Annotated in this window: 49 protein-coding genes and 1 tRNA gene (2 of these 50 only partly in view); 20 read left to right on the top strand and 30 right to left on the bottom strand. The window is 62.8% G+C overall.

The window, feature by feature from the left end; translation table 11 throughout:
* A protein-coding gene (asnA, locus tag ACWPWQ_RS05190) for an aspartate--ammonia ligase (RefSeq protein WP_454009170.1) crosses the window boundary here: on the top strand, positions 1-345 show its end. 648 nt of this gene lie to the left of the window's left edge; only the last 345 of its 993 coding nucleotides appear in the window; the start codon falls outside the window, past its left edge; the stop codon is at positions 343-345.
* A gap of 502 nt (positions 346-847) precedes the next feature.
* Here the strand turns inward: asnA and ACWPWQ_RS05185 are convergent.
* The 6 genes from ACWPWQ_RS05185 to rluD all read right to left on the bottom strand — a co-directional run bounded on the left by ACWPWQ_RS05185 (position 848) and on the right by rluD (position 8066).
* Positions 848-1762: a c-type cytochrome gene (locus tag ACWPWQ_RS05185; RefSeq protein WP_454009169.1), complete on the bottom strand. Its 915-nt coding sequence runs from the start codon at positions 1760-1762 to the stop codon at positions 848-850.
* Positions 1759-2382, bottom strand: coding sequence for a c-type cytochrome (locus ACWPWQ_RS05180; RefSeq protein ID WP_319913938.1), 624 nt, complete (start codon positions 2380-2382; stop codon positions 1759-1761). Before ACWPWQ_RS05180 ends, ACWPWQ_RS05185 begins: the two co-directional genes overlap by 4 nt.
* Before the next feature lie 218 nt (positions 2383-2600).
* Entirely contained in the window at positions 2601-3434 is an 834-nt protein-coding gene (locus ACWPWQ_RS05175; protein WP_454009168.1) for an MBL fold metallo-hydrolase, read from the bottom strand.
* Positions 3435-3493: 59 nt separating this feature from the next.
* A complete protein-coding gene (gene clpB / locus ACWPWQ_RS05170) occupies positions 3494-6067 on the bottom strand; it encodes an ATP-dependent chaperone ClpB (RefSeq protein WP_202047611.1) in 2574 nt (857 codons plus the stop codon).
* Positions 6068-6238: 171 nt separating this feature from the next.
* The gene (pgeF, locus tag ACWPWQ_RS05165) at positions 6239-6976 is read right to left on the bottom strand and encodes a peptidoglycan editing factor PgeF (protein WP_454009167.1); all 738 of its coding nucleotides are present in this window, start codon (positions 6974-6976) and stop codon (positions 6239-6241) included.
* A 109-nt stretch (positions 6977-7085) separates the two neighbouring features.
* Entirely contained in the window at positions 7086-8066 is a 981-nt protein-coding gene (gene rluD, locus ACWPWQ_RS05160; protein ID WP_005324417.1) for a 23S rRNA pseudouridine(1911/1915/1917) synthase RluD, read from the bottom strand.
* Positions 8067-8182: 116 nt separating this feature from the next.
* Between rluD and ACWPWQ_RS05155 the strand changes: the two genes are divergently transcribed.
* Positions 8183-8938 (top strand): outer membrane protein assembly factor BamD, encoded by a 756-nt coding sequence (locus tag ACWPWQ_RS05155; RefSeq protein ID WP_162852238.1) that lies wholly within the window; start codon positions 8183-8185, stop codon positions 8936-8938.
* Positions 8939-9125: 187 nt separating this feature from the next.
* On the opposite strand, the gene ACWPWQ_RS05150 is transcribed toward ACWPWQ_RS05155, so the two are convergent.
* From ACWPWQ_RS05150 to yqhD, 6 genes are all read right to left on the bottom strand, one after another.
* Positions 9126-10454, bottom strand: a complete 1329-nt coding sequence (locus ACWPWQ_RS05150; protein ID WP_454009166.1) for a CoA-disulfide reductase — start codon at positions 10452-10454, stop codon at positions 9126-9128.
* Positions 10455-10526: 72 nt separating this feature from the next.
* Positions 10527-11927 (bottom strand): L-cystine transporter, encoded by a 1401-nt coding sequence (locus ACWPWQ_RS05145; RefSeq protein WP_218410315.1) that lies wholly within the window; start codon positions 11925-11927, stop codon positions 10527-10529.
* A 156-nt stretch (positions 11928-12083) separates the two neighbouring features.
* Positions 12084-13376: an L-cysteine desulfidase family protein gene (locus tag ACWPWQ_RS05140; RefSeq protein ID WP_454009165.1), complete on the bottom strand. Its 1293-nt coding sequence runs from the start codon at positions 13374-13376 to the stop codon at positions 12084-12086.
* Between the two features lie 322 nt (positions 13377-13698).
* Positions 13699-15183 (bottom strand): Re/Si-specific NAD(P)(+) transhydrogenase subunit beta, encoded by a 1485-nt coding sequence (pntB, locus tag ACWPWQ_RS05135; RefSeq protein WP_139437938.1) that lies wholly within the window; start codon positions 15181-15183, stop codon positions 13699-13701.
* Positions 15184-15194: 11 nt separating this feature from the next.
* The gene (locus ACWPWQ_RS05130) at positions 15195-16721 is read right to left on the bottom strand and encodes a Re/Si-specific NAD(P)(+) transhydrogenase subunit alpha (protein ID WP_139437940.1); all 1527 of its coding nucleotides are present in this window, start codon (positions 16719-16721) and stop codon (positions 15195-15197) included.
* A gap of 506 nt (positions 16722-17227) precedes the next feature.
* Positions 17228-18391 carry an alcohol dehydrogenase gene (gene yqhD / locus ACWPWQ_RS05125; protein ID WP_429161923.1) on the bottom strand — a complete coding sequence of 388 codons (1164 nt, stop codon included), beginning with the start codon at positions 18389-18391 and terminating at the stop codon, positions 17228-17230.
* Between the two features lie 118 nt (positions 18392-18509).
* On the opposite strand from yqhD, the gene ACWPWQ_RS05120 reads away from it, so the two are divergent.
* Together ACWPWQ_RS05120 and ACWPWQ_RS05115 are read left to right on the top strand one after the other, a co-directional pair.
* On the top strand, positions 18510-19433 hold the full coding sequence (locus ACWPWQ_RS05120; RefSeq protein WP_202047616.1) for an AraC family transcriptional regulator: 924 nt from the start codon (positions 18510-18512) through the stop codon (positions 19431-19433).
* Between the two features lies 1 nt (position 19434).
* The gene (locus tag ACWPWQ_RS05115; protein WP_454009164.1) at positions 19435-19941 is read left to right on the top strand and encodes a lipocalin family protein; all 507 of its coding nucleotides are present in this window, start codon (positions 19435-19437) and stop codon (positions 19939-19941) included.
* Between the two features lie 61 nt (positions 19942-20002).
* On the opposite strand, the gene ACWPWQ_RS05110 is transcribed toward ACWPWQ_RS05115, so the two are convergent.
* Both ACWPWQ_RS05110 and ACWPWQ_RS05105 read right to left on the bottom strand, forming a co-directional pair.
* Positions 20003-21892, bottom strand: coding sequence for a methyl-accepting chemotaxis protein (locus ACWPWQ_RS05110; protein WP_454009163.1), 1890 nt, complete (start codon positions 21890-21892; stop codon positions 20003-20005).
* A gap of 187 nt (positions 21893-22079) precedes the next feature.
* Positions 22080-22997, bottom strand: a complete 918-nt coding sequence (locus tag ACWPWQ_RS05105) for a LysR family transcriptional regulator (RefSeq protein ID WP_454009162.1) — start codon at positions 22995-22997, stop codon at positions 22080-22082.
* A gap of 104 nt (positions 22998-23101) precedes the next feature.
* Here ACWPWQ_RS05105 and ACWPWQ_RS05100 point away from each other — a divergent pair, with 104 nt between their 5' ends.
* Positions 23102-23698, top strand: coding sequence for a LysE family translocator (locus tag ACWPWQ_RS05100; RefSeq protein WP_454009161.1), 597 nt, complete (start codon positions 23102-23104; stop codon positions 23696-23698).
* Positions 23699-23746: 48 nt separating this feature from the next.
* Here the strand turns inward: ACWPWQ_RS05100 and ACWPWQ_RS05095 are convergent, their stop codons facing one another.
* Positions 23747-24565, bottom strand: a complete 819-nt coding sequence (locus tag ACWPWQ_RS05095) for an alpha/beta fold hydrolase (RefSeq protein WP_454009160.1) — start codon at positions 24563-24565, stop codon at positions 23747-23749.
* A gap of 335 nt (positions 24566-24900) precedes the next feature.
* Positions 24901-24977, bottom strand: a tRNA-Trp gene (locus ACWPWQ_RS05090).
* A 202-nt stretch (positions 24978-25179) separates the two neighbouring features.
* Between ACWPWQ_RS05090 and ACWPWQ_RS05085 the strand changes: the two genes are divergently transcribed.
* The 4 genes from ACWPWQ_RS05085 (at position 25180) to ACWPWQ_RS05070 (ending at position 28109) form a co-directional block, all read left to right on the top strand.
* Positions 25180-25764, top strand: coding sequence for a hypothetical protein (locus ACWPWQ_RS05085; RefSeq protein ID WP_454009159.1), 585 nt, complete (start codon positions 25180-25182; stop codon positions 25762-25764).
* A gap of 232 nt (positions 25765-25996) precedes the next feature.
* Positions 25997-26917 (top strand): aspartate carbamoyltransferase, encoded by a 921-nt coding sequence (pyrB, locus tag ACWPWQ_RS05080; protein ID WP_005324450.1) that lies wholly within the window; start codon positions 25997-25999, stop codon positions 26915-26917.
* Positions 26918-26934: 17 nt separating this feature from the next.
* Complete coding sequence (pyrI, locus tag ACWPWQ_RS05075; protein WP_005324452.1) at positions 26935-27399, top strand: aspartate carbamoyltransferase regulatory subunit; 465 nt, start codon at positions 26935-26937, stop codon at positions 27397-27399.
* A 218-nt stretch (positions 27400-27617) separates the two neighbouring features.
* A complete protein-coding gene (locus ACWPWQ_RS05070) occupies positions 27618-28109 on the top strand; it encodes an arginine repressor (RefSeq protein WP_025328663.1) in 492 nt (163 codons plus the stop codon).
* A 112-nt stretch (positions 28110-28221) separates the two neighbouring features.
* Here ACWPWQ_RS05070 and ACWPWQ_RS05065 read toward each other — a convergent pair whose 3' ends face one another.
* The 5 genes from ACWPWQ_RS05065 to ACWPWQ_RS05045 form a co-directional block, all read right to left on the bottom strand.
* Complete coding sequence (locus tag ACWPWQ_RS05065) at positions 28222-29628, bottom strand: YfcC family protein (protein ID WP_454009158.1); 1407 nt, start codon at positions 29626-29628, stop codon at positions 28222-28224.
* Between the two features lie 122 nt (positions 29629-29750).
* On the bottom strand, positions 29751-30755 hold the full coding sequence (argF, locus tag ACWPWQ_RS05060; protein ID WP_202047623.1) for an ornithine carbamoyltransferase: 1005 nt from the start codon (positions 30753-30755) through the stop codon (positions 29751-29753).
* Positions 30756-30825: 70 nt separating this feature from the next.
* Positions 30826-31752, bottom strand: a complete 927-nt coding sequence (arcC, locus tag ACWPWQ_RS05055) for a carbamate kinase (RefSeq protein WP_043128648.1) — start codon at positions 31750-31752, stop codon at positions 30826-30828.
* A gap of 62 nt (positions 31753-31814) precedes the next feature.
* Complete coding sequence (gene arcA, locus ACWPWQ_RS05050; protein WP_025328667.1) at positions 31815-33035, bottom strand: arginine deiminase; 1221 nt, start codon at positions 33033-33035, stop codon at positions 31815-31817.
* A 343-nt stretch (positions 33036-33378) separates the two neighbouring features.
* Positions 33379-33591, bottom strand: coding sequence for a hypothetical protein (locus ACWPWQ_RS05045; protein ID WP_454009157.1), 213 nt, complete (start codon positions 33589-33591; stop codon positions 33379-33381).
* 191 nt (positions 33592-33782) lie between these two features.
* On the opposite strand from ACWPWQ_RS05045, the gene ACWPWQ_RS05040 reads away from it, so the two are divergent.
* Complete coding sequence (locus ACWPWQ_RS05040) at positions 33783-33959, top strand: hypothetical protein (protein ID WP_139437965.1); 177 nt, start codon at positions 33783-33785, stop codon at positions 33957-33959.
* 804 nt (positions 33960-34763) lie between these two features.
* Here the strand turns inward: ACWPWQ_RS05040 and ACWPWQ_RS05035 are convergent.
* From ACWPWQ_RS05035 to ACWPWQ_RS05010, 6 genes are all read right to left on the bottom strand, one after another.
* The gene (locus ACWPWQ_RS05035; protein WP_454009156.1) at positions 34764-36497 is read right to left on the bottom strand and encodes a methyl-accepting chemotaxis protein; all 1734 of its coding nucleotides are present in this window, start codon (positions 36495-36497) and stop codon (positions 34764-34766) included.
* A 56-nt stretch (positions 36498-36553) separates the two neighbouring features.
* On the bottom strand, positions 36554-37564 hold the full coding sequence (gene mglC, locus ACWPWQ_RS05030; protein WP_041206572.1) for a galactose/methyl galactoside ABC transporter permease MglC: 1011 nt from the start codon (positions 37562-37564) through the stop codon (positions 36554-36556).
* Between the two features lie 16 nt (positions 37565-37580).
* Positions 37581-39101 carry a galactose/methyl galactoside ABC transporter ATP-binding protein MglA gene (gene mglA, locus ACWPWQ_RS05025; protein ID WP_202047625.1) on the bottom strand — a complete coding sequence of 507 codons (1521 nt, stop codon included), beginning with the start codon at positions 39099-39101 and terminating at the stop codon, positions 37581-37583.
* A gap of 53 nt (positions 39102-39154) precedes the next feature.
* Entirely contained in the window at positions 39155-40141 is a 987-nt protein-coding gene (mglB, locus tag ACWPWQ_RS05020; RefSeq protein WP_025328672.1) for a galactose/glucose ABC transporter substrate-binding protein MglB, read from the bottom strand.
* Positions 40142-40362: 221 nt separating this feature from the next.
* Positions 40363-43404, bottom strand: a complete 3042-nt coding sequence (locus tag ACWPWQ_RS05015) for a beta-galactosidase (protein WP_454009155.1) — start codon at positions 43402-43404, stop codon at positions 40363-40365.
* A 700-nt stretch (positions 43405-44104) separates the two neighbouring features.
* Positions 44105-45109: a substrate-binding domain-containing protein gene (locus tag ACWPWQ_RS05010; protein WP_106885518.1), complete on the bottom strand. Its 1005-nt coding sequence runs from the start codon at positions 45107-45109 to the stop codon at positions 44105-44107.
* 217 nt (positions 45110-45326) lie between these two features.
* On the opposite strand from ACWPWQ_RS05010, the gene galE reads away from it, so the two are divergent.
* The 6 genes from galE (at position 45327) to bacA (ending at position 51935) form a co-directional block, all read left to right on the top strand.
* On the top strand, positions 45327-46340 hold the full coding sequence (gene galE, locus ACWPWQ_RS05005; protein WP_454009154.1) for a UDP-glucose 4-epimerase GalE: 1014 nt from the start codon (positions 45327-45329) through the stop codon (positions 46338-46340).
* Between the two features lie 51 nt (positions 46341-46391).
* Positions 46392-47441, top strand: a complete 1050-nt coding sequence (locus tag ACWPWQ_RS05000) for a UDP-glucose--hexose-1-phosphate uridylyltransferase (RefSeq protein ID WP_454009153.1) — start codon at positions 46392-46394, stop codon at positions 47439-47441.
* 91 nt (positions 47442-47532) lie between these two features.
* Positions 47533-48681 (top strand): galactokinase, encoded by a 1149-nt coding sequence (gene galK / locus ACWPWQ_RS04995; RefSeq protein WP_454009152.1) that lies wholly within the window; start codon positions 47533-47535, stop codon positions 48679-48681.
* Between the two features lie 48 nt (positions 48682-48729).
* Complete coding sequence (locus ACWPWQ_RS04990; protein WP_454009151.1) at positions 48730-49722, top strand: galactose-1-epimerase; 993 nt, start codon at positions 48730-48732, stop codon at positions 49720-49722.
* Between the two features lie 131 nt (positions 49723-49853).
* Positions 49854-50849, top strand: coding sequence for an aldo/keto reductase (locus ACWPWQ_RS04985; RefSeq protein ID WP_454009181.1), 996 nt, complete (start codon positions 49854-49856; stop codon positions 50847-50849).
* 270 nt (positions 50850-51119) lie between these two features.
* The gene (gene bacA / locus ACWPWQ_RS04980; protein WP_454009150.1) at positions 51120-51935 is read left to right on the top strand and encodes an undecaprenyl-diphosphate phosphatase; all 816 of its coding nucleotides are present in this window, start codon (positions 51120-51122) and stop codon (positions 51933-51935) included.
* A 59-nt stretch (positions 51936-51994) separates the two neighbouring features.
* Here the strand turns inward: bacA and ACWPWQ_RS04975 are convergent, their stop codons facing one another.
* The 3 genes from ACWPWQ_RS04975 to ACWPWQ_RS04965 all read right to left on the bottom strand — a co-directional run bounded on the left by ACWPWQ_RS04975 (position 51995) and on the right by ACWPWQ_RS04965 (position 53913).
* Positions 51995-52660 carry a ChrR family anti-sigma-E factor gene (locus ACWPWQ_RS04975; protein WP_139437985.1) on the bottom strand — a complete coding sequence of 222 codons (666 nt, stop codon included), beginning with the start codon at positions 52658-52660 and terminating at the stop codon, positions 51995-51997.
* Positions 52653-53222 carry a sigma-70 family RNA polymerase sigma factor gene (locus ACWPWQ_RS04970; protein ID WP_025328693.1) on the bottom strand — a complete coding sequence of 190 codons (570 nt, stop codon included), beginning with the start codon at positions 53220-53222 and terminating at the stop codon, positions 52653-52655. Before ACWPWQ_RS04970 ends, ACWPWQ_RS04975 begins: the two co-directional genes overlap by 8 nt.
* Positions 53223-53346: 124 nt before the next feature.
* Positions 53347-53913: an LON peptidase substrate-binding domain-containing protein gene (locus ACWPWQ_RS04965; RefSeq protein WP_202047633.1), complete on the bottom strand. Its 567-nt coding sequence runs from the start codon at positions 53911-53913 to the stop codon at positions 53347-53349.
* 314 nt (positions 53914-54227) lie between these two features.
* Here ACWPWQ_RS04965 and argS point away from each other — a divergent pair, with 314 nt between their 5' ends.
* The 4 genes from argS to hslU form a co-directional block, all read left to right on the top strand.
* Positions 54228-55973 carry an arginine--tRNA ligase gene (gene argS, locus ACWPWQ_RS04960; RefSeq protein WP_454009149.1) on the top strand — a complete coding sequence of 582 codons (1746 nt, stop codon included), beginning with the start codon at positions 54228-54230 and terminating at the stop codon, positions 55971-55973.
* A gap of 3 nt (positions 55974-55976) precedes the next feature.
* The gene (locus tag ACWPWQ_RS04955) at positions 55977-56816 is read left to right on the top strand and encodes an SPOR domain-containing protein (RefSeq protein WP_139437992.1); all 840 of its coding nucleotides are present in this window, start codon (positions 55977-55979) and stop codon (positions 56814-56816) included.
* Between the two features lie 187 nt (positions 56817-57003).
* The gene (gene hslV / locus ACWPWQ_RS04950; RefSeq protein ID WP_025328697.1) at positions 57004-57537 is read left to right on the top strand and encodes an ATP-dependent protease subunit HslV; all 534 of its coding nucleotides are present in this window, start codon (positions 57004-57006) and stop codon (positions 57535-57537) included.
* 68 nt (positions 57538-57605) lie between these two features.
* On the top strand, positions 57606-57671 hold the beginning of the coding sequence (gene hslU, locus ACWPWQ_RS04945; protein ID WP_005328414.1) for an HslU--HslV peptidase ATPase subunit. Its footprint extends 1263 nt past the window's final position; the window shows 66 of its 1329 coding nt (coding positions 1-66); its start codon is at positions 57606-57608; its stop codon lies beyond the right edge, outside the window.

Genomic DNA, 57671 nt, shown 5'->3' with positions numbered 1-57671 from the left:
GACTATGACGACTGGAGCAGCGAGAGCGAACTGGGTCTGGCCGGCCTGAACGGTGACATCCTGGTGTGGAACCCTGTGCTGGAAGACAGCTTCGAGATCTCCTCCATGGGGATCCGGGTGGACGCCGAGGCCCTGCGCCGCCAGCTCGCCATCACCGGCGACGAGGATCGCCTGCAGTACGACTGGCACCAGGACCTGCTGGCCGCACGGATGCCGCAAACCATAGGCGGCGGCATAGGCCAATCCCGTCTGGCCATGCTGTTGCTGCAAAAAGAGCACATAGGTCAGGTCCAGGTCGGCGTCTGGCCATCCGAGATGAAGGCCGCCATCCCGGGCATGCTGTAAGCAGGTCATGGGCATAGGGTCATCCCGGGTCGGCACAGAGGAGCACATCGACCAGCAGATACAGGTCGGCGTCTGGCCATCCGAGATGAAGGCTGCCGTCCCGGGCATGCTGTAAGCAGGTCATGGGCATAGGGTCATCCCGGGTCGGCACAGAGGAGCACATCGACCAGCAGATACAGGTCGGCGTCCGGCCATCCGAGATGAAGGCAGCTATCCCAGGCATGCTGTAAGCAGATTGATGGCATCCGGCAACCCATGCCGGATGCTGAAGGTGTGTGGCGGTGCGGACTGAAAGAGCGCAGTCCGGACAGGCTGTAAGGAGAGGGGCATCCTGGATGCCCCTCTGCGAAACCGGGGCTTGCCCCTGCGACCCGCTCAACCCACGCAAGGTCGCATCGAATACATTCCTCCCGGCAATCCTCGGATTGCCGTTTTTTTTGCCTGCAGCCGGGCGCCCCATGAAAAAAGGGGCCTGAGCCCCTCTGTAGTCCTGCCTCTGCCCTCAATATGCCTTGCTGCCCAGCAGGTGGCCATCCACCGGGGAAGGCAAGCCGTACTGGGAGTAGGTGCCATGGAACGCCTTGGTGGTCTGGCCGAGATCCCCCTTGAACCTGGGATCCTGAGGGCGCTCGTGGCTGTTGATGTAAAGGGAGACATCCCAGGCCTGCTGATCGCTCAGGCTCCCTCCCTGGGAGAGCGGCATGTTGCTCTTGATGAAGGCGGCCGCCTTGTCGATGCCGTGCATGCCCGCGCCCCAGTTGTAGCTCTCCTTGCCCCACAGGGGTGGGAAGACGTAGCGATCCGCCACCTTCTTGCCCTCCCCCTCGTTGCCGTGGCAATCGGCACACCGCTCGGCATAGACACTCTGGCCCCGCTTGAAGTCGGGGGCCTGAGGAGGTGTGGCGATGGCGAAGAAGTTGCGCCCTGGCAGTTTGTCACTGATGGGGGCGCCGCTCGCCAGCCAGTAGGAGTAGGCCACCAGATCCCGGATCGCCTGGCTGTCATAGGCGGGGGGCTGGCCCTCTCTGGCATTCATCGAATAGAGGAAACAGCCTTGCAGCCGATCCTCATAGGTGTTCACCTTGTTGTTCTTCTTGCGATAGGCGGGATAGGCCGGATAAGCCCCCCACATGGGACTGGCACCGGCAATGATGCCGGCGCCCAGGTGACAGTTGCTGCACTGCAAGCCGTTCCCCGGCTGGCCCTCCCCCTTGAGCTGCTGGGTGTTGACGAACAGGCTGTAGCCACGCTTGATGGCCGCTCCCATCTCCCCCTCCGGCACGGCAGACCAGTCGGGCACCTTGTGGTAGTTGCCATCGGGCGCCTTCTCCCCGAGCGGGACGCTGAACTGATCCTCGAACGCTGCGCCATGAGCCAGACCGGCCAACAGGCAGGCCATCAGATATGCATACTTCATTTCGCCACCCCCTGCGCCGCGAAGTAGTTGGCCACCGCGTCCATTTCCGCCTCGCTGAGGGACTTGGCGATGGCAGGCATGGAGCCCATGGCGCCAAGCGGGCGCTTGTCGGCCTTCCAGTAGATCAACTGCCGCTTGAGGTAGGCGGGATCCTGACCGGCGAGACGGGGAAACAGGGGCATGACGCCGACGCCACTCGGGCCGTGGCAAGCCACGCAGGCCGGCAGATTGCGCTCGGGTTTGCCGGCCAGGGCCAGCCGCTCCCCCGTCTCCATGTCCCCGGGCCACTTGTCGCCGCTCCAGTGCAGACTCACCTCCTTGGCGGCGGCCTGGCTGGCAAAATGGCTGGCCGCCCGGGCTATCTGCTCGTCGCTCAACTGGTAGATGATGGGATTCATGAAGTCGCTGACCCGTTTGCCGCTGCGAAAGGCCCGCAGCTGCTCGCTCAGGTAGGCCTCCGACTGCCCCCAGAGATTGGGGATGTTCGACTCCTTGGGCACGCCGTTCATCCCGTGGCAGGTGGCGCAGATCTGGGGCACATCCTCGATCGCTTGCGCCCCCTGTGCCGCCAGGGGCACCAGGCTGCTGCACAGCAACATGAGCGAAAATCGTGTTCTCATTGGCAAAGGCTCCCTCTCCTGACAATGACAATGACAATGGCGTCATTAATGGTATGAAGCCTATCACCACAATTCGATGACCAATAGTTATCGCCATGTTAACGCCAACATGCTGCGACAATAAAAAACGCCAGCCCGAGGGCAGGCGTGGTGCTGGCCGATGGCCTCATCGCCACCGTCGCCGCGCTGACTGGGCTCGCTTCCCCCCAGGCTCAGGCTCACTGTTTCTGGGACGGGAACACATGCTCAAAACCCGCCCCTATCTGGGTTTGCCGTGGCAGCCCCACCTTCCGCTTGCCGGTACAGTGGCAGGCAAAGAGGCTGCCGACCCCTTCCCGTTGCAGATAGGACCCCAGCGCCGCCGCCCGCCGCGGGCCGGAAAATTTCAGGTGCAGGCCGCCGATGACGGCGTGCACTCTATCGTCGGCACACACCTCCCTGGCCCGCTGCACTATGTTCTCGACCCCGGCATGGCCGCAGCCGATGAAAACGATGAGGCCCTGCTCGCTCTTGTAGACCAGCGCCGAGTCGTCGCTGATGAGATCCTTCTCCACTCGCCCGCCTCGCACCATGTAACCCAGCAAGGAGGGTCTGGCCTGATCCCGTCGCAGTATGGATCCCAGGAACACCAGCCGCTCGGACAGCCAGACCGGCTCGGCCGAACAGTGAGGGAGCAACCCTCTCGCCGCCAGTTGTTGCGGATCCAGATCGCCCGAGAGGCGGTAGAGGTTGTAGCGCCGGGGCAGCAACGGCAGGAAGTAGCCCCGCTCATTGAACACATCCGGACAGGCGATCAACGGGATGGGCTCGGGATAGACGGGCAGGGAGCCTAAGCCACCCACATGGTCGTAATGACCGTGGGACAGCACGACGTGGGTGAGGGAACCGAGATCGACCCCCATCACGGCGGCGTTATGGCGCAGCGCCCGGCCCCGACCACTGTCGAACAGCACCCTGAGGCCGTCACACTCCAGCAGCAGCGCCAACCCTCGCTCGGGCAGACAACCAGGCAGATGAACCTCATCATCCACCAAGACGGAAAACTTCAGCATCTCAATCCCCCTGAAAACAAAACGCAGGCACAAGGCCTGCGTTTTGAGTCGACAACCCATCACTGGGTCATGGTGAGCCCGTTGCTGTCGGCACCCAGCAGCAGCCGCTTGCCGGGGATGACCCGACCGCTGAGCAGGGCTTGCGCCAGCGGGTTTTCCACCTTCTGCTGAATGGCCCGCTTGAGGGGACGCGCCCCGTAGACGGGATCGAAACCGGCGTGGACCAGCTTGGTCAGCAGCTCCTCGCTCACCTCCACCTCGAAGCCCTGGGACTCCAGACGACCCATCAGGCTCTTGAGCTGGATCCGGGCGATGGACTTGATGTGATCCTCGCCGAGCGGGTGGAACACCACGGTCTCGTCGATCCGGTTGATGAACTCCGGGCGGAAGCTGCGGGTCAGCAGCTCCATCAGCAGGGACTTCATCTCCTCGTAGTCCTTCTCGGCGTAGTGCTCCTGGATGAGATCCGAGCCGAGGTTGGAGGTCATGATCACCACGGTGTTGCGGAAGTCGACGGTGCGGCCCTGACCATCGGTCAGGCGGCCATCGTCCAGCACCTGCAGCAGTATGTTGAACACGTCCGGGTGCGCCTTCTCCACCTCGTCCAGCAGGATCACCGAGTAGGGGCGACGGCGTACCGCCTCGGTGAGATAACCCCCCTCCTCGTAGCCCACGTATCCCGGAGGCGCCCCCACCAGACGGGCCACGCTGTGCTTCTCCATGAACTCGGACATGTCGATGCGCACCATGGCGTCCTGGGTATCGAACAGGAACTCCGCCAGCGCCTTGCACAGCTCGGTCTTGCCCACCCCGGTGGGCCCCAGGAACAGGAAGGAGCCGATGGGGCGGTTCGGATCGGAGAGCCCGGCCCGGGAGCGGCGGATGGCGTTGGAGACGGCGTCCACCGCCTCTTCCTGGCCGATCACCCGGCTGTGCAGCTGATCTTCCATCCGCAGCAGCTTGTCACGCTCCCCTTCCAGCATCCGCGCCACCGGAATACCGGTCCAGCGCGCCAGCACGTCTGCGATCTCCACATCGGTGACCCGGTTGCGCAGCAGGCTGGTCTCCTGCATCTCCGCCTGGGTGGCGAGATCCAGCTGTTTCTCCAGCTCGGGGATGCGACCATATTGCAGCTCGGACATGCGACCGAGATCCCCGGCCCGGCGGGCCACCTCGAGATCCTGACGGGCCTGCTCCAGCGCCGCCTTGATGTGCTGGGTACCGGCAAGGGCGGCCTTCTCGGCCTTCCACACCTCTTCCAGCTCGTTGTATTCCCGCTCCTTCTCGGTCAGCTCATGGTTGAGCAGATCGAGCCGCTTGCGGCTGGCGTCGTCGTCCTCCTTCATCAGCGCCTGCTGCTCCAGCTTGAGCTGGATGATGCGCCGCTCGAGGCGGTCCAGGGACTCCGGCTTGGAGTCGATCTGCAGCCGTATGCTGGCCGCCGCCTCGTCGATGAGGTCGATGGCCTTGTCTGGCAGCTGGCGATCCGCGATATAGCGGTGGGATAGCTGGGCCGCCGCCACAATCGCGGGGTCTGTGATCTGCACATGGTGGTGCAGCTCATAGCGCTCCTTCAGGCCACGCAGGATGGCGATGGTGTCCTCCACCGAGGGCTCCTCCACCAGCACCTTCTGGAAGCGGCGCTCCAGGGCGGCATCCTTCTCCACATACTGCCTATATTCATCGAGGGTAGTGGCACCGACGCAGTGCAGCTCGCCACGGGCCAGGGCGGGTTTGAGCATGTTGCCAGCGTCCATGGCCCCCTCGCCCTTGCCGGCGCCGACCATGGTGTGCAGCTCGTCCACGAAGAGGATGACACTGCCCTCCTCCTTGGCAAGATCGCTGAGCACGGCTTTGAGCCGCTCTTCAAACTCGCCGCGATACTTGGCACCGGCCACCAGGGCCCCCATGTCCAGCGACAGCACCCGCTTGTTCTTGAGCCCCTCAGGCACCTCGCCGTTGATGATGCGCTGGGCCAGTCCCTCGACGATGGCGGTCTTGCCGACGCCGGGGGCACCGATCAGCACGGGGTTGTTCTTGGTGCGGCGCTGCAACACCTGGATGGTGCGGCGGATCTCTTCATCCCGCCCGATGACGGGGTCGAGCTTGCCGAGTTCGGCCCGCTCGGTGAGGTCTATGGTGTACTTCTCCAGCGCCTGGCGGTTCTCCTCGGCGTTGGCATCATCCACCTTCTTGCCGCCACGCACCTTGTCGATGGCCTGCTCGAGTTTTTCCTTGGTCAGCCCCTGGGCGCGCAGCAGCTCCCCCAGGTTGCCCTTCTCGTCGAGGGCTGCCAGCACGAACAGCTCGGACGAGATGAACTGATCCTTGCGCTGCTGGGCCAGCTTGTCACAGACATTGAGCAGGCGACCGAGGCCGTTGGAAAGCTGCACGTCCCCTTCGACGCCGCTCACCTTGGGCAGGCGGTCGAGCTCCTCGCCGAGACGGGAGCGCAGGGCATTGATGTCCATCCCGGTCAGGGTCAGCAGCGGGCGGATGGAGCCGCCATCCTGATTGAGCAGGGCTGTCATCAGGTGGACGGGTTCGATGAATTGGTGGTCACGACCCAGTGCGAGAGACTGGGCATCGGAAATAGCGACTTGGAATTTGCTGGTCAGGCGATCGAGGCGCATTGCACTCCCCCTTTGAAACAGACACGCCGCTTGCGCGGCAAACAACATAACTTTCTGAGATGAAAGATGAGGCCCGTACGGGCTATTTCAAGGGGCGGGCCTGGTTATTTTTTCTGCAACGAGGGCGCTGGCAGGATCCCCGCCCTTGCAAGATGCAGGGCGGGAGATTCGTCAAGGCGTCAGCCAGACAAGAGAGGCCATGCGGCCGGTCTGGCCGTCGCGGCGATAAGAGTAGAACCGTTCAGCGTCGCTGAAGGTGCAGTATTCGCCGCCATAGACCGCATTCACACCGGCGCGGGCCAGGCGCAGCCGGGCCAGCTGGTAGATATCCGCCAGCCACTTGCCCTCATGGCTGGAAGGCACGAAGGCGGCGACCGCCTCGCCCTGCTCCGCCATAAAGGCCTCGCGCACCTCGCCCCCCACTTCAAAGGCCGCAGGGCCGATGGCCGGGCCGAGCCAGGCCAGGATCTCCCCCGGTTCGCAGCCCATGGCGGCGATGCTCGCCTCCAGCACTCCCTCTTTCAGCCCACGCCAGCCGGCATGAGCGGCAGCCACCACAGTGCCGGCCCGATCGCAGAACAGCACCGGCAGGCAGTCGGCCGTCATCACTATGCAGGCCTGCCCGGCCTCGTGGGTGCAGGCCGCGTCGGCATCCGGCGCCTTTTCATAGTCGCTGCCGACCCTATGGACTGCGATGCCGTGCACCTGGTTGAGCCAGTTGAGGGGCCCGGGGATCTGCGCCGCCTGCTGCAGGCGGGCACGGTTCGCCTCGACCCGTGCCGGCTCGTCCCCCACATGGGCACCCAGGTTGAGACCGGCAAAGACCCCTTCGCTCAGGCCACCATCCCGGGTGGTCGACAGGGCCCTGACATTGCCAGGAGCGGGCCAGTCGGGTTCAATCCAGTTCATCTGTGACTCCTTCCATTCACGGATATAGAAACGGGGCTCCTGAAAGGGAACCCCGTTTGTCATCTCTTCGGGCCGGACGGCGGCAGAAACCGACGCAGGCCCTATCGCATCAGCTCCAGACTAAATCGTCCGGATTGGCGAGCGTATCGGCACGCAGCACTTCCATCAGATCCAGCATGTCTTGCGGCGTGGCAGAGTGCCACTCCATGACTTCGCCGGTGATGGGGTGAGCCAGCTTCAGCATGGTGGCATGCAGCGCCTGGCGGTTGAAGTTGCGCAGGGCCAGGGTCAGCTCAGGGGTCGCATTGCGCAGCAGGCGCAGACGGCCACCGTAAGCGGGATCCCCCACCAGCGGATGCTTGATGTGCGCCATGTGGACACGTATCTGGTGGGTACGACCTGTTTCCAGACGCAGACGCAGACGGGTGTGGCCACGGAACTTCTCGTGCACCCGGTAGTGGGTCACGGAAGGACGGCCATTGGGCACCACGGCCATGTGGGTACGCTGGGTCGGGTGACGACCGATGGGGGCATCCACAGTGCCGCCTGCGGTCATGTGACCTATGGCGACGGCCTCGTATTCACGGGTGATCTGACGCGCCTGCAGCGCCTCCACCAGATGGGTCTGGGCCGGGATCGTCTTGGCAACCACCATCAGGCCAGTGGTGTCTTTATCCAGACGGTGCACTATGCCGGCACGGGGTACCTCGGCGATGCCGGGGTAGCGGTGCAGCAGGGCGTTCAGTATGGTGCCGTCCGGCGTGCCGGCGCCCGGGTGGACCACCAGACCGGCCGGCTTGTCGATCACCAGAATGTGTTCATCTTCATAGACGATGTTGAGGTCGATGTTCTGGGCATCCCAGCGGGTGTCATCTTCCAACTCGACATCTACATGTACCTGCTGCCCGGCCACCACTTTCTCGCGCGGGGTATTCGCAACCTGACCGTCCAGGGTCACTCTGTCCTGTAAAATCCACTCCTTGATGCGGGTTCTGGAGTAGTCTGGAAACAATTCGGCCAGGGCCTGGTCGAGTCGCTGCCCGAATTGGTGATCCTGAAATTCGCCTGTCAGTTCAATATGCTGGCTCATGTATGGTCTCTTGAGCGGGGGTATCAATTCGAAATAATCCGGGTATTCTAGCTTTTCTTTTAGCCAAGCATAACGGATACTTTGCCAATTTCGTGGAAATGGACCGGATGTTGTTGATGGGAAAGAAGTCTCGCCTGCTGATGTCGCTCGCCTTGGTCGCTACGCTGATCACTGGCTGTTCCAGCACCAAACCCAAGGTTCCCGACGAACCGCCGGAAGTTCTGTACCAGAAAGCCCGTCTCAAACTGGACACAGGCAACTACCTGAATGCCATCGAATTGCTGGAAGCGCTGGACTCTCGTTATCCGTTCGGCGCCTACTCCAACCAGGTGCAGCTCGATCTCATCTACGCCTACTACAAGCAGGATGATACCGCCCAGGCGATCGCCAATATCGACCGCTTCATCCGCCTCAATCCGGCGCACAAGAACATCGATTACGTGTTCTACATGCGCGGTCTGACCAATATGGCGGCGGATTACAACTTCTTCCAGGACTTCCTGGGTATCGATCGGGACGACAAGGACCCCTCCTACGCCCGTCAGGCCTTCCAGGACTTCAAGACCCTGTTGCAGAACTACCCGAACAGCCAGTATGCGGCCGATGCCCGTGCCCGCATGGTCGGTCTGAAGACCCGCCTCGCCCGCTACGATCTGGGGGTGGCCGAGTATTACGTGAAGCGTGATGCCCTGATCGCCGCCGCCAACCGCGCCAAGCTGGTGGTCGAGACCTATCCCGACACCGTGGAGACAGAGAAGGCACTGGAGATCATGGTCAACGCCTACGATACCCTGAAGATGCCGACCCTGGCCCGCCACGCCCGCGAAGTGCTGGCCAAGAACTACCCGGACAATCGCCTCGGCCGCGGCTGAGCATGACGGATACAAAAAACCGATGCCTTGGCATCGGTTTTTTTATGGCTGCAATCTGCCCGCAGAGTGCGCCTCCCATGACGGCGCCCTGCATGCGCCGTCATCTTCATTCAGCTACTTGGCCACGTTGAGTGCATCCCAAGCATGGAAAAAGAGCGCATAGGCAAGCGCCGCCATGACTGCCCAGCTACTTGGCCACGTTGCCCGCTACGTTAAGCACGTCCCAGGTGCGGGAGAAGGGCGGCGCGTAGGCAAAGTCCAGCATGCCGAGCTGATCCGTGGTCACCCCCATGGTGATGGCCACCGCCAGGGCGTCGATGCGGTGTACCGCCCCCTTGCGCCCCAGGATCTGGCCCCCCAGCAGCCGCTTGCTGCCCGCCTCATAGACCAGCTTGACGTGGATGTCGGACTGGCCCGGGCAGTAGTTGGTGTGGCACTTGTCCTTGATCACCACGGTGCTGTAGTCGATGCCCAATTGTTGGGCCTCTTTCTCAGAAAGCCCGGTCCGACCCGCCTCCAGTCCCAGCACCTTGAGCGCCGCCGAGCCGAGCGTGCCCGGGAATTCCTGTTCGGCCCCCGCCAGGTTCTCCCCCACCATGCGCCCCAGCTTGTTGGCTATGGTGGCGAGCGGCACATAGACCTGCTGCTGCTTGACGCTGTGCCAGACGCTGGCGCAATCCCCCGCCGACCAGACATTGGCCAGCGAGCTGCGCCCCTGACGGTCGACCTTGATGGCGCCGTTGCCGAGCCGCGCTATGCCGCTGTCGGCCAGGAACTCGGTGTTGGGCCTGACCCCGGTGCAGACCACGACGATATCGGCCTCGTACTCACCCTGGTCGGTGCGCACGCCGCTGACCCGGCCCTCCCCCAGCAAGGCCTGGACGCGCTCGCCGAGATGCAGGGAGACGCCCTGCTCCCGCAGTTCGGTCTCGATGTGTTGGGTGATCTCGCCATCGAACGCCTCGGGGATGACCCGCTCGGCCAGCTCGATGAGACGCACCTCCTTGCCCTGATGGACCAGGGCCTCGACCACCTCCAGCCCGATAAAGCCGGAGCCGATCACCACCGCCTTCTTGCTGCGCGGATCCTGCACCGCAGTCTTGAGCGCCAACCCATCGCTCATCCGGCGCAGGCCGAACACCCCTTGCTGCTGCAGGCCGGGGATGGGGGGCATCTGTTCGCGGGCACCGGTGGCGATCATCAGCCGATCGTAGCGATCGCTGAAGCTGTCGCCCTTGTGCTCGACGACCAGGGTCTGGGCAGTCGCATCGAGGCTCAGCACCCTGTGGCCAATCTTCACCTCGATCCCCTTGGCGGCGAACTGCTCCGGGGTGAACTCGGCCATGTAGCCCGGCTCCTGGAAATCGTCCCCCACGAAGTAGGGCAGACCGCAGGCCCCGAAGGAGATCACCTCGGAGGCTTCATACACCACAATCTCGGCGTCCCTGGCCAGACGGCGCGCCTTGGCCGCCGCACTCATGCCGGCGGCTTCGCCACCGATGATCACAATACGCATAGCTTGACTCCAGTCACGACAGGGGAGGCCTCGCCTCCCCTTTTCATAAACAAATCAGAAGATAAGATCCGGTCAGACCGCGGACTCTTCCCCGTCCAGGCTTACCTCGGCATCGCCGTTGAAGACGGCCATGTCGGTCTGCCCCATCAACCGGCTGGTGAGGGTGCCGGCGGTGATGGATCCTGAGACGTTGAGGGCGGTGCGGCCCATGTCGATGAGGGGCTCGATGGAGATGAGCAGCCCCGCCAGGGCCACCGGGAAGTCCAGGGCGGAGAGCACGATCAGCGCCGCGAAGGTGGCGCCGCCCCCCACACCGGCCACCCCGAAGGAGCTGACGGTGATGATGGCGATGAGCGTCATGATGAAGCCGGGATCCAGGGGATTGACCCCCACGGTCGGGGCTATCATCACCGCCAGCATGGCCGGGTAGATGCCGGCACAGCCGTTCTGGCCTATGGTGGCACCGAAGGAGGCGGCGAAGTTGGCGATGCCCGCCGGGATGCCGAGGGCCCGGGTCTGGGTCTGCACGTTCATGGGGATGGAGCCCGCACTGGTGCGCGAGGTGAAGGCAAAGGCCAGCACCGGCATGATCTTCTTCAGGAAGCGCAGCGGGTTGATGCCCACCAGGCTCACCAGCAGCAGGTGCACCAGGAACATGATGGCGATGGCACCGTAAGAGGCCAGCACGAAGTTCAGCAGGTTGATGATGTCCGCGTAGTTGGAGCCGGACACTACCTTGGCCATCAGCGCCAGCACGCCATAGGGAGTGAGGCGCAACACCAGGGTCACCATCCGCATGACGATGGCGTGGGCGACCCCCATGAAGCGCTCGAAGCTGGCGAAGATCTCGGGCTGCTTGCGGGCGATGCCGGTGGCGGAGAGGCCGATGAAGATGGAGAAGATCACCACGGCTATGGTGGAGGTCTTGCGTGAACCCGTCATGTCGAGGAAGGGGTTGGCCGGAATGAACTCCAGCACCATCTTGGCGAGGGACATGCTCTCGACGCTGCCGAGGCTGGTCTGCAGGGCAGCGCCACGGGCGGTCTCGGCGGCGCCGGCGGTGAGCCCCTCGGCACTCAGGCCGAACAGGTTGGACATCAGTATCCCGGCCCCGGCGGCGATCATGGTGGTGAAGATCAGCACCCCTATGGTCAGGGCACTGATCTTGCCGAGGGCGCTGCCGCCGGAGAGCTTGAGGATGGCGCCTATGATGGAGACCATGATGAGCGGGATGATGATCATCTGCAGCAGCTTCACATAGCCGCTGCCGACCAGATCCAGGTAGTCGCCGGTCTGGACCAGCACCTCGGAGCCGACACCGTACAACAGTTGCAAGGCCCAGCCGAACAGGACCCCGAGCCCCAGCCCCGAGAAGACGCGGCGGGTGAAGCTGACGTGGGTCTGCTGCAAGCGGTAGAGAAACAGCAGTAACATGACCAGGATGGCCAGATTACCGATAACGCTAAGAGTCATGATATTCCCCAAAAATAAACGGGCGAGGCCCGAGATGGATGGACGGGCGCACCCTGCACCTCGCCCCGAAACTGGCCGCATCGTGGCGGCACGCCCCCCGTTCGGGGTGACGTCAATATCTGCAAAAACCGGGGGCGGCCAGTGCCGCCCCCCTCATCAGCCAGCCTTGCCCTGCTGCTTGGCCCGCATGATGTTGATGATCTCTATGTCGGTGTCCAGCATCCCCTGTTTCGAGAGGCGGCCCAGGTTCGCTATGGTCTGGTCCACGTCGTCGGAGACTATGCCCTCGCTCTGGGGCACGTGCAGGTTATTGATGGCCATCAGCGACGACTTGACCGCCGCCGAGGTGGAGGTCGACACCTTCATGGAGCAGGCGCTGCCGGCACCGTCGCAGATGATGCCGGAGACGTCGCCAATCATGTTGTTGATGCAGTGGCTGATCTGCTCGAACTGGCCACCCAGCAGCCAGGTGATGGCGGCACCCGAGCCCATGGCGGCGGTGCTGGCGGCGCACAGGGCCGACAGCTTGTTCTGGTAGGCCTTGATGTAGATGGCCACCAGGTGGCTCATCACCAGTGCCCGGGCCAGCTGTTCGTCATCGGCCTTGAGGAAGCGGGCGGCGGCCACCACCGGCATGGTGGCGGCTATGCCCTGGTTGCCCGAGCCCGAGTTGGACATGGCGGGCAACATGGCGCCGTCCATGCGCGCATCGGAGGCGGCGGAGGACAACCGCATGGCCAGCGTCATCAGATCGTCCGAGAGCAGCTTGCGCTCCACCTGCTCGGTGAGGATCTTGCCGATGCGCAGGCCATAGCCCTGCAGGCCTTCATCTGCCAGCGCCTGGTTCATGGTGGCGGCCTCGCGGATGAAGTCGATCTCGCCCAGCGGCGCCTGCAATGCAAATTCCACTATCTCCCGCAGCGTCATGGCGGGCTTGTCGGATTTCGCGGGCTGGATCTGCACCCCGGGGGCACTGTCCTGCTCCATCAGCACCTCGCCATCCTTCTCCAGCAGCACTATGCGGGTGTGATCCGTGCAGATCACCACCCGGGCGCTGTGGCCGTCGGCCTCGGCCAGCACCTCGGCGTAGAGCACGTCAGGCACGTCCTTCACGTCCACCTTGATGATGGGCAGCAGCGCCTTGGCGGCGTCCACCTGGGCCGGGGTGAGGGTCTTGAGCACCTCCAGACCCGCATCCGGGTTGCCCCCGGTGATGCCGACGGCGGCGGCGACCGGCAGGCCTATCATGCCGGTGCCGGGGACCCCGACCCCCATGCCGTTCTTGAACAGGTTGCCGCTGACCCAGACGCTGATACGGGTCGGATCCTGCCCCAGCAGCTTGCGGCAGTTGGCGGCGGCCAGCGCCACCGACATGGGCTCGGTGCAGCCCAGGGCCGGCACCACTTCACGCTTGAGCAGAGTAATAAAGTCGGTCCATTGTGCTTTCATCTGTGGTTTCTCTGGTTCACTGTGCCGCAGGCATCGTATGAGGGTATGGGTGCTATCTGGAGGGCCGCCCGCCGGGCCACCCCGTCCATGTCACTTTATTTGATTCTAGTGGCACGAGCCTCAAATAAAATTGAGCCCCCTCGCCTTTTGCCGCCATTATGCCTTCCAGTGAGGGCAACGTCACCGGATTGCTGCCCTGCCGCCGGCAACGGATCCCACCTCCCGGCCAAGGCCCTTTGCCATCAATGTCTTGCCCGCCCCCGTGAAAAGCGGGCAATAAAAAAGGAGGCCGAAGCCTCCTCTTGTCTCATCCCATCGACGCTTAGAGCGCCTTCAGGATGGCCTCGACGCTGGCCTTGGCATCGCCAAACAGCATCTGGGTGTTCTCCTTGAAGAACAGCGGGTTCTGCACACCGGCGTAGCCAGTGTTCATGGAGCGCTTGAAGCCGATGACGTTCTGCGCCTTCCACACTTCCAGCACCGGCATGCCGGCGATGGGGCTGCCCGGATCTTCCATGGCGGCCGGGTTGACGGTGTCGTTCGCACCTATCACCAGCACCACGTCGGTATCGCTGAAGTCCTCGTTGATCTCGTCCATTTCCAGAACTATGTCGTAGGGGACCTTGGCTTCCGCCAGCAGCACGTTCATGTGACCAGGCAGACGACCGGCAACCGGGTGGATACCGAAGCGCACCTTGACGCCGCGCTCGCGCAGCTTGTGGGTGATCTCGGCAACCGGGTACTGGGCCTGCGCCACCGCCATGCCGTAGCCCGGGGTGATGATGACGGAGCTGGCGTTCTTCAGCATGTCGGCCACGTCTTCGGCGTTGGTCTCGCGGTATTCGCCCATCTCCTGATCGGCCGTGGAGGCCACACCGTCGGAGCCGAAGCCACCGGCGATGACGGAGATGAAGGAGCGGTTCATCGCCTTGCACATGATGTAAGAGAGGATGGCACCGGAGGAACCCACCAGGGCACCCACCACGATCAGCAGGTCGTTGGAGAGCATGAAGCCCGCCGCCGCCGCCGCCCAACCGGAGTAGGAGTTCAGCATGGAGACCACTACCGGCATGTCGGCACCGCCGATGGAGGCCACCAGATGCCAGCCGAAGGCGAAGGCGATCAGGGTCATCAGCAGCAGGGCGAAGGTGGAGCCACCGGCGTTGACGAAGTGGATCATCAGCGCGATGGAGACCACCACGGCCAGCAGGTTCAGCTTGTGGCGGTGCGGCAGCATCAGCGGCTTGGAAGAGATCAGGCCACGCAGCTTGCCGAATGCCACCACGGAACCGGTGAAGGTCACGGCACCGATGAAGACGCCGAGGAACACTTCCACCAGGTGGATGTTCAGCATGGCGCCGGAGAGGTGCTCGACCTGGGCGACGCTGGCCGCCTGCTCGAACGCCGCCCGGGCCGCAGCCAGGGTCGCATCCAGGTTGGAGCCGACGGAGACGACCACTTCAGCGGGCGCAGAGGGGTGCAAGTCGATGAAGCTGTTGAAGCCCACCAGCACCGCCGCCATGCCCACGAAGCTGTGCAGCACGGCCACCAGCTCGGGCATCTCGGTCATCTCGACCTTGAGCGCCAGACGCACGCCGATGGCGCCGCCGATGACCATGGCCAGGATGATCCAGTGCACGCCACTGGTTTCCGGGTTGAAGACGGTGGCGAGCAGGGCGATGGCCATCCCCGCGATACCGAACAGGTTGCCATGCTTGGCCGTTTCTTGCTTCGACAGTCCCGCGAGACTGAGGATGAAGAGCACGGCGGCAACGATATAGGATGCTGTTACCAGTCCTTGAGACACGTTAAACCCCCTTAATCCTTACGGAACATCTTCAGCATGCGCTGAGTGACGGTGAAGCCACCGAAGATGTTGATACTGGCAATCAGCACGGCGATAAAGGCCAATACGGTGACCAGGGTCGACCCTTGCCCAATCTGCAGCAGGGCACCGACCACGATAATGCCGGAGATGGCATTGGTGACCGACATCAGCGGCGTGTGCAGGGCGTGAGAGACGTTCCACACCACGTAGTAACCGACCACGCAGGCCAGGATGAAGACGGTGAAGTGGGAGAGGAAGGCGGCAGGTGCCACCGCAGCGACCCAACCGAAGGCGGCGATGCCGAGGGCACCGAACACGAACTTCTTGTTGGAGGGCTTGGCCTCTTCTTTCTTGGCTGCCGGTTTGGCGGCGGCCGGCTTCTGCGGTGCGGCGGAGACGGAGATGGCGGGGGGCGGGAAGGTCACTTCACCGGCCTGGATCACCGTCATGTTGCGCTGGACCACGTCTTCGAAGTCGATGGCGACCTTGCCGTCCTTCTCCTTGCACATCAGCTTCATCAGGTTCACCAGGTTGGTGCCGTAGAGCTGGGAGGATTGGGCGGGCAGACGACCCGGCAGATCGGTGTAACCGATCACCTTGACGCCGTTGTCGGTGACATGCAGTTCACCCGGTACCGTGTATTCGCAGTTGCCGCCGGCCTGAGCCGCCATGTCCACGATGACGGAGCCCGGCTTCATGCTGTCCACCATCTCCTTGGTGATCAGCTTGGGTGCCGGCTTGCCCGGGATCAGGGCGGTGGTGATGATGATGTCCACTTCCTTGGCCTGCTGGGCGAACAGCTCCATCTCGGCCTTGATGAACTCTTCACTCATCACCTTGGCATAACCGTCGCTGGAGGCGCCATCTTCGCCGCCGAAGTCCAGCTTGAGGAATTGCCCACCCATGGACTCGATCTGCTCGGCCACTTCCAGGCGGGTGTCGAAGGCACGCACGATGGCGCCGAGGGAACCGGCGGTCCCGATGGCAGCCAGACCGGCCACACCGGCACCGATCACCAGTACCTTGGCGGGTGGAACCTTGCCGGCGGCGGTGATCTGACCGGTGAAGAAGCGACCGAACTGGTGGGCGGCTTCGACCACGGCGCGATAGCCACCTATGTTGGCCATGGAGGAGAGGGCATCGAGGGACTGGGCACGGGAGATCCGCGGCACCATGTCCATCGCCATCACATTGATGTTGCGCTCGGACAGCTTCTTGACCAGCTCGGGGTTCTGGGCAGGCCAGATGAAGCTCACCAGGGTGGCACCATCCTTAATTTGTGCGATCTCGGCATCGGTCGGCGCGTTGACCTTGAAGACAAGGTCGGCTTGCCAGACGCTCGGCACCACGCTGGCACCGGCAGCCTCGAAGGCGGCATCATCGAAGCTGGCCAGCTGGCCGGCACCGGCCTCGATGGCGACCTCGAAGCCGAGCTTTTTCAGCTGCTCGACGGTGGCCGGGGTCGCTGCGACCCGGGTCTCACCGGCGAGACTCTCTCTCGGTATTCCAATCTGCATGACTATTCCCTGATGGTTAATAAACAATCATTGCCCAGTCTCTCATGTCTGAGGGGACAAGGCATGATCAAAGTGCAGGTCACGGGCCCTTTGTTATGAAAATCAGCAGGCTTTACCTCAACCTCCTGTCATGGTCAGGCCCCCGCTTTTCAGGCGCGAAGGTGATTAGTATCAAATTTTGGAGTTTTATTACAACCACGACCCCGGGCGAGCGGGTACAGAATTCAGCCCATCCCGGCTCATGATTAAAAAAAACAAACCAAATTAGTGGCTTATACCAGCAAAATGCGCTGAAAAAAGTGATCCAACCAGTCAAAAAAAATGTTTTGCCGAGCCTCTACCTTAGCGTTTTTTGTTCTTATGAAATCTGCCATTGGATCATCAGATGAGATGAAAGGGGAAAAAGTAACCGTTTTGTAACGACTCGGGGGCCGCGCCGCCGCCACAAGGCGGGAGCGGGCCCCCTGATTCAACCCCGGACAAGGCCGGAACTGGTCTCTCGCCTCTTACCAGGCGGCTTCATAAATATGCCGGCTCTGCACCAGGTCGATGTCGCCGTGCTCCCCGAGCGCCGTCATGCCGTGCTCTTCGAGCTTGGCCAGCAGGGTGTCGATATTGGCGTCGGCCAGGCCGTAGTCCCGCAGCCGGGTCTTGACCCCCATCCGCTCGAAGAAGTCGCGGGTGGCTTTGATCGCGCCGTCGATGCGCTCGGCCTCGCTGCCGCTGCGCAGATCCCAGACCCGCTCGGCGTATTGCAGCAGCTTGGCGCGCTTCTGCTCACGCTTGGCCTGCAGCAGGGCGGGCAGCACCACCGCCAGGGTCTGGGCGTGGTCCAGGCCGTGCAGGGCGGTCAGCTCGTGACCCAGCATGTGGGTGGCCCAGTCCTGGGGCACGCCGGCGCCGATCAGGCCGTTGAGCGCCAGGGTGGCACTCCACATGATGTTGGCGCGCACGTCGTAATTTTCCGGCTCAACCAGCGCCTTGGGGCCCTCCTCGATCAGGGTCAGCAGCAGCCCTTCGGCGAAGCGATCCTGCACCTTGGCGTCCACCGGGTAGGTGAGGTACTGCTCCAGGGTGTGGATGAAGGCATCCACCACGCCATTGGCGACCTGACGGGCCGGCAGGGTGTAGGTGAGCACGGGATCCAGCACGGCGAAGCGCGGCATCACGAAGGGGGAGAAGAAGTGCTGCTTGTCCCCTGTGCTCCTGCGGGTGATGACGGCCCCCATGTTCATCTCGGAGCCGGTGGCCGGCAGGGTCAGCACGGCGCCGAGGGGAATGGCGGAAGCCACCTCACCGCCCACGGTCTCGAGGATGTGCCAGGGCTCCCTGGCCAGATCGTAGTGGGCGGCAGCGGCGATGAACTTGGTGCCGTCCAGCACGGAGCCGCCGCCGACGGCGAGCAGGAAGTCGATCTGCTCGGCGCGAGCCAGTTCGACGGCGCCCATCAGGGTCTCGTACGCCGGGTTGGGCTCTATGCCGCCGAACTCGAACAGGGTCAGGCCCGCCAGCTCGCTGCGGATCTGTGCCAGCAGGCCGCTGCGCACCACGCTGCCGCCACCGTAGGTGATGAGGACGCGAGCGTCGGCCGGGATCTGGCCGCGCAGCTGGGCTACCTGGCCCTTGCCGAACAGCACCTTGGTGGGGGTGTGCAGGATGAAGTTGTTCATGGGATCTCCTGGGGTGATCGTAGTCGGTAAGGTATGGGTTGCATTTTTCTCTTATAACCACCTACCATCAAGGGAGCTTTCTGCCGATTTCTTGCCTATTTCTACTGAGCCTGGATAAATGAGTACAAATCAGCCCGTCGCGGCAACCCACCAGTCCGCCCTCGCCAGCCGCCTCGCCGCCCTGGCGCCGCACCCGGGGATCACCGCCGCCCCCGTGCCCGGCGTGCACCTCATCTACACCACCGAGCACCACGACCGCATCCCTGTGCTCTACCGGCCCCGCATGATCATCATCCTGCAGGGGCACAAGGTGGGCTATCTCTCGGACTTCACCTTCCGCTACGACCCCGAGCACTACCTGATGATGACACTGCCGCTGCCCTGCGAGTGCGAGTGCTTCGCCTCCCCCGAAGCCCCCCTGGTGGGGCTCTCGGTGGAGATCGACGTGGCGGCGCTGCAGGCCCTGCTGCTGGAGATGGGGGATGCCGCCCCCGCCCCGGCGGAGCCGGGTCGCGGCGTGGTCTCGGTGCCCCTCTCCGAGACCATGCTCTGCGCGGTGGAGCGCCTCATCGACGTGATGGACAAGCCGCTGCACGCCCGGGTGCTGGGGCCCCAGATAGTGCGCGAGATCCTGTTCCACGCCCTGCACGAGGGGGGAGCCCCTGCCCTGCTGGCCATGGCCAGCCGTCACAGCCAGGTGAGCCAGATCGCCCGAGTGCTGCGTATCATGGAGCAGCGCTTTACCGAGAACCTGACGGTGGAGGAGCTGGCCCGGGAGGCGAACATGAGCGTCTCGGCCTTCCACCACCACTTCAAGGCGGCCACCGCCACCTCGCCCCTGCAGTACATCAAGACCCTGCGCCTGCACCGGGCGCGGCTGATGATGCTGCACGACGGCCTCAAGGCCGGGGTGGCGGCGGACAGGGTAGGCTACGAGAGCGGCTCCCAGTTCAGCCGCGAATACAAACGCTTCTTCGGCAACACCCCGAGCGAACACGCGGCACGCTTCCGCTCGGGACAACTGCGTATCGTGGAGGGATGACATGCGCACACTGATCCTGCTCGCTCTGGCCCTGCTGGCCACCGCCTGCACCGGCATTCCACCGGGGCACCAGGTGGTCAAGCCCTTCCAGCTCGACCGCTATCTCGGCACCTGGTACGAGGTGGCCCGCCTCGATCACGGCTTCGAGCGCGGCCTGAGCCGGGTCACCGCCAGCTACAGCCTGCGGGATGACGGCGGTGTCAGGGTGATCAACCGGGGGCAGGATGAAGAGGGGGAGTGGCGCGAGGCCGAGGGGCGCGCCTACTTCGTGGGCGAGCGCGACGAGGGGCGCCTCAAGGTGAGCTTCTTCGGCCCCTTCTACGGCAGCTACAACGTGCTGGCGACGGACTATGACCTCTCCCTGGTGAGCAGCTACAACCTCCAGTACCTCTGGATCCTCTCCCGCACGCCCCATCCGCCCAAGGAGAAGGTAGAGGCCCTGGTCGAGCGGGCCAGGGGGCTCGGCTTTGCCACCGACCAGCTTATCTGGGTCAGCCAGATCCCCTGAGCCGGCAACACAAAAGGGCAGCCCGCGGGCTGCCCTTTCTCTTGGCTGAATGGCGGAAAGATCAGAGTCGGAAGCGTCCTATCTCCTGCTCCAGCCGCTCGGTCAGGGACTTGAGCTCGGCGGCCTGGGTGGCTTCCTCCTTCGCCTGCGCCGCCAGCGTCTGGGAGACGTGGCGGATGTTCTCTGTGTTGCGGCTGATCTCGCCGGTGACCGAGGTCTGCTCCTCGGCGGCTGCCGCTATCTGGGTCGCCATGTCGCTGATGGCACCTATGGCCTCGTTGATCCGCGCCAGGCTCTGGTTGGCGGCCTCCGCATCCTCCACGCTGGTGCCCGCCAGCTGGCGGCTGGTCTCCATGCCCCCCACGGCGCGGCGCGTGGTCTGCTGCAGGGCCTCGATCATCTGCTGGATCTCGGCGGTGGAGTCGTGGGTGCGGCGCGACAGCACCCGCACCTCGTCCGCCACCACGGCGAAGCCGCGCCCCTGCTCCCCGGCCCGAGCCGCCTCGATGGCGGCGTTCAGTGCCAGCAGGTTGGTCTGCTCGGCGATGCCGCTGATGGTGGCCAGGATGCCGCTGATCTTCTGAGCATGACCATCCAGCTCATGAATGGTCTGGCTGGCGTCGGCCACCTCCCCCGCCAGGCCGCTGATGCTGCGCTGGCTCTGGCCGACCTGGGACTGACCGGCCACGGCCAGCCTGACCGCATCGCCGGAGGTGGTGGCGGCAAACTCGGCGTTGCCGGCGATCTCCTGGGTGGCGGACGCCATCTCGGTCACCGCTGTCGCCACCATGACGATCTCGTCCTGCTGCTCTCGCACCCGCTGGCTGCGAGCCTCTGCCCCCGCCGCCTGGGTCCGCGACTGGGCCGCCAGTTCGACGGTGACGTCCCGCAACCGGCTGACGATGCCGTGCAACCTGGCCACGAACAGGTTGAAGTTCTGGGCCAGCAGCCCCACCTCGTCCTTGCTGTGGGCCGCGATCTGCACGGTGAGATCCCCCTCGCCGTGGGCGATGTCGGCCAGCGCCTTGGAGACCCGGCCGAGATCGGCAAAGAGGTAGTTGAACATGGCGATGAGCAGGGCGCTGAACACCAGCAACAGCACCAGGGTCAGCCCCACCAGCTGCCACAGCAGGCTGGCGAAGGGCGCCTCCAGCACATCCTTGTACATCACCATGGCGAGCAGCCAGTCGGTGCCTGGCACCCCCTGCACCGACAGCAGCACCTCACGCCCCGCTATGGTGGCGACGTGCAGCTCGCCGTCCCGGCTCCAGTCCTCCAGGGTCGCCCCGGTGAGGCCGGGGGCCAGCTCGGCCACCTGTTTCAGGGCCAGCTCCTTCTGCGGGTGGCCGACGATGAGGCCGGAGCTGTCCAGCAGCATGGCGTAGCCCTCCCCCTGCACCTTCATGGCCAGCACCTCGTCGATCAGGGCATCCAGGGAGAGATCCGCCCCCGCCACCCCGATCACCTGACCCTGATGACTCACCGGCTCCGCCAGGGTCACCACCATCTGCTGCATGGTCACGCTGACGTAGGGAGGCGTGACGATCAGCTTGCCCGCCTTGCTGGCGCTCTGATACCAGGGGCGCACCCTGGGGTCGTAGTTGGCGGTGTTGAGGGAGGGATCGTGGCGGGTCATGGCCCCCTGCGCCGAACCGAAATAGGTGAGGCCGAAGCCGCCGGAGGTGCGGGTCTGCAGCAGGTGCGGCACCAGGGTCGCCTGGGGATTGTCGGCAATGACGGCGGCCAGGGCATCGACCGCGTGCTTGCGATCCGCCATCCAGTTGCCGATGGCCACCGAGTGGGCGTGACCGTAGTTGACCGCCTCGCTCTGGATGGCGTCAAGAGTCCGTGTTTTGAGGGTGTGGAAGGCGACGATACCGAGCAGGGCAGCCATCAGCAGCACTACCCCCAGGCTGGTCGCGAGCAGCTTGCCGCGCAACGAGAGTGTCATGACTACAAATCCTTGTGGTGACAGGAGGCCAGGAATACCCCCATATTGGTAGGGATATCGGCGGCAGCACCACTGGACTTTAGTGAATCACCTCAATTTTCTTATTTTCGGCAACAGGAGCTGCTGTGGGTCACGAAAATCACAAGATCCTCGCCTCCTCTCTCCTCCTTCAGGCGCCCTCCGCCGTTCAGGGGTGATGGTGACTGGGAGCGGACGACTGTCCGGCCAGCTCGGTCAACAACAAGCCCAGCAGCGCGGGGGGCCGCTCCCTGTGCCAGGCCAGCGCAGTGGTCACCACCTGCACCTCCCCCGCCAGCGGTCGAATGACAACGTTGGCAGGTGCGCTCTTGTGCAGTGTCTCCGGCACCAGGGCCACTCCTTGTCCACAACCGACGAAGGCCACCTGGGAGGCCACGGTGCGCGCCTCGTGCAGCACCCTGGGGGCAAATCCCGCTTCGTGGCAGCAGGCCATCAGGGTATCGAAGTAGGTCGGATTGAGGGAGCGCGGGAACAGCACGAAGGGCTCCTCTGCCAGGGCAGCAAGGGGGACAGATGCTTCCCCTGCCAGCGCGTGGGTGACTGGCAGGGCCACCGCCAGCCGATCCTGCTTGAGGGGGTGCACCCGGATACTTCCTTCATCCCGTCCGGCCAGCCTCACCAAGGCCAGATCCAGCTCACCGCTTTCCAGTGCAGGAATGGCGTCGGCACTGTCTATCTCCCGCACCGAGACAGTGACCCCTGGGTGGCTTACCTTGAGTCGCTCGATCACCCTGGGCAACTCGTCGAGCATGGCGGAAGTGATGGCCCCTATGGTCAGCAGCCCCACCTGACCCGATGCCGCCTCCCGCACCGCCAACTCCAGGTGATCCAGGTGATCGGCCAGGCGCCGCACCGCAGGCAGGATCGCCTGCCCTGCTGGCGTAAGCTGCACGCCCTTGGGGGTACGATCAAACAGCTTCACCCGCAGGGCATGCTCGAGCACCTTGATCTGCTCGGTCAGAGGAGGTTGAGTCATGCCGAGGCGGCGGGCGGCACGCCCAAAGTGTCGCTCCTCGGCCACCGCCAGAAATAGCCACAGATGTCGCACAAGTCTGAAGTTGATCATGGTTGATAGCCTGTACGAATCGTCTCATTACGTTCTTTGGATTTTACGTATGAACAAGCGCGCTGAACAATACGCCCGTCCCTGTCACCCGTATCGGAGCAAATGTGCACCTCTACCTGATGTTTCTCGCCATGGCGGCCCTGACCATACTGAGCCCGGGCCCCAGTACCCTCAAGTCCCTCACCAACGCCCTCAATCACGGGCTGGGTCCGGCCCTGGTCGGCATGGCAGGCCTCACCTGCGGCGTGCTCGCGGTTGCCACCCTGTCAGCCAGCAGCCTGGGTGTGCTCATCGCCGCCTCCCCGACCACCTTTGAACTGGTACGCTATGGCGGCGTCCTCTATCTCGCCTGGCTTGGCGTGAAACTGTGGCGCAGCGTGCCCGCGCCACTGGCCGAGGTAGCCCCGACTCAGCGCCACCACCTCTTCGTCGAAGGACTCTTGCTGCAGTTTGCCAACCCCAACGCCCTCATTTTCTTCCTCTCCGTGCTTCCCCAGTTTATCGATCGCGAACGCAACTACCTGCCCCAGTTTCTGTTGCTGGTCACCAGCTTCTGCCTGCTGATGATCCTGGTGCACGGCGGCTACATCCTCTCGGCCCGCAAGGCGCGCCGCTGGTTACAAGGGAAAGGTGGGCGCTGGATCAACCGTATCAGCGCCCTCGCCTTCGGGATACTCGCCATAGTGTTGCTGAGTAGCTGAACGGCTTGATGGCACAGTTCTCGCTGCGCCAAACCGGTCGCGGGCAAATTAGTTCAGGATGCGTTCACTCTCGTTGAAGAAGTCGGCCAACGCCCACCACATCAGTACCGGGTTGGAATACATGGGGAAGTGGCCGCAATGGGGGATTGAGGTCAAGCGAGCCCCCTCCTGTGCCAACTTGCCGAGGTAGGAGAGATGGGCATTCTGCTCTCCATACATGAAGTGAACCGGGCAAGGCAGTCCCAGAAACTTGTCAAGCAATGCCCCCTCATCCGAGCACGTCACCATGGAGCGGAAGATGGGGCGCACCGCCTCGGTGCGTACCTTGTGACGCAGGGATGAAGCATAGAGAGTGCTCGATAAATCTCGCCCCTGGCGGATCCGTTCGATAAACGCGGCGAAGAAAGCCTCGTCCCCCTCTGCCGGATGCTCGTGCACCTGGCGACTCAGGAAGCAGTCCTCCGGAGCCAGGTTGCCCTCTATGCTGGTGAAGCTGAGCACCCGCTCCGGCTGGAGATGTGCCAGCAGCAAGCCGGTGAGCCCCCCCATGGAGTGCCCTACCAAGTGAAAGCGTGTAAATCCCCTGCTGTCTATCATCTTCACGGCCGTCTCCACCAGCAGAGGCAGATCGATCTGCGCCGGGTCATCTATCGCAGTAGCGCCGCAACCGGGCGCATCCCAAGCCAGGAAAGGGCGATCGTCAAACTCGGGATGATGGACGAAGTCGGCGTAATCCTCCTTGGTGGAACCAAAGCCGTGCAGGAAGACGACGGGAGCACGCAGACCAGTGCGGCCGATGGTGGCCAGGTTCAGGCTGGTCTTGCCCAGTTGCAGAGGCTGACGCCATTCATTAAAGCGGGGGGACATGGGATCTCCTTGATGCTGGCGGCCTTAAAGTGGCCGGGCGCTCGATTATGGCCAGACAAGAAGGAACCGTGAATTTTGTTCCGAGTATCGGCGTCATAGCTTGAAACTATGATAGACAGACTCTCCATTCGATTTACCTGGAGAATCAACCCCGTCGCAGCCAGACACAAGGCTAACCCGGGAGCAAGCCGTCAGATACGAACCACGAGCAACCGACAACAACGGCTATATCGATTCAAACCATCAAGGATAAAGAGATAAACAAGGGACAGGGACAAGGGTGGAGGATCGCAGAAATGCGAAAGGCCAGCTCAATGAGCTGGCCTTTCTGAAAATGGCAGGGGCGGCAGGACTCGAACCCGCAACCATCGGTTTTGGAGACCGCTGTTCTACCAATTGGAACTACGCCCCTGCAACAAACGAGGCGAATTATACAAAGCCGGGATCAAAGGTAAAGGCTTTTTTTCTCACTTTCGATGCGATCGAACAATTCACGAGCAAATCGCGGCAATTCCAGCAACCAGCCGGGGTAACTTGCTGTATTTGCAGTCCCGCCGGGGTAGGAATGGGGCATAAATGGGGGTAGGGTGAAACCAGCTACAGGGAGGTCGTTCATGCTCAATTACCGCCTGCTTCAACAACTTGCGCCCCTCAACTTCCGGGATGAGCGCAAAACCGAGTCCCTGCCAGACTATCTCGAGCGGGTCTCTCCCCTGGTGCCCTTCATTCCCCAAAATGTGCTGACCCAATGGATTTACCGCCATTGGCGCGGTTTTGAGTCCAACTGGAGCTTTATCGACCTCGCCCGCCACCACTTCGAGTGCGAAGCCTGGGACACGGCCCAGGTCGTGAACCAGATAGGCTCCCGCCACATGGAGGTGATCGAGCGCTGGGGGCAGATGCTGCGCAGCAACCGCTATGTGCGCCGCTCCTGGCTCGGCGAGGACATGCTGAGCCGGGGCACCTGGTCCGAGCCCATCATAGTGCTCGCCCCCGAGCCCGGTGCCTGCTACCCAGATGGCCAACCCCTGCCGCAGCCATATTGCCTGCTGGAGGGGCACCACAGGCTCGGCTATCTGCGCAGCATGGCCGAAGACGGCCTGCCGCTGCAGCCCGAGCACCAGGTCTGGATTTGTCGACCCGTTCGCGACACTCAAACGTTTTTACCGGCAAATCCTGCCTCTGAAATAAATTTTTGACAATTCAAAAACCAGCCCTATAATCTGTCCGGTTTTGAAAAAGGTCGGGACAGGACGATGCCGTTTTTGATGAAAAAAGCAGCCTTGCAAACGGGTGGAGCGCACCAGAGCGGCCCCGTTGTTTCCGGTTTCCGACCCACAGATCCCCAGTTGTTTTTAAAAAGAGCCCCTGTTTCAGGGGCTTTTTTTTGTGCCAGAAAAACCTTCATTGATGTCAAAGGGAATGCAGACGATGACCAATCCACTCTATAACAAACACGTCATCTCCATCTCGGACCTGACCCGGTCCGACATGGAACTGGTGGTCGCCACCGCACAGCGGTTGAAGGCCGAACCCGACACCCGCCTGCTGAAAGACAAGCTGGTCGCCAGCTGCTTCTTCGAGGCCTCCACCCGCACCCGTCTCTCCTTCGAGACCGCGGTACAGCGCCTCGGCGGCAACATCATCGGCTTCGCCGACGGCGGCAACACCAGCGCCAAGAAGGGCGAGACCCTGGCCGACTCCATCAAGATCATCGGCTCCTATGCCGATGCCGTGGTGATGCGCCACCCCAAGGAGGGCGCCGCCCGTCTGGCCTCCGAGTTCTCCCGGGTGCCTGTCATCAACGGCGGTGACGGCTCCAACCAGCATCCGACCCAGACCCTGCTCGATCTCTTCTCCATCCATGAGACCCAAGGCAAGCTGGACGGCCTCAACGTGGCCTTCGTCGGTGACCTGAAATACGGCCGCACCGTCCACTCCCTGGCCCAGGCCCTGAGCCTGTTCAACTGCCGCTTCTTCTTCATCTCCCCGGAAGCCCTGGCGATGCCGGACTACCTCTGCGAAGAGCTAGAGGAGAAGGGCATTCAGTTCAGCGTCCACGAGACCATGGAAGAGGTGATGCCGGAGCTGGACATCCTCTACATGACCCGGGTCCAGAAAGAGCGCTTCGACGAGACAGAGTACAAGCACATGGCCGCCAAGTTCGTGCTGGAGCTGGCGACCCTGGAAGGGGCCAAGCCCACCATGAAGATCCTGCATCCCCTGCCCCGGGTCGACGAGATCGAGGTCGCCGTCGACAAGACCCCCCACGCCTACTACTTCCAGCAGGCGGAAAACGGGGTCTATGCACGCCAGGCGCTGCTGGCACTGGTACTGAACGAAACCGTCTAAGGGAAAAGGGGAACATCATGTCCGAGAAGAACCAACTGCAAGTCGAAGCCATCCGTCACGGCTCCGTCATCGACCACGTCCCCGCCGGCCAGGGCATCAAGATCCTCAAGCTGTTCCAGCTGATCGAGACCCAGGAGCGGATCACCGTCGGCTTCAACCTGAAATCCGGCGCCCTGGGCAAGAAGGATCTCATCAAGATAGAGAACACCCGGCTGACCGAGCAGCAGGCCAACCAGCTCGCGCTGTTTGCCCCGACCGCGACCGTCAACATCATCGAAGACTTCGCCGTGGTGAAGAAGCACCAACTGAAGCTGCCGGAGTTCATCGCCGGGGTGTTCCACTGCCCCAACTCCAACTGCATCTCCCACAACGAGCCGGTGGACAGCTACTTCCGGGTGCGCGAAGTGAAGGGCGCGGTGCGCATGAAGTGCAAATACTGCGAGAAATCCTTCACCCAGGACATCGTCAGCGAACGCTACTGATTTTCCGCCTGCAATTGATACCCATGTGGGCCCTATCGGGCCCATTTTTGACCCCTGTCACATCACTTATTCCCCCTTTGGTTATAATTTGCCATCTCGCAACGGCTAGACATCGCTCATCACCTACCGAAATGCTCGTCATCAGTGTTTTTCGCTATGAAAAACAGGCGTGACAGACTGAGCGCCATAGCCATCTGTCATCGTCAAAGGAAGTCGCCATGGTCAAGACCCTCAGTCGCCCCCCGGAACAGGAGTCCGACCTGGCCCAGCTCGATGCCTGCCGCCAGATCATCGGCCAGCACTGCTACAGCACCCAGGAAGAGATCCGCCGTGAGCTGGCGGAGCGCGGCTTCGCCGACATCAGCCAGTCCACCATCTCCCGCCTGCTGCGCCGCCTCGGCGTCGCCAAGGCCCAGAATGCCAACGGCAAGAAGGTCTACACCCTGGTTGACGAGCAGCTGGAACCCGCCGGCAGCACCCGCTCCGTGCACGACATGGTGCGCGCCGTGGTGCACAACCAGCAGATGGTGCTGGTGCACACCACCCCGGGGGCCGCGACCGTGGTGGCCCGTTTGCTGGATCGCCACGCCGATCCCGAGATCCTGGGGGCCGTGGCCGGCAACGACGTGGTGCTGATCGCCCCGCGCCACATCAGCCGCACCCGTCAGGCCCATGCCGCCGTGGTGCGCACCCTGGAGCAGGCGCGCTAAGCCAAGCCCGCATGCAGCAAGGCGACCCCTGGGTCGCCTTTTTGTTGCCTGTCATCCTGACCATAAAAAAACGGGAGCCCGCAGGCTCCCGTTGCATCTTGCTTGTCATCCCTCAGGAGAGCACGGCTCCCAGGCTCAGGCAGACTACGATCAGCACGGTCAGGATACCGAGCAGCGGAGCCACCCACTTCAGCCAGCGCACATAGGGCACCTTGGCGATGGCCAGGCCTCCCATGACCACGGCGGAGGTCGGGGTCACCAGGTTCACCAGACCGGAGGCGGACTGGTAAGCGGTCACCACCAGCTCGCGACCCACGTTGGCGAAGTCGGCAAGGGGCGCCATGATCGGCATGGTCAGCACCGCCAGACCGGAGGAGGACGGCACCAGGAAGGAGAGCACCACCTCCAGCACGAACATCACGTTGATGAACACCACTGTGGAGAGGCCGGTCACTATGCCTTCCGCACTGTTCAAGATGGTGTGGGTGATCATGCCGTTGTCCATCACCACCACGATACCGCGGGCGATACCTATGATGAGGGCCACGCCGAGCAGGTCACGGGCACCGTCGATGAAGTTGGAGGTCAGCTCCTCCTCGCTCATGCGGGAGATGAGGCCGACTATGATGGCGGCGGCCAGGAAGACGCCGGAGATCTGCGCCATCCACCAGCCGAGCACGGCCACCCCGTAGATCATCACGGCGAAGGCGGCGACGAAGATACCCAGCACTATCTTGCGAGTCAGAGTGAACTCCAGCATCTGATCGCTCTTGTTGCCGAGGAAGTGGGCACGGTTCTCCTCCCACTTGTCGGCCACCAGGGACTTGCTGGGGTCGCTGCGCACCATCTTGGCGTAACGCATCACATAGGCGACGCACAGCAGCCAGCCGGCCACCAGCATGGCGACCCGCAGCCAGATGCCGTCGGTGAAGGAGATGCCGGCCGCGTTGGCGGCAATCACGGTGGCGAACGGGTTGATGGTGGAACCCAGGGTACCGATACCGGCCCCCAGCAGCACGGTCGCGGCGGCGACCACAGGGTCGAAGCGGGCGGCCATCATCACGGGCACCAGCAGGGTGTAGAAGGGCAGCGACTCTTCCGCCATGCCGTAGATGGTGCCCCCTGCGGCGAACAACGCCATCAGGATGGGGATCATCCACTCCTCGCGGCCACGCAGACGATCGGTGACGCGCTCGATACCGGCATCGATGGCACCTGTCTTGGTCACTATGCCAAGGAAGCCGCCGATGATCAGGATGAAGAGGGAGACGTCGATGGCGCCTGCCTCATAGGTGTCGTGGTTGTAGAGGCCGTCGATGGGTGCCAGCAGCACGTCGACGATCCCCTGGGGATTGGCATCCACCAGCTTGTAGGTGCCTGCCACCGGCACTTCCTTGCCGAGGGCTTCATTCATTACCATGTCGTATTTGCCGGCCGGCACTATCCAGCTCAGGGCGGCCACCAGGGCGATCAGCACAAACAATATGGTGTAGGCTGACGGGAACTTGAATTTGGTCATGGTCCAGCTTCCTTCTGTGGGTGTGGTATCCATGTATCTGCGGGTCGTAGGGTTAGAGGTATTATGCCGCCGTCACATGGTCGAAAAGCCGGGGGTCCCCCCCCGGCACCACTACTGCGACCTCAGTCGCCCAGCGTAGCAACCATCACTGCCTTGATGGTGTGCATCCGGTTTTCGGCCTCGTCGAACACGATGCTGTGCTCGGATTCGAACACGTCCTCGGTCACTTCCAGACCCTTCATGCCATATTTGTCGGCCACTTCCTTGCCCATGGTGGTCTCGTCGTTGTGGAACGCCGGCAGGCAGTGCATGAACTTCACATCCGGGTTCTTGGTGGCGTTGATGACGTCCATGTTGACCTGATAGGGGGTCATCAGCTTGACCCGTTGGTCCCAGGCTTCCTTCGCTTCACCCATGGAGACCCAGACGTCGGTATAGAGGAAGTCGGCACCCAGCACACCCTCTTTCACGTCTTCGGTCAGGTGAATGCGCGCACCTGTCTCTTCGGCGATCTGGCGGCACTTGGCAACCAGCTCCTCTTCCGGCCAGAAGGCCTTGGGGGCAACCAGGCGGATGTCCATGCCCATCTTGGCGGCACCGACCATCAGGGAGTTGCCCATGTTGTTGCGGGCGTCGCCCAGGTAGGCGAACTTGATCTGATCCAGGCGCTTGCCCTTGCCGTGCTCCAGCATGGTCATGAAGTCGGCCAGGATCTGGGTCGGGTGGAATTCGTTGGTCAGACCGTTCCAGACCGGTACACCGGCATGGGCGCCCAGCTCTTCGACGATCTCCTGACCGAAGCCACGGTATTCGATGCCGTCATACATGCGACCCAGTACACGGGCGGTGTCCTTCATGGACTCCTTGTGACCGATCTGGGAACCGCTTGGGCCGAGGTAGGAGACCTGGGCGCCCTGGTCGAAAGCCGCCACTTCAAAGGCGCAGCGGGTACGGGTGGAGGTCTTCTCGAAGATCAGGGCAATGTTCTTGCCGGTGAGGTGCTTGCGCTCATAGCCACCGTATTTGGCTTTTTTCAGGTCGATGGCCAGATCGATCATGTATTGGATTTCGCGCGGGGTGAAGTCCAGCAGTTTCAGGAAGTTACGGTTACGCAGATTAAAAGCCATGATGAGTTCTCTCTATATTTGTGTCAGACCAATTCGGGCAGTGTTGTTAACTACGCAGTGATTCAACGACTCAAGCATTCACGGTATGGGTGGCGACTATATTGGTGCCGGCTTCCCCCTTGAGGATGGCGAGGCCATCTTCCAGGGAACCTATGCCGACCATGCCGCCGGTTGCCTTGACGAATTCGCAGGAGGCTTCGACCTTGGGCCCCATGGAGCCGGCATCGAACTTGACCCCAGCCAGCTCGGCCGGGCTGGTGACCCGCAGCGGGTGCTGGGTCGGCTTGCCCCAATCCAGGTAGACGGCATCGGCATCGGTCAGGATCAGCAGGGCATCGGCCTTGATCTGCTTGGCCAGGTAGGCGGCAGACATGTCCTTGTCGATGACGGCTTCGATGCCGGTCAGGCAGTGGCCATCCCAGGTCACCGGAATGCCGCCACCACCGGTACAGATGATGAGGTGGCCCTGGGCGATCAGGGTTTCGATGGCGTCGCCTTCGACGATGCGCTGGGGCAGCGGGGACGGCACCACACGGCGGAAGAACTTGCCGTCTGCCTTGACGCTCCACTGCTTCTCGGCAGCCAGGGCGCGGGCTTCGGCTTCCTCATAGACGGGGCCGATGAACTTGGTCGGATTGGCAAACGCCGGATCCTTGGGGTCGACCTGCACCTGGGTCAGCAGCGCGGTGACGTTGCGGCTCGGCATCAGGTTCTTGAGCTCCTGGATCAGCATGTAGCCGATCATGCCCTGGGACTCGGCGCCCAGCACATCCAGGGGATAGGGGGAGACCTTGGTGTAGGCGCTGTTCTGCAGGGCCAGCAGGCCGACTTGCGGGCCGTTGCCGTGCACCAGCACCACGTTGTAATCCTCGGCGATCCGGGCGATGGTCTTGGCGGCGGTCGCTATGTTCTTGCGCTGGATGTCAGCTTCGAGGGGCTCGCCACGACGGAGCAGGGCATTGCCACCCAGGGCGACGACGACAGTTGGTTTTTTCATGAGTGTTACTCTCGAGTCTTGGTATGTGTGGCGCCAGCCTCTGCCGGCGCCACGCCGTCTTGTCAGATGCCGTCACGTTCCATCGGGCAGCTCATGCAGCGGGCGCCGCCGCGGCCACGTCCCAGCTCTTCACCCGGGATGGGCAGCACTGTGATGCCGGCCTTGTCGTACTTCTCGTTGGTGTAGGTGTTGCGCTCGTAGCCCACCACCACGCCGGGGCGTACTGTCAGCACGTTGTTGGCGTCATTCCACTGCTCGCGCTCGGCCTCGAAGCTGTCACCGCCTGTGGTGATGAGCTTGAGCTGATCCACGCCCAGCGCCTTCTCGATGGCGGTGACGAAGTAGCCCTCTTCCTTGATGTTCATGCCGGTGGCGCCGCCCGGGGTCAGGCTCCAGCAGTTCACGTCCTTGCGGATGACCTCCGGATAGACGGAGAAGGTGTCTATGTCCATGTGGGTCATGACGGTGTCCAGGTGCATGCAGCTGCGGTGTTTCGGCAGTTGCATGGCGATGACCTGCTTGGCCTGACCGTGCTTGAACAGGCCGCGGGCCAGGTGCTCCACCCCTTGCGGCGTGGTGCGCTCGGACATGCCGATCAGCACGGCGCCACGGCCGATGACCAGGACGTCGCCCCCTTCGATGGTGGAGTTGTCGTAGTCGCGATCCTCGTCACCGAAGTACTTGATGAAGTCCTGGCCGGCAAACTGCGGGTGCCAGCGGTAGATGGCCTTCACATGGTTGGTCTCGCGGCGACGGGCGGCCTTGGCCATGGGGTTGATGGAGACGCCGCCATAGACCCAGCAGGAGGTGTCACGGGTGAAGAGGTGGTTGGGCAGCGGCTCTATGATGAAGTCGGTCGGGGCGTGCATGCCGACCACCATGTTGACGCCGCTGTAGGGCATCTCTGAGTAGGTCAGGCCACCGGAGAGGATGCGTGCCAGCTCGCGGTGCGGCATGTCCGCCAGGAAGCAGCGCACGTCATTGGCCAGGGCGGTGCCGAGGCGATAATCGGAGACCTGATGTTGCAGCAGCCAGGCTTTGGCTTCCGGCACATCCAGGGTTTCGGCCAGCAGGTTGGTCAGCAGGAAGACTTCGACATTCTGATCGCGCAGTACCTGAGCGAATTTGTCGTGCTCCTGACCGGCACGTTCAACGGACAGGACATCGTCGAACAGCAGATCCTGGCAGTTGGAAGGGGTCAGACGCTTCAGACTGAGGTTGGGGCGGTGCAGCATGACGCGGCGCAATTGGCCAACTTCAGAACCTACATAAAATTTGCTCATGATTATATTCCGTCTAGCAGTGGTCCCTGCGAGTGATTGAATAGATTCCTTCTATTCTGGCTCGTGGCTAAGGCGGGATATTCTTTATGTAGGGTATTCAGCTTGTGCTCTATCCTGCCCTTGCCTTTCGTGACAGAGGTTAGGACTAGCAATCACTGCAAACTTAGACATTGATCACATTCACTCGAGACTGAATAAAATCAGGAGTTAATTTATGATGGAGTTTACATAAATGACATTTACCCATTAATGCTGACCGCATTTTCACGCAATAAAGACAGCTTTTATTTCGCCAAGATAGCGTTTTCATTCATGCGCGATATCTATAAATGGATATTCGCAATTATAAATAACCAATAAAAACATGAGCATAGCTGCATTTTATTTTTTGTTTGAATTTTATGCGTTCATCCATGCATTTATCCTCATAAATACTCCCTCCCCTCGTCACATAAATAGTCATCCGCATCCCTTCATCTGAATAATCCATCTCTTGTCCCAGATCATGGCATCGGCGCCAACCCGCACGGACAGCCCTCCGTGTGGTGGTACTCATCGCATCTCCTTTATATGGATATGCATTCTGAGCGCATCCTAGCGATGCTTTTCTCACCAGCGCCATTGCATCCGGGTTTTAAAGTTTTTTCATTAGTTGAATTTATTGCGCCGCCTTGCGCCGCTCCCTGGTTCGCCTTAACTCAGAAAGTGATCAAGATCACGCTATTTTCTATCACCAAGGAGATAACCATGAAGATCAAGTCGCTGTTTCTGCTGGTCGCCCTGGTTCTGCCCATGACACCGGCCCTGGTTCAGGCCCAGGGCGCCCCCGCCATGCCGCTGGTGGTGTGCCATGTTGACCAGGCCCCCCAGATGCTGATCCCCGCCTATCTGTGCCAATGGTATGGCGGTCAGCAGCACCACTGATACTGCCCCCAGGGGGAGGATCCCTCCTCCTGGCTTGTCAGCTCCCCACACCGGTATACCCCTCCCCCGATAGCCAGCTCCTGTTAGCCGCTTCCGGCCAGCAACCCCATGCAACCCTCCATGTTCCCCCCTCAACCCGCCCTGGCACAGGTAGCCCTGCCCCTGGATGCTGCCGGCCCCGACTCGCCTATCCGCGATCGACTCTGACCCTGGTGACTTTTCTGAACCTCAGTTAAACGAGCTGTGAGACATTCGCCATGACAGGTGTAAGCCAAGCGCCTCAAAAATTCTCGCCATAGTCGGAAGATAGGCGCAAAAAACCGCACTTAAAAAAGCACAAGATATTGATCTAAAAAGAAATAACATCATTATCATTTCTCGAGAAACGAGTTTGGAAAAAACGTTTTTCAACATGCCGTTGTCGTCCCCCGGGAAATCCTTATAGTTACTCCTGCACGGACGCAATGAAGTCGGTCAGGAAGACTGGCTGCCAGGGTTGGGCAAATGGACTCACCACAGGATGTGGTAAAGGACACCTCCCAGGACGGAGAAAGTGCGACGGGAACGGATGACTCGTCAGGCCATGATGGCTAAAGGACACCCCAAAGGATTGGGAAGGGGAAACCTAAAGGAAGAGGTATAGTCAGGGATTGCAGGGAGCAACTTCGTTCAAGGATATGAGCGATAAGACTATCGGGGGCGACGCAAGTCGCCCCCATCTTTTTTGGGCGTTTTTCACGCTTTCCCGGCGCGCTGTCACCCTGACCACGGCGGCCAGGGTGCCCATCACCAGTCCAACCGACCTTATTCCAGCCGGAAGTGCCCCACTATCTCCCGCAGCCTGTCATAGGTGTGCTGCATCGAGGTCGAACTCTCCACCGTCCGCTCGCCATTACCCTTGAGCTGGGTGATCACCTCGGCGATGGCGCTCATGTTGCGGTTGATCTCTTCGGCAACCGCGCTCTGCTGCTCCGCCGCCGTGGCGATGTGGCTGATGAGATCGTTGATCTCCACCACTTCCCCCGCCATCAGATCCAGCGACGCATTCACCTTGCTGGTGTTCTCTGCCGCATCCTGACAGCTCTGCCGGGTGTTGCCCATGGCCGCCACCACGGTCTGGGTGCCCCGCTGCAACCGGGTCAGCATGGTCTGGATCTCTGCCGTGCTCTTCTGGGTACGGCCCGCCAGGGAGCGTACCTCGTCGGCCACCACCGCAAACCCGCGCCCCTGCTCACCGGCCCGGGCTGCCTCGATGGCGGCGTTGAGGGCCAGCAGGTTGGTCTGCTCGGCGATGCCGCCGATGACCCCCAGGATGGAACCTATCTGCTGCACATCCTGCTGCATGGCGGTGATGGAGTGGGCCGTGGTCTCCACCTCGGTCACCAGGGCGGTCACGCTGGCCATGGCCTGGTCCACCACCCGGCGCGACTGGCTCGCAAGCTGCTGGCTCTGGCCGGTGAGCTGGGCCGTGCTGGCGGCGCTCTCCGATACCGAGACCGCGGTGCGGCTCATCTCGTTGATGGCGGTGACCACCTGTTCGGTCTCCCGCACATGATCCGCCAGCAGCCCCTGAGCGGAGCCCGTCTGACTGGCCAGCCCCTCGATGCCGCTGTTGAGCTGGCCGCTGGCTTCCCGTACTTCTCCCATCATCTCCTGCAGCCGCTCGATGAAGCGGTTGATGCCCGCCGAGATCTGGCCGAGATCGTCCGTGCTGGTCACCGTCAACCGGCGGGTCAGATCGCCGCTGCCGCGAGAGAGCTCCAGCACCAGATCCCGCAGGGAGAGGATGGGCCTATAGGCCACATTGAGCGCCAGCATTGCCAGCACCATCACCACTATCGCCACGCCGAACAGCGCCATGATGATCTGGCCGTTGAGGGACCGGGTCATGGACCGGATGTAATCGAGATCCACGTAACCGGTCAGGGTCCACTGACTGCCACGGATATCCAGCTGGTTGGGGCGAGACTCGCTCTCCCCCTGTGGCTTGCTGCTGTAGAGCACCTGGCCCTGACTGTCGCTCAGGGAGAAGTAGCGCCCCTCCCCGCTCACCTTCTCCAGCAGCGCCTTGAACTCGCTCATGTCCAGGTAGTAGAGGTAGGCGGAATCGGCACCGCGCGGCACCAGGATGGAGATGACCGGCTTGCCGTCCAGCTGCTCCAGCGGGCTGACGGTGATCTGGTTATTGGCGGCGGGGATCAGCTTGCGCAGAGCCTCGACCCTGGCCTTGTCGTCTATGACCCCGTTCACGTCGAATGCCATGTCGCCGATCAGCTTGACGATGTTGTGAAAGCCGGTCTCCTGCAGCGCCTTCTTGACGCTGGTCACCCCGAGATTGAGGTTCGCCGCCAGCAGCACCTTCTGGTTGATGTCACCGGCCAGCTTCTCCTTGACCAGGGTGATCTGCTCGTTGATGTTCTGGGTGGCCTGGGTGCGGATGTAGCCGCTGATGAAGTGGTTGACGCTAAACCAGGCGGTACCAATGGTGACCAGGATGGCGAGCAGCAGCAGCGCGTTGATCTTGACTTTGAATGCCATGGATTGGATCCCTCCAAAGAGAAAGGGCCGGGATAACCCGGCCCCCCTGCCAATGCTTACTTCTTCTTGGCGTACTTCATGGAGTCCAGGGCTACCGCCAGGATGATGATGCCGCCCTTGATGATGAACTGCCAGTAGGGACTGACACCTATGTAGGTCAAACCATAGTTGATCAGCGTGAAGATAAGCACGCCGGTGATCACACCCGCGACAGTTCCCACACCGCCGGCGAAGGAAACCCCGCCCACCACGCAGGCCGCGATGGCATCGAGTTCATACATGAAGCCGAGGTTGTTGGTGGCGCTGCCGATCCGGCCCGCTTCCAGCATGCCGCCGAAGGCGTAGAAGACACCGGCCAGGGCATAGATGATCACCAGGTTGACCGCCACGTTGACGCCGGAGACCTTGGCCGCTTCCGGGTTGCCGCCGATGGCGAAGATGTTCTTGCCAAAACGGGTCTTGTTCCACAGCACCCAGACGAAGACGCTGGCGATGGCCGCATAGAAGGTGAGATAGGAGAGCTTGAATCCCCCTATCCGGATAAAGCCCTGGGCGAAGCTGGAGAAGCGGGGGTCGAAGCCGGCCACAGGGGAGGCACCTACCGAGTCGAAGTACAGCGAGTTGATGCCGTAGACGATGATCATGGTGCCCAGGGTAGTGATGAAGGGCGTCACGTTCAGGTAGGCCACGATCAGGCCGTTGACCAGACCGATCAGGGCCCCCACCGCGCACACCAGCAGGATCACCGCCGGGATGGGCACTTCACCCAGACTGGGGAACACCTTGTTGACGTTGGTCAGGGCCTGCAACATGGTGGCCGCGATCAGCGCCGCCAGACCGACCTGACGACCGGCCGAGAGATCCGTCCCCTGGGTGATGATGATGCCCGCCACCCCCAGCGCTATGATGACCCGCACCGAGGACTGGGTCAGGATATTGCTGAGGTTGGTGAGGCTCAGGAAGGATGGCTCCTGGATCACGATAACCATGAGCAGCACCAGCAGCACCAGGTAGATGGCGTTTTCCTTGAGCGCCTGCATCAGATTGAAATTTTTAGCCGACTCCATAAATGTCTTCCTGTCTCTAGAGGTACAGAGATGCCAGGCGCAGTATCTCGCTCTGGTCAGTTTCTTTGGTATTGACGATCCCGGCGACCCGGCCATTGCTCATCACCATGATGCGGTCGGTGATCCCCAGCAATTCGGGCATTTCGGACGAGATGATGATGATCCCCTTGTCCTTCTTCGCCAGCTCCAGGATGAGCTGGTAGATCTCGAACTTGGCCCCGACGTCTATGCCGCGGGTGGGCTCGTCCAGCATCAGGATCTCCGGCTGGGTCAGCAGCCAGCGGCCTATGATCACCTTCTGCTGGTTGCCCCCGGAGAGGGAGCCAATCTGTGTCTGCTGGGTCGGTGTCTTGACCCGCATGGAGTCGATGACCCACTGGGTATCGCTCTTCATCTTGTTGTCGCTGAGCAGCCCCATGGATCCCTTGTAGTTGTCCATGTTGGCGATCAGGGAGTTGAAGGCGATGTCGAGACGGGAGTAGATCCCGGTGGAGCGGCGCTCCTCGGTCACCAGGGCGAAGCCGTTCTGGATCGCCTCATGGGCGTTGCGATTGGCGACCTCCTTGCCGTGCAGCTTGATGACACCGTCGCTGTGATCGCGGATGCCGAACAGGGTCTCGACTATGTCGGTGCGCTTGGCCCCCACCAGACCGGCGATGCCGAGGATCTCCCCCTTGTGCAGGTTGAAGCTCACGTCCTTGATGGAAGGCTGATTCTTGGCCGTCAGGTGCTCGACTTCGAGGATCACCTCTTTGGGCTGGTTGGTTTTCTCCGGGAAGCGCTGGGTCAACTCACGACCGACCATCATGCCGATGATCTGATCCATGGTCATGCCCTCGAGCGGCTGGGTCGCCACCCACTGGCCATCCCGCAATATGGTGATCTCGTCACAGAGCTGGAAGATCTCTTCCATCTTGTGGGAGATGTAGACGATGCCGCACCCCTTGTCCTTCAACTTGTTGATGATCTTGAAGAGGTGGTTGACCTCTTTCTCGGTCAGGGAGGAGGTGGGTTCGTCCATGATGACGATCTTGGCGTCATAGGAGAATGCCTTGGCGATCTCGATCATCTGCATCTGGGAGACGGAGAGGGTGCCGACCTTGACCCGCGGGTCGATGTCGATGTCCAGTTCGTCGAAGATGCGCTTGGTGTCGTCATACATCTTGCCGTGGTCGATGAACCACCCCTTGGTGGGGTAGCGACCGAGCCACATGTTGTCCATCACGGTGCGTTGCAGTACCAGGTTGAGCTCCTGGTGCACCATGGATACGCCATTTTCCAGCGCCTCTTTGGAAGAGGTGAAGTTGACCTCCTCGCCCTTGAAGAAGATCTTGCCCTGATCCTTCTCGTAGATGCCGAACAGGCACTTGAGCAGCGTGGACTTCCCTGCGCCATTCTCGCCCATCAACGCATGCACAGAATGAGGACGGACCCGTAAATTGACATTATCGAGTGCCTTGACGCCAGGAAAGCTCTTACTGACGTCAATCATCTCCAACAGCCATTCTGATTGTTGCCGTGTTGTCATATCAGCCATCACATCTGGTTGAAAAAAGGGCAAGGGGATCTCCCTTGCCCTGAGGGGAGGAATTACTCGAATTGGGACAGGTTGTCTTTGTCTACGCCCACGTAGGCAACGCGCACGACCTTGTTGTCGATCTTCCAGTTGGTGCCTTCACCGGCCGGCTTGCCTTCAGCCAGGTTCTTGGTCAGCTCGAAGGTGGCCTTGGCCTGGTTGGCCGCATCGTTCAGCACTGTACCCGCCATGGCACCGCTCTTGACCATGGCCAGGGCTTCCGGCAGGGCATCGACGCCGAACACCGGGATGGCAGTCTTGCCCTGGGCTTTCAGGGATTCAACAGCGCCCATTGCCATGCCGTCGTTGTTGGCGATGACCACTTCGATCTTGTTGGCGTTGGGGCCGGAGATCCAGGCGTCCATCTTGTCTTTCGCCATGGCGGTATCCCACATGCCGGTATCCATGTGCAGCTGTTCTGTCTTGACACCGCCGTCATTCAGGGTCTTGACGACGTAGGTGGTGCGGGCTTCCGCATCCGGGTGGCCCGGTTCGCCCTTCAGCAGCACGAACTGGATGACGCCATCCTTGTTCAGATCCCACTCGGGGTGTGCCTTCCAGTGCTTGGCGATCAGCTGGCCCTGGATGATGCCTGACTCCTTGGAGTCGGTACCCACGTAGTAGGCCTTGTCATAGCTGGCCAGATCGGCCGCACTCGGTTCCTTGTTGTAGAAGACCACGGGGATCTCGTCCGCACGGGCCTTCTCGATCACGACAGGGGCCGCCGCCGGGTCAACCAGGTTGATGGCCAGCGCCTTCACGCCCTTGGCCAGCAGCACGTCGATCTGGTCGTTCTGCTTGGACTGGTCGTTCTGGGAGTCATTCATCAGCAGCTCCACGCCGGGATTGGCTGCCGCTTCCTTCTCGATGGCCTTGCGCACCACGGCCATGAAGTTGTCGTCATACTTGTAGACGGTGACACCGATACGGGTATCGGCCTGGGCTTGGGCTCCCGCCATCAGTCCCATCAGCAAGGTGGCAACTGTCGTGAGTTTTTTCATTGTTATGCTCCGATCTCTAATATCTGTTTTTGTAGGGAATGCTGTACACCATTTGAACTGGCGCCAGCCTAATGTAATCAGTTTGTTGTATGGCGGTCTGTGATCATGGCAACAAAATGAAAACGTTTACACTCTGTTACATAGAAGCAATGTTGTTAAAAATTAAATGGTTATGTAAGTTAAGGCCTCTTTCGAAGCCTTACCATGCAAGACTAGTCCATCTAGCGAAAAATGCAGTTCCAGCTGTAACTTCCAGGCGGCAACCAGAATTCGGGCCGCACGCTCTGGCTCCAGGAGTCATCGCCCCCTACCCCCATGTGGAAGCCATCCAGACAGAGGTGCACTCCCCCCCGGGCCACCAGATCGGTCTGATGACGGGCCTGGGCCAGCTGCTGCTGGCAGTAGCGGCTGACGCTGAAATGAAACTGGCCCTCGACGGCAATCTCGCCAAGCTGCAGTTCACGGGTATCGCAGCGCAGTCCGTTGTCGGTCGGGAACACATAGGGGGTGTGCAGGGCCGCGAGCGGCAACTGCCAGCGATGGAGGTCGGCGGCAAGCAGCCTGTCCGGGTAGTTCTCGTGGGGACCGCGCCCCAGCCAGCTCACTTCGTCGACCTCGTCGACCAGCCAGAGCCTGGCGCCGATCCGGGGCAACGACGGCATGTGGGCGGCAACCTCCACCTCGATGCGCAGCGCCATGGCGCCGTCGGCATCAAAGCTGTGATGCCAGCGGGTCAGCAGCCGCAGCGACTCCCCGACGAAGTAGCCGTGGGATGCGACCAGCGTCCCCCCATCGGGGTTAGCCTCCAGGCCGAGGCAGCGGTGCTGCAGATCATTGAGCCCGGCCTCCTGCCAGCGGGCAATCCAGGCGTTGGGATCCGCGTGATCCGCCTCGCTGGTGCCGATGTCGTTGTCGAGCGGTGCCCGGTAGAAGTGATCGGCGATGGCCTCCCGCAGCCGCTCACGGCCCTGTTTCTGCCAGCTGCTGATGCGGCCGCTGGCCTTGTCCAGCCGCCACTCGCTGCCCGCGGCACGCACCAGCCAGTGGTCCGGCTGCTCGCCCAAGGGGGCGGGCGCCCGGGTCACTGGCATGGCCAGAGGGGTCGGCAACATGCATTGCTGGCGCGCCACCTCGTGATCCGCCCCGGCCCAGGCCGTGGCAGCGGGCTGCACTATGGCCAGATCCAGCCAGGCCAGGGAGCCTGCGGCAAAGCCCGGCAGCCGCTCCAGCAGGGTCAGCGTCACGCTGCCTCTGGGCGCCAGCGCGAGCGGGCATTCCCCCTGGCTCAGCACCACACAGTCCTCCAGCAGCTGCCAGCGCAGCACTTCGTTGTCCGTGGGGCGGAACAGGTATTCGCTGGCGATCTCCACCGTCAGCGGCTTCTGGCTTTGCAGGGTCAGCACGAAGGGCTGCTGGGCCCGTTTCGCCTCGAACAGGGCGGGATGCGGCGTCCGATCCGGGAACAGCAGGCCGTTGCAGCAGAACTGGCGATCGTTGGGAACATCGCCAAAGTCACCGCCATAGGCCCAGAAATGGCGGCCATCGTCGGTCTGCTTGTCGAGCCCCTGATCCACCCAATCCCACACGAAACCGCCCTGCAGGCGGGGATGATCGCGAAACGCCTGCCAGTAGTGGGCGTAGCCCCCCAGGCTGTTGCCCATGGCGTGGGCATATTCGCAGAGGATCAGCGGCCGGGTCTCTTCCGGCAGGCCTATCCACTTGGCCAGCGCCCACTTGGGCACCGCCGGGAAAGGTTGATCCTGTTGGGTACGGGCATACATGGGGCAGATGATGTCGGTGGCCGGGGTATCGGCCCCGCCCCCTTCGTACTGGACCGGGCGACTCGGATCCGCCCGTTTGACCCACTGGTACATGGCGTCGTGGGCCGGGCCATAGCCGGACTCGTTGCCGAGGGACCAGATGATGATGCTGGGGTGGTTGAAGTCCCGCGCCACCATGCGGGTGACCCGCTCGAGGAAGGCGCTGCTCCAGGCGGGATCCTGCGCCAGCCGCCCCATGGGGGTCATGCCGTGGGTCTCCAGATTCGCCTCGTCCACCACGTAGAGGCCGAGCCGGTCACACAGCCGGTAGAACTCGGGATGGTTGGGGTAGTGGGAGCAGCGCACCGCATTGAAGTTGTGCTGCTTCATCAGCCGCAGATCCTGCTCCATGGCGGCCGGGGTCACCACATGGCCCAGGGCGGGATCGTGTTCGTGGCGATTGGCGCCGCGAATGAGCAGGGGCTGACCGTTGACCCTCAGCAGGCCGCCACGGATCTCCACCGCCCGAAAACCCACGTCATGGGCCTCGCTCTCGATGGGTTCGCCCTGCTCGTCCAGCAGGGTCAGGGTCAGTCGATAGAGGTGCGGCGTCTCGGCGTTCCACTTGTGCGGCGCCGCTACCTCCAGCCACAGTTCGGCCCTGTCTGTGTAGGTGCCCTTCTCGTCGATGGCACCAGTGCCCAGCGGCTGGCGCCGATCGGCGATCATGGCCTCACCGAAATAGAGCCTGGCCTCCACCGCCAGCCCTGCGCCCTCATTGACCTGCAGCGCCACCTTGAGACGGGCATCCCGGTAACAGGCGTCCAGCACCGGGGTCAGCCGCACATCCAGCAGCCGGCGCACGGGTTTGTGCAGCAGGCTGACGGAGCGGAAGATGCCGCTCATGCGCCACATGTCCTGATCCTCCAGATAGGAGCCATCGGACCAGCGCAGCACCAGCACGGCCAGCCGGTTCGGACCGGCCTGCAGGAAGTCGCCGAGATCGAATTCGGCGGGCAGCCTGCTGTCCTGGGAGTAACCGACCCAGCGGCCGTTGCAGAACAGATGGAAGGCGCTGTCCACCCCATCGAAAATGATGCGGGTCTGGCCGCTGGCCAGCCAGTCGACGGGCAGTTCAAACTCGCGGGAATAGCAGCCGGTGGGATTCTCGGCCGGCACCCGGGGCGGATCGCAGGGGAAGGGGTACTTGATGTTGGTATAGATGGGGCGATCAAACCCCTGCAGTTGCCAGTTGCCGGGCACCCTGATGGGCGTCGCACCGGGCAGATCCCCGCTCAGCCACGCCTCTGGCACCAGTTCGGGGGCCTCGAAGAAGGAGAAGCGCCAGTCGCCATCGAGCAGCATGCGGGACGGCGAAGGGAGCCCGGCACGGGCATCGGCCTCGCTGCGCCAGCTGAACAAGGGGGTATGGGCAGGCAGACGATTCACCGAGGTAATCGCCTGGGTCTGCCAGTCCTGACGGGCCACTATCTCCCTGAGCATTCTTCTCTCTCCCTGCATGAAACAGATAACGCATGCAGTGTAGGGGAGTTTTGCCCGGTGATCGGCGATCTCGCTCACACTGATGTAAACGATTACACTGATTTTGTTAAGTAAAACAGAGTAAAAATAAGATAAATGAAAGTAAAAGGTCACCCCGCCGCACAGGCAGGCTGAAACCGGGCGATCCGGACCGGGGAAGCGGGGGAAAAGAGAGGATTCGGCTTCGAACGAGGCGTTTCAGGGCCCATCATCAGAGCCGCGGCTTGCAGCGGCGCCTCTGCGTCCCACCCCACCGCCATGACGGCGTCAGGCGGCGCGGCGCGCAGAGCCCAACGGGCGCGACCGAGTGGCGATTGAGCAGAGAGTGGCGGGCACCATCAAGCGGCTGTTGAACAAAGACATGACAGCGCAAAGACGCCTCTGCGCCCGGCTCCAGCGCCATGACGGCGGCAGGGGGGGGGGGCGGCGCGCAGAGCCCGACGGCTGTTAATTAGAGACTGGGGCGCTTAGCAGAGGCCTGAGTTTGTAGATGTGCCTCTGCAGCCTTCACCCCACCGCCATGACGGCGACAGGAGACGCAACGCGCAGAGTCCGACGGGCTGTTAATTAGAGAATGGGGCGCTTAGCAGAGGCCTGAGCCGGTAGACGTGCCTCCACCGCCTTCACCCCACCGCCATGACGGCGGCGGGAGATGAAGCGATCAGAGCCTGACGGGCGCGACCGAGTGGCGATTGATCAGGGTCGGGGTGTAGATCCGGCTCTGCACCGTCTCGCTCTCCCCGGCGGCGAGTTGCAACGCCAGCTTGGCGGCCTGGGCGGCCATGAGTTCGATGGGATAACGCATGGTAGAGAGCTTGGGCCTCAGATATCTGGCATAGATGATGTCATCGAAGCCCACCACCGAGACCTCTTCCGGCACCTTGAGGCCGTTGTCTGCCAGTACGGAGATGGCCCCTGCCGCCATGGCGTCGTTGTAGGCCACCACGGCCGTGATGGGCAGCCCCTTGGCCAGCAGGTTGAGCATGGCGCGCTCCCCCCCTTCCTCATTGGGCATGCCGCTCTCCACCAACTCGGGATCGGCGCTCAGGCCCGCCTCGGCCAGGGCATCCTGATAACCCTGATGGCGCAGCAGGGCATCCTCGATGGCGTGATCCGAACTGAGAAAGGCGATGTGGCGGTGCCCCAGCTCCAGCAGATGGCGGGTCGCGGTGGCGGCCCCCTGCCGGTTGTTGAGGGCGATGCAGCGCCCCCTCAGGCTCGGGATGTCGCGGTTGATCAGCACCATGCCGGGGGCCCGCAGGGCGTAGTCGATGAGCTCCTCGTCGCTGAGCGCCTTGCTGTGCACCACCAGCGCCTCGCAGCGCTTGCCGATCAGCAGCTCGATCGCTTCCCGCTCCTGCTGGGCGCGGTGAAAACCATTACCCATCAGCAGGTGCAACCCCTGCTCCACCGCCACTGCGGCGACCCCCTTGACCAGGGCACCGAAGAAGGGATCCGCCACGTCACCGACCACCACACCCATGGTATCGCAGGTCTGGCTGACCAGGGCCCGGGCGTTGGCGTTGGGGGTGTAGCCCAGCTCGGCCATGGCCTTCTGCACCACCTCGCGGGAGGCGGCACTGGCCTTGGGTGAGTTGTTCATCACCCGTGAAACCGTTGCCACCGATACGTTGGCCAAACGGGCGACATCCTTGATGGTGCTCATGCTGTTTTCACTTATTTCACGGTTCGATATGGCGCCATTATACCGGGCAATGTCACTGATAACAGGGGGAAAAGCCATGTCGATGCATTTATAACCACACAAACAGGTGTAATCGTTTCCACAATTTTGTTAACCAGTTCACAGTTTGTCCGCCAGCCCCTCGGCTAGACTCCTGCTCAGGCTTTCCTTGCGTGAGGCACGAACGGTGGAGAAGAGGATGAGAGTACTGGTGACCGGCGGTTGCGGCTATATCGGCAGCCACACCTGCCTGGCCTTGCAGGCGGCAGGCATGGAGCCCGTGGTGGTGGACAACCTCTGCAACAGCAAGGCCGCCGTGCTGACACGGGTTGCCGCCATCAGCGGGCAGATGCCCCGCTTCTATCAGGGAGACATTCGTGATCCCGCCCTGCTGGACAGCATCTTCGCCGAGCAGCAGATAGACGCCGTGATCCACTTCGCCGCCCTGAAAGCGGTCGGCGAATCGACCCGTATCCCCCTCGAATATTATGAGAACAACCTGAGCGGCACCCTGGTGCTGCTGCAGGCGATGAAGCGGGCCGGGGTTCACAACCTGGTGTTCAGCTCCTCGGCCACCGTCTACGGCGACCCGGCCAGCACCCCCATCCGGGAAGACTTCCCCCGCAGCGCCACCAATCCCTATGGCCGATCCAAGTTGATCATCGAGGAGATCCTCGAAGATCTGCAAACCGCCGAACCCCACTGGAGCATGACGCTGCTGCGCTACTTCAACCCGGTCGGCGCCCACGAGTCCGGCACCCTGGGGGAGGATCCCCAGGGCATGCCCAACAATCTCATGCCCTACATCACTCAGGTGGCCATAGGTCGTCGTGACTGCCTCTCGGTCTTTGGAAACGATTACAACACCGTGGACGGCACAGGGGTGCGCGACTATATCCATGTGATGGATCTCGCCGAGGGGCACGTCAAGGCGCTGCACCACTGCGCGGGGCGAGGCGGCGTCCACCCTTACAACCTGGGCACCGGCCAGGGCCAGAGCGTGCTGCAGATGGTGGCGGCGTTCGAGGCGGCATGCGGCCGCCCCCTGCCCTGTCGCATCGAACCGAGGCGCCCGGGCGACATCGCCGAATGCTGGGCGGACCCCGCCAAGGCCGAGCGCGAGCTGGGCTGGCACGCCAGCCGGGATCTCGCGGCCATGTGCGCAGACAGCTGGCGCTGGCAGCTCGCCAACCCGAACGGTTACGAGGAGTAGGCCTGCCGGCCTGCCCGTTACGATTTTCTCAACTCATTGATTGGAGTGATGATGTTCAACCCTGTTGATCACCCCCACCGCCGTTTCAACCCGCTGACCGGCCAGTATGTGCTGGTCTCCCCCCACAGGGCCAAGCGCCCCTGGCAGGGTCAGGTCGAAAAAATAAGCCAGGCACCGAGCCAGTCCCACGATCCGGACTGCTTCCTCTGCGCCGGCAACAAGCGCGTCACTGGCGACCAGAACCCCGACTATCGGGACACCTTCGTCTTCACCAACGACTTCGCCGCCCTGATGCAGGACACCCCGGCCGCCGACGGCGAGCAGGATCCCCTGCTCAAGCTGGAGGCCGCCCGCGGCACCAGCCGGGTCATCTGCTTCTCGCCGGATCACGGCAAGACACTGCCCGAGCTGCCCCTGCCCGCCATAGAGGCGGTGATCCGCACCTGGATGAGCCAGGTGGCCGAGCTGTCGAGCCAGTGGGAATGGGTGCAGGTCTTTGAAAACAAGGGCGCCGTCATGGGCTGCTCCAACCCCCACCCCCATGGCCAGCTGTGGGGCTGCGACTTTCTGCCCAACGAGATAGCCCGCGAAGAGCAGCACCAGCGCGACTGGCTGGCCGAGCACGGCCGCCCGCTGCTGCTGGACTATGTGGAGCGCGAGCTGCAAGACAGATCCCGCATCGTGGTGGAGACGGCACACTGGCTGGCCGTGGTGCCCTTCTGGGCGGCTTGGCCGTTCGAAACCCTGCTGCTGCCCAAGGCCCATGTGCCCTCAATGCTGGATCTCACCCAGGAGCAGCAAGAAGATCTGGCGGTGGCGCTCAAGGAGCTCACCAGCCGCTACGACAACCTGTTCGAGTGCAGCTTCCCCTACTCCATGGGCTGGCACTTCGCGCCGCCGCGCTCCGATTGCCCCGAGGCCTGGCAGTTGCACGCCCACTTCTACCCGCCCCTGCTGCGCTCCGCTACGGTGCGCAAGTTCATGGTGGGCTTCGAGATGCTGGCCGAAACCCAGCGCGATCTCACGCCGGAACAGGCGGCAGAACGACTGCGCGCCCTCTCCCCCATTCACTACAACCAGGCCGATGGGGAAATACGATGAAACCCAGTCCATGTGTTCTGACGCCGGAGCAAGCCGCCGAGCGCCTGCGTTCCCTCTCCCCCGTTCATTACAAAGCCAATGAGGTGACCCCATGACCCCCAGCCAACGCGTCAGCGCCGTGTTTGCCGAGCAGTTTGAGCAACAACCCGACCTGCTGGTGCGCGCCCCCGGTCGCGTCAACCTCATCGGCGAGCACACCGACTACAACGACGGCTTCGTGCTGCCCTGTGCCATCGACTACGAGACCTGCGTCGCCATCGGCCTGCGCAGCGACAACCTGGTGCACGTGATCGCCGCCGACTACGGCAACCAGCGGGATCTGTTCAGCCTGGACAAGCCCATCACCCATCACCCGGACCAGCGCTGGAGCGACTACATCCGCGGCGTGGTCAAGCATCTGCAGGCCCGTGGCCATGCCCTGCGCGGCCTCAACCTGGTGGTCTCGGGCAACGTGCCCCAGGGCACCGGCCTGTCGTCGTCCGCCTCCCTGGAGGTGGCCATAGGCCAGGCCTTCAAGGAAGCCCTGGGGCTTTCCATCAGCCAGGCCGACATCGCCCTCAACGGCCAGCAGGCGGAGAACCAGTTTGTCGGCTGCAACTGCGGCATCATGGACCAGATGATCTCGGCGAGCGGCGAGGCGGACCACGCTCTGCTGCTGGACTGCCGCTCCCTGGAGACCCGCCTCATCCCCATGCCCACTGATCTGGCGGTGCTCATCATCAACTCCAACGTGCGCCGCGGCCTGGTGGACAGCGAATACAACACCCGCCGCCAGCAGTGCGAGACCGCCGCCCGTCACTACGGGGTCAAGGCGCTGCGCGACCTGGATCTGGCCGCGCTGGAAGCGGGCAAGGCCGGACTGGACGAGGCCTGCTACCGTCGTGCCCGCCACGTGGTGGGGGAAAACGCCCGCACCCTGGCCGCCGCCGACGCCCTGGCGAGCGGCGATCTGGTACGCCTCGGCGAACTGATGGGGCAGTCTCACGCCGCCATGCGGGACGACTTCGAGATCACCGTGCCCCCTATCGACGGCCTGGTGGAGATCATCAAGGCCCAGATCGGCACCCAGGGCGGCGTGCGCATGACAGGGGGCGGCTTTGGCGGCTGCGTGGTGGCCCTGCTGCGCCCGGCGCAGGTGGACGAGGTGATCGCCGTGGTCGAGGCCGAGTATCCGGCCAGGTTTGGCCTCAAGGCGGACTGCTACGTCTGCCGCGCCAGCGCCGGGGCCGGCAGGCTCTAACGGGAAGCACATGAGTGACAGCTCACCGATCATCGAAACGGGCAAACCATGAAGACATTCGAACTGGAAAACGAGGAGGGGCTGCGCCTGCGCGGCCTCGAATTTGGCGCCACCCTCACCTCCCTCAGCCTGCCGGTAGCTGGCCAGCACCGTGAAGTGCTGCTGGGCTGCGCCGACGAGGCTTATGCCGCCCAGCAGGTGTGGCTGGGGGCGGTAGCGGGTCGCTTTGCCAACCGCATCGGCGGCGCCGAGCTGGTGCGAGGGGACGAACGCTGGTCTCTCGACGCCAATCAGGCCCCCCACTGCCTGCACGGCGGGCGCGACGGATTCCATCGCCAGCCCTGGCAGATCAAGGAGCAGGAGATGGACAGGGTCAGGCTGGCGCTGCTCTCAAGGGCGGGAGATCAGGGCTTCCCCGGCAACCTGCGGGTGAACCTGGAGTACCGGCTGGAGCAACAGGATCTGGTGGTCGACTTCAGGGCCAGCACGGACGCACCGACCCCGGTCAGCCTCACCAGCCACGCCTACTTCAATCTCGATGGCCACCAGGGCGGCAGCGATGGGCGCTCCGATATTCGCAATCACGCCATCAGCATCAATGCCGATCGCTTCCTGCCCACCGACCAGAGCGGTTTGCCGCTCGCCATCACGCCGGTGGAGGGCCCCTTCGATCTGCGCAATGAGCGCCTCATCGGGCAGGATTGGCTGAGCCATCCCCAGCAGCTGCAGGCCAAGGGCTTTGACCACGCCTTTGTGCTGAACGGCCCCGCACAGCCGTGGGCGGCACGGGTGGTCTCGGGAGATGGGCAGTTGGTGATGGAGGTCCACACCAATCAGCCCTCCCTGCAGTTCTACACCGGCAACTGGCTGGCCAGCACGCCGGACCGCAGCGGTCGGCCATACCGGGATTACGACGGTTTCTGCCTGGAGGCGCAGCAGCTGCCGGACAGCCCGAACCGGCCCGAGCTGGGGGATCCCTGGCTGCTGCCAGGCCGGCTGTATCACCATCAGACCCGTTACCGTCTGATCCCCGCAGGCTAAGACCCTCCCGACCTCCCCCTTCGAAAAGGGGGAGGCGCGATGACACTTATCCCCTTAAGAAGAGGAGGGGGGCTCTTCGCCTCCTCTTGCTAACGACAGTCCACCGAGCCAACTCAGGAGTCTTGATGACCATGGATGATCACTACCTCGCCGCGCCGGATCGTTACCAGCGCCAGCCCTACCGCCCCGCCGGTCGCCACGGCCTGCGCCTGCCCGGCATAGGCCTCGGCCTCTGGCACAACTTCGGCGCCGGGAGCGATCCCGCCAGGGTGAAGGCCATGGTGCATCAGGCCTTCGATCTCGGGATCACCCACTTCGATCTCGCCAACAACTACGGGCCGCCGCCAGGCTCCGCCGAGACCACCTTCGGCGGCGTGCTCAAACGCAGTCTGGCCCCCTACAGAGACGAGCTCATCATCGCCAGCAAGGCGGGTTATGTGATGTGGGACGGTCCCTACGGCGATGGCGGCAGCGCCAAATACCTGTTTGCCAGCCTGCACCAGAGCCTGCGCCGGCTCGGGCTCGACTATGTGGACATCTTCTACCACCACAGGCCGGATCCCCGCACCCCGCTGGAGGAGACCTGTCAGGCGCTGGCACTCATGGTGCGCCAGGGCAAGGCGCTCTATGTCGGCCTCTCCAACTACCCGGCCGAGCTGGCCGCCAGGGCGGCGACCCGGCTGGCCGAACTCGGCACCCCCTGCCTGGTCAACCAGCTCAAATACTCCCTGTTCCAGCGCGACATCGAGGCCGAGACGCTGCCGGTCTGCCGCGAACAGGGGATGGGGGTGGTCGCCTTCTCGCCCCTGGCGGGGGGCCTGCTCAGCGATCGCTATCTGGAAGGGATCCCGGCGGACTCCCGCGCCGCCAGCGCCAGCCCCTTCCTCAAGCCCGACCAGATCACCGCGGACAAGCTGGCCCGCATTCGCGCCCTCCACGCCCTGGCGCAGCAGAGGGGCCAACCCCTGTCACAGCTGGCATTGCAGTGGGTGCTGCGCGAGCCCGTGGTGAGCTGCGCCCTGATCGGCGCCAGCAGCCCGCAGCAGATAGTGAGCGCGGTCGAGGCCCTGGCCCTGCCGCCACTGGACGAGGCGCTGCAGCAGCAGATCCTGGCGGTGCTGGCATGACGAATTGGCCCCGCCACGGGCCGCTGACTGGCCGTGGCGGCCATGTCAGAAGGTGACGGGGCGGCAACGACGCCCGGGACAGATCCACTCAAGCCGCAGCGCCCTGGCCCTGCACCATGCGGAAGGGGCCGACCGCCGGACAAGGGCCGGAAACCGCACAGGAGTCCCCAATATTCTCTGGTTGCCCGCGTGATTTTCCGCCATCATTGGCCGCCCCGACCCTGATCGGGGCTGATTTTATCCGGACCCATCAACCAAGAGATCTGTACCATGACCGAATCCTACGCCCTGTTTGTGGCCTTCGTGCTGGGCATAGTGGAAGGCCTGACCGAGTTTCTGCCCGTTTCCTCCACCGGCCACATGATCATCGTCGGCCACCTGCTCGGTTTCGAAGGCCCCAAGGCCGCCACCTTCGAGGTGGTGATCCAGCTGGGCTCCATCCTGGCGGTGGTCGTCATGTTCTGGCGCCGCCTGTTCGGCCTCATCGGCATCCATTTTGGTCAGAAACCGGCACCTGGGCATGCCACCCTCTCCCTGGTGCACATCGTCCTCGGCATGCTGCCCGCCGTGCTCATCGGGCTGGCCATCCACAGCTGGATCAAGGCCCATCTGTTTGGCCCTGAAACCGTGATGTATGCCCTGGTGGCCGGCGGCATACTGCTGATCATCGCCGAGAAGTGCCGCCCCGCCGTCACCGCCGAGACCCTGGACGACATCAGCTACAAGCAGGCGTTCGGCATAGGGCTGTTCCAGTGCCTGGCGCTCTGGCCCGGCTTCTCCCGCTCCGGCGCCACCATCAGCGGCGGCATGCTGATGGGCATCAGCCGCCATGCGGCGGCCGAGTTCTCCTTCATCATGGCGGTGCCCATGATGATGGCGGCCAGCGGACTGGACCTCTACAAGAGCCGCGACTTCCTCTCCATGGCCGACCTCCCCATGTTTGCGGTGGGCTTCGTCACCGCCTTCGTGGTCGCCATGATCGCCATCAAGACCTTCCTGGCGCTGATCCGTCGTCTCGACTTCATCCCCTTCGCCATCTACCGCTTCGTGGTGGCCTTCGCCGTCTACCTGGTATTTGTGGCCTGATTCAGCCGCGACACCATGAAAAAGGGACCTTTCGGTCCCTTTTTCTATTGCTGCCCACCTCAGTAGAGGCGGTGGCTGATGCCGTTGAGCAGCCGCGACAGCCCCTTGGTGAAGTGGACGGGGGCGTCCTGCACCGTGTAGCAGAGGCAGCCGTCCGGGGTGTGCGGGCTGTGGGCGTGGCTGGCGTCGCGCCAGATGAAGTCCCCCGCCTGATAGCAGGTGTCCCCCTCCTGCATGTTGCCCGCCAGCAGCAGGGTCAGCTCATAGCCCTTGTGGGTATGCTCGGGGATGCGACCACCGGCCTCGATATGGAGCAGGCTGGCGCGGGCCCCCATCTCGTCCAGCGGCAGGCTGTGCTGGCGAATGGCGCCCACATGGCGCCACTTGGGCGCATGGTGGCGGGCCAGCACCCGTGGCAGCCGGTAGGATTGGCCCGCGACCCGCAACTCGGGCGCCGGCTGCGCGCGCGGCATTAGCTCGGCCGCCGTCGCCACGGGCTGTTGCAGTATCTCCGCCAGCATGGCGTCGAGCCCGGCCGGCAACCCCTGGTCCGGTGCGGCCGGCGCCAGCAGCTGGTTCGCCAGCTCGGCCTCAAGGGTCTGTACCCGGGCGGCACACTCGGGGCAGAGCTCGCAATGGGCAGAGACACCGACGGCCAGCGGCAGGGGCAACTCGTCTGCGGCGAAGGCCCGCAACATGAGTTCAGTCGGATGGGTCTTAATCATGGCCTTGCTCCACTTGCTCTTTCAGTTTCTGTAATGCCAGCCGGAGGCGGGACTTGATGGTCCCGAGCGGCACACCTAGCCTGTCGGCCAGCTCCTGCTGGGAAAACTCCTGCAGATAGATGCCGCGCACCACCTGCTGTTGCGGCTCCGGCAGGGTGGCGAGGTAGTCTGCCATCTGGCGAGTCAGCACGGCGTCCTCCCCGCCGCTCAGGTGCTCCTCCTCCGCCCTGAACTCCAGCAGGGGCCACAGCTCCTCGGCGCAGAGATCCTCCTTGCTGGCGCGACGGCGCCGCAGCATGTCGAAACTCTGGTTGCGCATGACGGTGTAGATCCAGGTGGTCGGCGCCCCCTTCTCGGGGTGATAGAGGCGCGCCTTCTGCCACACCAGCAACATGGTCTCCTGCACCAGCTCGAGGGCGTTGGCCTCGCTGCCGAGGTGGCGCATCCCATAGCTGCGGATACGCGGCGCGAAGTGGTGGAACAGGGTGGCGAAGGCGACCTTGTCGCCATGCTCGGCCACCCGGATGAGAAGAGACGTCAGATCGCCATCTGGGTTGTCCATGGGGGGCGATGTCCTGCGTGGAGCCGATTGTGGTTGGCCAGTATATGCCATTGCGCCATCCCTTGAGTGTTGCTGTCATCACCATTACGACGGGCGGGGCAAAAGGATCACCGGGGACGGGAATTCAGTGGCTCGCGACCAGCAGGCCGCTCAACAGGGAGAGGGCGGGCTGGTTGTCCTTGGCCGCGACCAGCCACTGCTTCTGCTCCACCGGGATGGGCAGCACCTCCAGCCAGCGCTGGGCTACCCAGCTGGCGTCATCCCAGTCGGGCTCGGGGTAGAGGGCCGCGTACTCCGGATAGTCGTTGAACACATCCTGCAGCGCCTTGGCCAGGGAGTGCTGGTCGGCCTTGAGCCGGCCGCTCTGCCAGGGGGGCAGCGGCTCCACCTCGCCGACCCGCAGGCCGTCCGGCTCCTGCCACAGATCGACTATCCTGACCCGCTCCACCCCGAGCACCGTGATGCCGAGCAGACCGTCCGGCAGCAGATCGAAATCGATGATCCGCACCCGGGTGGCGATGGGATACATGTTGCGCAGGGCATCGGGCTGGCGGGGGTCCAGCATACAGAGCGCAAACTCCCGCTCCTGCACCTCGGCTATCATGCGCTGATACCTGGGCTCGAAGATGCGCAGCGGCATGATGCCGCCGGGCAGCAGGTGGGCGGAGAGTGGAAACAGCACCAGTGTCATGGGAATCGTCCTCTAGCGACTTCCTCTAAGGATACGACCGCCGGACGACACGGGATCATTCAGACCAAATTGGAATAAATAACCCCTTAACAATCAGGGGAAAATAGCCTGGACAAGCCGCTTCGATATGCAGTAGAAATGGATAACCACCACTTATACAAATCAATATTCTGCAATGTGGTGAAAAACGCAGTGAAATATCCGCCACCCCAAGGGGGTCGGGCCATTCCTATAGTTTTCTCGGCCCGATGCGGGTAAAATTCACGCCCTTATCCAGTCAGTCATTTTTCGACGCGCAACCTCGGTGGTCAGTTATGAAAGAGCATATTCATCATCTACTTGAACAAACGGTAGCCAATCTCAAGTCCGCGGGCGTCCTGCCGGCCGACCTGGAAGCCCGGGTGCAAGTAGACCGATGCAAGGAGAAGGCTCACGGCGACCTGGCCACCAACCTGGCCATGCTGCTGGCCAAACCGGCCCGCAAGAACCCCCGTGAGCTGGCCGCTGCCATCATAGAGCACCTGCCCGCCTCCGATCTGATCGCCAAGGTCGAGATCGCCGGTCCCGGCTTCATCAACTTCTTCTTCGACCCGAGCTGGCTGGCCGGTCAGGTGGAAGCCATGGTGACCTCCGCCAACGCCAACGTGAAGCTGCCGGCCCCGCAAACCGTGGTGGTGGACTACTCGGCGCCGAACGTGGCCAAGGAGATGGCGGTGCACCACATCCGCTCCACCGTCCTCGGTGACGTCGCGGCCCGCGCCCTGGAGTTCCTCGGCCACAAGGTGGTGCGTGCCAACCACATCGGCGACTGGGGCACCCAGTTCGGCATGCTGATCGCCTATCTGGAGAAGATGGCCAACGAGCACGCCTCCGACATGGAGCTCAAGGACCTGGAAGCCTTCTACACCCAGGCCAAGCGTCACTACGACGAGGACGAAGCCTTCGCCGAGCGCGCCCGCAACTACGTGGTCAAGCTGCAGGGTGGCGATGAGTACTGCCGCACCATGTGGAAGAAGCTGGTCGACATGACCATGGAGCAGAACCAGCGCAACTACGACCGCCTGAACATCTCCCTGTCCAACAAGGACATCATGGGCGAGTCCATGTACAACGACATGCTGCCCCAGATAGTGGCCGACCTGAAGGCCCGCGGCCTGGCGGTCGAGAGCGAAGGGGCGACCGTGGTCTTCCTGGACGAGTTCAAGAACAAGGATGGCGAGCCCATGGGCGTCATCATCCAGAAGAGCGATGGCGGCTTCCTCTACACCACCACCGACATCGCCTGTGCCAAGTACCGCTACGAGAGCCTGGGCGCCGACCGTGTCATGTACTTCATCGACTCCCGTCAGCACCAGCACCTGATGCAGGCCTGGACCATCACCCGCAAGGCGGGCTATGTGCCGGAGTCCGTCCCCCTCGAGCACCACGCCTTCGGCATGATGCTGGGCAAGGACGGTCGTCCCTACAAGACTCGCTCCGGCGGCACCGTCAAGCTGGTCGATCTGCTCAATGAAGCCGAAGAGCGCGCGAGTGCCCTGCTGGAGAGCCGCAACAGCGATCTCTCCGCCGAAGAGAAGGCCAAGGTGGTGCATGCCATCGCCATGGGCGCGGTCAAGTATGCGGATCTCTCCAAGAACCGCACCACAGACTACATCTTCGACTGGGACATGATGCTCTCCTTCGAAGGCAACACTGCCCCTTACCTGCAGTACGCCTACACCCGTATCCAGTCCATCTTCCGCAAGGCGAACATCGATGCCGAGGCCCTGACCGGCCACGTGACCCTGAACGAAGAGGCCGAAGAGGTGCTGGCCCAGAAGCTGATCCAGTTCTCCGACGCGGTCAACGGCGTGGCGGACAAGGGCATGCCGCACCTGCTGTGCACCTATCTGTACGAGTTGTCCGGCAACTTCATGACCTTCTACGAAGCCTGCCCGATCAACAAGGACGGCGTGGACGAAACGACCCGCAACAGCCGCCTGCTGCTGTGTGCCGCCACCGCCAAGGTGCTCAAGCTGGGCCTGGGCGTGCTGGGCATCCACACCCTGGAGCGCATGTAATAGATGGCGACCCGGGATTACGTCGGCAACAGCCCGAGACGACGGGCCGGTGGTCGTAACATCAAGAAAGCGGCGCCTCGCCGCTTTCCTGTTATCCCGGCACTGCTGGCCGGGGCCCTGGTCGTCGGCTTTGGCGCCTTCCTCTACCTGATCAACGGCAAGGGGGCGGATGCCCCCACCATCGAAGAACAGGTGAAGGCCAACAAACCCAAGGCACAGGGTCATACCCTGCCCCAGGAGAAGTGGAGCTACATCGAGCGGCTGGAGAACAAGCAGGTGGACATCATAGAGCCGCCGCCCCAGCCGGGCGTGCTGCCGCCACCGCCTGCCGAGACTCTCACCCTGCAACCCGAGAAGCTGCCGCAGCCGGTACCGACCGAGATCCCCCAGCCCGGGACCCCTCTCGGCCAGGTGAAACCCTTCCAGCCGCAGCCGGTGCAACCGACCAAGCCGGCCACCGGCGCCCCGGTCGCCAGCGCACAAGAGCAGGTGATCAACCAGAAGGCCGAGCGTGAGCGGATGGAGCGGGAGATCCGTGCCGAACTGGAGCGGGAGCGCGCCGAGGCCGCGAGGGCCAAGGCGGCGACCCAGACGGCGGCAGCCGACGGCGGTCGTTACATGATGCAGTGCGCCGCCCTGCGCTCGCAGGATTCTGCAGAGTCGCTCAAGGCGCGCATCGCCTTCGGTGCCGGCCTCTCCTCCAGCCTGCAGGTGGTCAATGGCGCCAATGGCACCGTCTACAAGGTGATGGTGGGCCCCTTCAGCGGCAAGGCGGCGGTCGATGCGGCCAACCGCAAGCTGCAAGGCTCAGGCATCAGCGGCTGCATCCCCAAGAAAGGCTAGCCACACAGCCAATCAGGAAGGGCCGGGGGACAACCCCGGCCCTTCTCCTTTCGACTCCCCTCTCCCTCGCCGACACGGCCTCCCCCTTTTTCCCGACAACAGGCAGGCTTGAAAAGCCGGTTTGCCATCCCCATCTTTCTTGCCATGCACAGTCCGGCCGTCATTCGGCTCAAGCGAGGTAAGTAAAGTGACTACCATAGTTTCCGTCCGCCGCAACGGCCAGGTCGTGATCGGCGGTGATGGCCAGGTCTCCCTCGGCAACACCGTCATGAAGGGCAACGCCCGCAAGGTTCATCGTCTCTACAACGGCAAGGTGCTGGCAGGTTTCGCCGGCGGCACCGCCGACGCCTTCACCCTGCTCGAGCGCTTCGAAGCCAAACTGCAGGCCCATCAGGGCAACCTGGAGCGCGCCGCCGTGGCGCTGGCCAAGGACTGGCGCACCGATCGCGCCCTGCGCCGCCTCGAGGCCCTGCTGGCCGTGGCCGACGAGCACAAGTCCTTCATCATCACCGGCAACGGTGACGTGGTGCAGCCGGAGCATGATCTGATCGCCATCGGCTCGGGCGGCAACTTCGCCCAGTCCGCCGCCATCGCCCTGCTGGAAAACACCGATCTGGATGCCAGGACCATAGTCGAGAAGTCCCTCAAGATTGCGGGCGACATCTGCGTCTTCACCAACGGCAACCACACCATCGAAGTGCTGGACTACAGCGCCAAGTAAGGGCGCCCGTCAGCCAACTCATTCTCCAAGGGGTGGGCCCTGCCCGCCCCGGATACAGGAACTCCATCATGTCCGAGATGACCCCGAGAGAAATCGTCCACGAGCTGGACCGTCACATCATCGGTCAGGCCGAT

This window comes from Aeromonas sp. Marseille-Q7275 (assembly GCF_965119515.1).
The sequence above is the reverse complement of the archived record's forward strand: the minus strand, read 5'-3'. Positions and strand labels throughout refer to the sequence as shown.

What these genes read in the sequence shown, in the direction of transcription:
- ACWPWQ_RS05180 (WP_319913938.1), bottom strand. Translation starts at nt 2,382, where the DNA reads ATGAGAACACGATTTTCGCTCATGTTGCTGTGCAGCAGCCTGGTGCCC.
- ACWPWQ_RS05105 (WP_454009162.1), bottom strand. Translation starts at nt 22,997, where the DNA reads ATGATCAACTTCAGACTTGTGCGACATCTGTGGCTATTTCTGGCGGTG.
- pyrB (WP_005324450.1), top strand. Translation starts at nt 25,997, where the DNA reads ATGACCAATCCACTCTATAACAAACACGTCATCTCCATCTCGGACCTG.
- arcC (WP_043128648.1), bottom strand. Translation starts at nt 31,752, where the DNA reads ATGAAAAAACCAACTGTCGTCGTCGCCCTGGGTGGCAATGCCCTGCTC.
- ACWPWQ_RS05045 (WP_454009157.1), bottom strand. Translation starts at nt 33,591, where the DNA reads ATGAGTACCACCACACGGAGGGCTGTCCGTGCGGGTTGGCGCCGATGC.
- galK (WP_454009152.1), top strand. Translation starts at nt 47,533, where the DNA reads ATGACCCCCAGCCAACGCGTCAGCGCCGTGTTTGCCGAGCAGTTTGAG.
- ACWPWQ_RS05095 (WP_454009160.1), bottom strand. Translation starts at nt 24,565, where the DNA reads ATGTCCCCCCGCTTTAATGAATGGCGTCAGCCTCTGCAACTGGGCAAG.
- rluD (WP_005324417.1), bottom strand. Translation starts at nt 8,066, where the DNA reads ATGAGCCAGCATATTGAACTGACAGGCGAATTTCAGGATCACCAATTC.
- ACWPWQ_RS05155 (WP_162852238.1), top strand. Translation starts at nt 8,183, where the DNA reads ATGGGAAAGAAGTCTCGCCTGCTGATGTCGCTCGCCTTGGTCGCTACG.
- ACWPWQ_RS04955 (WP_139437992.1), top strand. Translation starts at nt 55,977, where the DNA reads ATGGCGACCCGGGATTACGTCGGCAACAGCCCGAGACGACGGGCCGGT.
- argS (WP_454009149.1), top strand. Translation starts at nt 54,228, where the DNA reads ATGAAAGAGCATATTCATCATCTACTTGAACAAACGGTAGCCAATCTC.
- ACWPWQ_RS05140 (WP_454009165.1), bottom strand. Translation starts at nt 13,376, where the DNA reads ATGAAAGCACAATGGACCGACTTTATTACTCTGCTCAAGCGTGAAGTG.
- mglA (WP_202047625.1), bottom strand. Translation starts at nt 39,101, where the DNA reads ATGGCTGATATGACAACACGGCAACAATCAGAATGGCTGTTGGAGATG.
- pyrI (WP_005324452.1), top strand. Translation starts at nt 26,935, where the DNA reads ATGTCCGAGAAGAACCAACTGCAAGTCGAAGCCATCCGTCACGGCTCC.
- clpB (WP_202047611.1), bottom strand. Translation starts at nt 6,067, where the DNA reads ATGCGCCTCGATCGCCTGACCAGCAAATTCCAAGTCGCTATTTCCGAT.
- ACWPWQ_RS05070 (WP_025328663.1), top strand. Translation starts at nt 27,618, where the DNA reads ATGGTCAAGACCCTCAGTCGCCCCCCGGAACAGGAGTCCGACCTGGCC.
- ACWPWQ_RS05065 (WP_454009158.1), bottom strand. Translation starts at nt 29,628, where the DNA reads ATGACCAAATTCAAGTTCCCGTCAGCCTACACCATATTGTTTGTGCTG.
- yqhD (WP_429161923.1), bottom strand. Translation starts at nt 18,391, where the DNA reads ATGAACAACTTCATCCTGCACACCCCCACCAAGGTGCTGTTCGGCAAG.
- ACWPWQ_RS05145 (WP_218410315.1), bottom strand. Translation starts at nt 11,927, where the DNA reads ATGACTCTTAGCGTTATCGGTAATCTGGCCATCCTGGTCATGTTACTG.
- ACWPWQ_RS05150 (WP_454009166.1), bottom strand. Translation starts at nt 10,454, where the DNA reads ATGCGTATTGTGATCATCGGTGGCGAAGCCGCCGGCATGAGTGCGGCG.
- bacA (WP_454009150.1), top strand. Translation starts at nt 51,120, where the DNA reads ATGACCGAATCCTACGCCCTGTTTGTGGCCTTCGTGCTGGGCATAGTG.
- galE (WP_454009154.1), top strand. Translation starts at nt 45,327, where the DNA reads ATGAGAGTACTGGTGACCGGCGGTTGCGGCTATATCGGCAGCCACACC.
- ACWPWQ_RS05040 (WP_139437965.1), top strand. Translation starts at nt 33,783, where the DNA reads ATGAAGATCAAGTCGCTGTTTCTGCTGGTCGCCCTGGTTCTGCCCATG.
- ACWPWQ_RS05010 (WP_106885518.1), bottom strand. Translation starts at nt 45,109, where the DNA reads ATGAGCACCATCAAGGATGTCGCCCGTTTGGCCAACGTATCGGTGGCA.
- ACWPWQ_RS05035 (WP_454009156.1), bottom strand. Translation starts at nt 36,497, where the DNA reads ATGGCATTCAAAGTCAAGATCAACGCGCTGCTGCTGCTCGCCATCCTG.
- ACWPWQ_RS05085 (WP_454009159.1), top strand. Translation starts at nt 25,180, where the DNA reads ATGCTCAATTACCGCCTGCTTCAACAACTTGCGCCCCTCAACTTCCGG.
- ACWPWQ_RS05000 (WP_454009153.1), top strand. Translation starts at nt 46,392, where the DNA reads ATGTTCAACCCTGTTGATCACCCCCACCGCCGTTTCAACCCGCTGACC.
- ACWPWQ_RS04975 (WP_139437985.1), bottom strand. Translation starts at nt 52,660, where the DNA reads ATGATTAAGACCCATCCGACTGAACTCATGTTGCGGGCCTTCGCCGCA.
- ACWPWQ_RS04990 (WP_454009151.1), top strand. Translation starts at nt 48,730, where the DNA reads ATGAAGACATTCGAACTGGAAAACGAGGAGGGGCTGCGCCTGCGCGGC.
- ACWPWQ_RS04970 (WP_025328693.1), bottom strand. Translation starts at nt 53,222, where the DNA reads ATGGACAACCCAGATGGCGATCTGACGTCTCTTCTCATCCGGGTGGCC.
- ACWPWQ_RS05115 (WP_454009164.1), top strand. Translation starts at nt 19,435, where the DNA reads ATGCGCACACTGATCCTGCTCGCTCTGGCCCTGCTGGCCACCGCCTGC.
- ACWPWQ_RS05185 (WP_454009169.1), bottom strand. Translation starts at nt 1,762, where the DNA reads ATGAAGTATGCATATCTGATGGCCTGCCTGTTGGCCGGTCTGGCTCAT.
- ACWPWQ_RS04985 (WP_454009181.1), top strand. Translation starts at nt 49,854, where the DNA reads ATGGATGATCACTACCTCGCCGCGCCGGATCGTTACCAGCGCCAGCCC.
- argF (WP_202047623.1), bottom strand. Translation starts at nt 30,755, where the DNA reads ATGGCTTTTAATCTGCGTAACCGTAACTTCCTGAAACTGCTGGACTTC.
- ACWPWQ_RS05120 (WP_202047616.1), top strand. Translation starts at nt 18,510, where the DNA reads ATGAGTACAAATCAGCCCGTCGCGGCAACCCACCAGTCCGCCCTCGCC.
- mglC (WP_041206572.1), bottom strand. Translation starts at nt 37,564, where the DNA reads ATGGAGTCGGCTAAAAATTTCAATCTGATGCAGGCGCTCAAGGAAAAC.
- ACWPWQ_RS05175 (WP_454009168.1), bottom strand. Translation starts at nt 3,434, where the DNA reads ATGCTGAAGTTTTCCGTCTTGGTGGATGATGAGGTTCATCTGCCTGGT.
- ACWPWQ_RS05110 (WP_454009163.1), bottom strand. Translation starts at nt 21,892, where the DNA reads ATGACACTCTCGTTGCGCGGCAAGCTGCTCGCGACCAGCCTGGGGGTA.
- ACWPWQ_RS05130 (WP_139437940.1), bottom strand. Translation starts at nt 16,721, where the DNA reads ATGCAGATTGGAATACCGAGAGAGAGTCTCGCCGGTGAGACCCGGGTC.
- arcA (WP_025328667.1), bottom strand. Translation starts at nt 33,035, where the DNA reads ATGAGCAAATTTTATGTAGGTTCTGAAGTTGGCCAATTGCGCCGCGTC.
- mglB (WP_025328672.1), bottom strand. Translation starts at nt 40,141, where the DNA reads ATGAAAAAACTCACGACAGTTGCCACCTTGCTGATGGGACTGATGGCG.
- ACWPWQ_RS04965 (WP_202047633.1), bottom strand. Translation starts at nt 53,913, where the DNA reads ATGACACTGGTGCTGTTTCCACTCTCCGCCCACCTGCTGCCCGGCGGC.
- ACWPWQ_RS05015 (WP_454009155.1), bottom strand. Translation starts at nt 43,404, where the DNA reads ATGCTCAGGGAGATAGTGGCCCGTCAGGACTGGCAGACCCAGGCGATT.
- pgeF (WP_454009167.1), bottom strand. Translation starts at nt 6,976, where the DNA reads ATGAACTGGATTGAACCCGACTGGCCCGCTCCTGGCAATGTCAGGGCC.